This window comes from Bacillus hominis (assembly GCF_030348325.1).
Taxonomy (GTDB): Bacteria; Bacillota; Bacilli; order Bacillales; family Bacillaceae_G; genus Bacillus_A; species Bacillus_A hominis.
On sequence record NZ_JAUCFS010000005.1, the window covers coordinates 32,501 to 82,500 of the forward strand.

The following is a 50,000-nucleotide window of genomic DNA, read 5'->3' on the forward strand; positions in this document are numbered from 1 at the left end:
GAAGCCGTAAGGCGAAGTATAGGGGCTGACACCTGCCCGGTGCTGGAAGGTTAAGGAGAGGGGTTAGCGTAAGCGAAGCTCTGAACTGAAGCCCCAGTAAACGGCGGCCGTAACTATAACGGTCCTAAGGTAGCGAAATTCCTTGTCGGGTAAGTTCCGACCCGCACGAAAGGTGTAACGATTTGGGCACTGTCTCAACCAGAGACTCGGTGAAATTATAGTACCTGTGAAGATGCAGGTTACCCGCGACAGGACGGAAAGACCCCGTGGAGCTTTACTGTAGCCTGATATTGAATTTTGGTACAGTTTGTACAGGATAGGCGGGAGCCATTGAAACCGGAGCGCTAGCTTCGGTGGAGGCGCTGGTGGGATACCGCCCTGACTGTATTGAAATTCTAACCTACGGGTCTTATCGACCCGGGAGACAGTGTCAGGTGGGCAGTTTGACTGGGGCGGTCGCCTCCTAAAGTGTAACGGAGGCGCCCAAAGGTTCCCTCAGAATGGTTGGAAATCATTCGTAGAGTGCAAAGGCATAAGGGAGCTTGACTGCGAGACCTACAAGTCGAGCAGGGACGAAAGTCGGGCTTAGTGATCCGGTGGTTCCGCATGGAAGGGCCATCGCTCAACGGATAAAAGCTACCCCGGGGATAACAGGCTTATCTCCCCCAAGAGTCCACATCGACGGGGAGGTTTGGCACCTCGATGTCGGCTCATCGCATCCTGGGGCTGTAGTCGGTCCCAAGGGTTGGGCTGTTCGCCCATTAAAGCGGTACGCGAGCTGGGTTCAGAACGTCGTGAGACAGTTCGGTCCCTATCCGTCGTGGGCGTAGGAAATTTGAGAGGAGCTGTCCTTAGTACGAGAGGACCGGGATGGACGCACCGCTGGTGTACCAGTTGTTCTGCCAAGGGCATAGCTGGGTAGCTATGTGCGGAAGGGATAAGTGCTGAAAGCATCTAAGCATGAAGCCCCCCTCAAGATGAGATTTCCCATAGCGTAAGCTAGTAAGATCCCTGAAAGATGATCAGGTTGATAGGTTCGAGGTGGAAGCATGGTGACATGTGGAGCTGACGAATACTAATAGATCGAGGACTTAACCATATAATATGAAGCAAATGTTATCTAGTTTTGAAGGAATATGCCTTCAATAGTTTGGTGATGATGGCAGAGAGGTCACACCCGTTCCCATACCGAACACGGAAGTTAAGCTCTCTAGCGCCGATGGTAGTTGGGACCTTGTCCCTGTGAGAGTAGGACGTCGCCAAGCAAGCTAAAACACGAGTCATTCGACTCGTGTTTTTTTGTTTTTTAAACAGTACACGAAAGAAGTAAAGGGAATACATAAGTAATACAAACACGTTGCCCAAGATTAAATCATATTATATAAGAAATTGATGTATATTTTCCGGAAAATTGTTAAGGAATAGAGGTATATAATATGTTTATTTAAGAAGGGGAGGAAAGATTATGAAATTACCAAGTGAAATTTGCATCGTTTGTGAAACAAAAAGAAGAGAAGGAATATATGTATATAATAATTTAATATGTTACGAGTGCGAAAGAAATCTGGTGAATACTGAGACAAATGATCCGAAGTATATACATTATTTAAAACAACTGCGAAAATTAGAAGTATCATATTTTTAAATAGGCATTATGCCTATTATTTTTTTTGCCCTAATATCTGTATAATAGATACAGAATAAATAATAAGGAAGATATATATATGAATCAAAATCGTATACCTTTATATGAGGCGTTAATGGAATTTAAAGAAAGGCGACTACTATCTTTTCATGTTCCAGGTCATAAGAATGGTTTAAACTTCCCTCAGAAAGCTACAGGGGGGTTTAAGGACATATTATCGATTGATGTAACAGAGTTAACAGGATTGGATGATTTACATAGTCCGTTTGAATGTATAGATGAAGCACAGCACTTATTAGCTGAAGTATATGGCGTGCACAAAAGTTATTTTTTAATTAATGGTTCAACAGTTGGAAATTTAGCAATGATTTTGTCTTGCTGCGGCGAACATGATATTGTCCTCGTACAAAGAAATTGTCATAAATCAATCATTAATGGTTTGAAATTAGCAGGGGCTAATCCTGTCTTTTTAAATCCATGGATTGATGAAGTACATAACGTACCAGTAGGTGTTCATGATGAAGTTATTAAGGAGGCAATTACAAAGTATCCAAATGCAAAAGCACTTATTTTAACACATCCTAATTACTATGGTATGGGAATTGATTTAGAAGCAAGTATCGCTTACGCACATGCACATGAAATTCCTGTTCTAGTAGATGAAGCACATGGGGCACATTTTTGTATAGGGGATCCCTTCCCGAAGTCAGCATTAGTTTATGGTGCGGATATTGTGGTTCATTCCGCACATAAAACATTACCTGCGATGACAATGGGATCCTATTTACATATAAATAGCCGCTTGGTGAACGAAGAAAAAGTTTCCTCCTATTTAAGTATGCTACAATCTAGTAGCCCATCGTATCCAATTATGGCTTCTCTTGATATAGCACGCTTTGCAATAGCGGTTATAAAGGAAGAGGGTCATGATGAAATCGTTGAGTTTTTGCGCCGATTTAAAGAAGGATTGCGATCTATCCCACAAATAGCCATTTTGCAATATCCATCGCAAGATGAATTAAAGGTTACGGTGCAAACTCGCTGTCAGTTGTCAGGGTATGAATTACAGTCTGTATTTGAAAAGGTCGGTATATATACGGAAATGGCAGATCCATATAACGTCCTATTTATATTACCGTTACAAGTAAATGAGGAGTATATGAAAGCTATAGAGATAATTCGAGTAGCTTTGCAGCAATATAAGGTAAAAGACAAGACAGCATCAATTCGTTATACTTATAAAGGGGAAATTTCCCCTTTACCGTATACGTATAAACAATTAGAGAGATACGAAACGAAGTTAGTATCTATAGAAGAAGCAGTTGGTATGATAGCTGCAGAAATGGTGATTCCGTATCCACCTGGAATTCCATTGATCATGTATGGAGAGAGAATTACTCAGGAACATACAAAGCAAATTGCTCATTTAGAGAAAACGGGGGCTCGTTTTCAAGGTAGTACGAAATATATGAACGTGTATGATATAGAAAGTAGGTTTTAGAATGAAGGGATTATTTGTAACAATTGAAGGACCAGAAGGTTCAGGTAAAACAACATTAATTAAAAGTTTATTACCATATTTTGAGAAAAAGGAACAAAAGGTAATGGCGACCAGGGAACCGGGTGGTATTGCAATTTCTGAGGATATTAGAACAATTTTACATAAACAAGAATATACGATGATGGAAGCACGTACAGAGGCGCTTCTTTATGCTGCTGCACGTAGACAACATTTGGTGGAAAAAGTTATGCCGGCACTTGAGGAAAACTATCTTGTACTATGTGATCGTTTTATAGATAGCTCTTTAGCGTATCAAGGATATGCAAGAGGCTTAGGTATGGATAAAGTATTTGAAATTAATCGTTTCGCAACAGAAGATTGTATGCCTAGTTTAACAATCTATTTAGATATTGAGCCAGAGGTAGGTTTAGCACGAATTGAAAAAGATGCAGGACGTGAAGTAAATCGACTAGATATGGAAGATATCTCTTTCCATAAACGTGTGCGTGAAGGGTATTTACAAGTTGTAGAGCGCTTCTCTAATCGCATTGTATTAGTAAATGCTGATCAACCAATGAAAAAACTTATAGAAGAAGTTGTTCAGATTATAGAAGATAAATTGTTATAATAGAAGGAAAGAATGAAATAAGTGAGGTATGCAGTATGATAAATACGTGGGAGCAGCTTTCTGCTATACAGCCCATCGGTGTCAAAATGTTGATGAATAGCATTGCAAAAGAGCGTATATCCCACGCTTACTTGTTAGAGGGGGGGAAGGGGACCGGGAAGTTCGCCACAGCAATTCAAATGGCAAAAAGTTTTCTCTGTTCAGGGAGAAATGGTGTAGAGCCTTGTCATGTATGTACGAATTGTCGCCGAATTGATTCAGGTAACTACCCAAACTTACATATTGTAAAACCAGATGGATTATCTATTAAAAAACAGCAAATTCATGATTTACAAGAAGAGTTTTCAAAAACAGGATTAGAGGCAAATAAAAAAGTATATATTATTGAGCATGCAGATCGTATGACAGCAAATGCAGCGAATACGCTCTTAAAGTTTTTAGAAGAACCAAGTAGTGATACAACAGCTATTTTACTTACTGAACAAAGTCATCAGATTTTAAATACAATCTTATCTCGTTGTCAAGTTGTTACGTTTAGGCCGTTACCGACAGAATCTTTAATTAAGAGATTAGAGGAAGAAGGTATTACAGTTGCTTTATCTACACTTGCTGCGCAGCTTACAAATAGTTTTGAAGAAGCTTTATTAATGTGTAATGATGAATGGTTTGCACAAGCGAGAGCTTTAGTGATAAAATTATGTGAAGCGCTCGAAAAAGATAAAGCCTCTATTTTTTTTGTACAAGAAAAATGGGGGAAACACTTTAGAGAGAAAGAACAATTACAGCAAGGTTTAGATATGTTACTCCTTATTTATAAGGATTTATTATATGTTCAACTTGGAGAAGAAGATCGTCTTGTTTTTCATGAGCATAAAGAGATGTTTGAATCCTTCTCCTATGCTCAGAAGCGCATTGTATCAGCTCTCTTTAATATATTAGAGGCAAAAAATAGAATCAACGCTAATGTAAATGCGCAGCTTGTGTTCGAACAGTTAGTGTTGCGGTTGCAGGAGGGATGACCGTTTTGTATGATGTAGTAGGTGTTCGCTTTAAGAAGGCCGGAAAGGTATATTACTTTGATCCAAATCAGTTCGATATCTCAGAAAATGAGTTTGTAATTGTAGAAACTGTAAGAGGTATTGAATACGGAAAAGTAGTTATTACCAAAAAGCAAGTTGATGAAAACGACGTTGTATTACCGCTTAAAAAGGTTATTCGTATTGCAAATGAAAATGATCGTACCATTGTTGAAGAGAACAAGCATGCTGCGAAAGAAGCATATCAAGTTTGTCAACAAAAGGTAGGAGAACATAACCTTGATATGAAGCTTGTAGATGTAGAGTATACGTTCGATCGCAATAAGATTATTTTTTACTTTACAGCGGATGGTCGGATTGATTTCCGAGAACTAGTGAAAGACTTAGCGGCAATTTTTAGGACAAGAATTGAGCTGAGACAGATCGGCGTTCGTGACGAAGCAAAAATGCTTGGTGGTATTGGTCCATGTGGTCGTATGCTTTGTTGTTCTACTTTTTTAGGAGATTTTGAACCTGTATCCATTAAAATGGCAAAGGATCAAAATTTATCATTAAATCCTGCAAAAATCTCTGGTTTATGTGGTCGCTTAATGTGTTGCTTAAAATATGAGAATGATGAATATGAGGCAGCAAAGGAACAACTTCCTGATTTAGATCAACGTATACAAACACCGCACGGTACTGGCCGTGTTATCGGATTAAATATTTTAGAAAGATTAATTCAAGTGGAACTAGTAGACAAGGAACGGATAGTAGAATATACGTTAGATGAATTAATTAATAAAGGGGTCGTTTCGAGTCAAACCACAGATTAATGAGGTGGGTGCTTGTGGAGAAAAAGGATATTTTTGCATCGGTTTCTAGTATGGAAGAGCAAATTGGGCATTTATACAAACAGTTGGGAGAATTAAAACAACATCTTGCAGAATTATTGGAAGAAAACCAACATATAAAAATGGAAAATGAAAATTTGCGACATCGTTTTGAAGAAGTGCAGAACAAGGAAAAACAAAAAACTCAAAAACGCAAAGAAATGAAGGCGAAGACAGATATTGGTGAAGGCTACGATAACCTAGCGAGACTATATCAAGAAGGTTTTCATATTTGCAATCTACATTATGGAAGTGTACGTAAAGAGGGAGATTGTTTATTCTGTCTGTCATTTTTAAATAAAAAGTGAGATTACCTTTCCAATATAATTGGAAAGGTAATTTTTTATACATGAGAGTAGAATGAAATTTATTTTTACATTAATAGAGGATGAGATAGGGTAGGTTAAGTGTAAGAAAGGGAGCAATATATGAATTTATATGAAGATGAGCGTTTAGATTACTTATTAGCACAAGATATGAAGATTGTACAAAGTCCATCAGTATTTAATTTTTCTTTGGATGCTGTTTTACTTGCAGACTTTGCTTGGGTGCCAATTCAAAAAGGGAATTTACTTGATTTGTGTACAGGTAACGCAGTTATCCCTCTTTTATTAAGTACAAGGACAAAAGGGAAAATTACAGGTGTAGAAATTCAAGAGCGCTTATATGATATGGGAATAAGAAGCGTTCAATACAATAATTTAGAAGAAAGAATTCATTTAATCCATGGAGATTTGAAAGATATGCCGGAGAAACTTGGACGTCATCAATATGATGTTGTAACATGTAATCCTCCTTATTTTCAAACACCAAAAACTTCTGAGAAGAATATCAATGAACATTTAGCGATAGCTCGTCATGAAATTATGTGCACATTAGAGGATGTTGTATATGCAAGTAGCCAGTTAGTGAAACAGGGCGGGAAAGTAGCATTTGTACATCGTCCAGGTCGTTTGCTCGACATCGTCACATTAATGCGTAAATACAAAATCGAACCGAAACGTGTGCGATTCGTTTACCCTAAGGCTGGTAAAGAGGCGAATACATTGTTAATTGAAGGAATTAAGGATGGGAATGCAGATTTAAAAATCTTACCACCCCTTTTTGTATATGAAGAAAACAACGAATATACAAAGGAGCTTCGTTCAATTTTATATGGAGAAGAATAAGCATTGTTTTTATGTGGTGGAGTGTTCTGATGGAAGTTATTATGCTGGATATACAAATCATATAGAAAAACGGATTCAGACCCATAATAGTGGAAAAGGTGCTAGATATACACGTGCTAGGCTTCCAGTTGTTTTAAAATATGTAGAGGATCACGAGGATAAGCGAACCGCTATGCAAGCTGAATATCACTTTAAACAGTTAACAAGGAAACAAAAAGAAGAATATATGCAAAAAGGAGAACGCTATGTGGCAGCAAAAAAGCTTTCAGCAAAATGAAAAAGGTTTTTTATATTTAGTACCGACTCCAATTGGAAATTTAGAGGATATGACATTTCGTGCAATCCGAATTTTAAAAGAGGCAGATGTTATTGCTGCGGAAGATACAAGGCAAACGAAGAAGCTTTGTAATTATTTTGAAATTGAAACACCAGTTATGAGTTATCACGAGCATAATAAAGAAGTAAGTGGACGAAAAATTTTAGATAAGTTAGAAGATGGTAAGACTGTAGCCATTGTGAGTGATGCTGGTATGCCATGTATTTCAGATCCTGGTTACGATATTGTTGTAGAGGCTGTAGCAGAACAATATCATGTTATTCCGCTCCCTGGGGCAAATGCGGCTCTTACAGCATTAATTGCATCAGGACTTGAGACAAAACACTTTTATTTCTATGGTTTCCTGCAAAGAAATAAAAAGGAACGTAAGATTGAGTTAGAAAAGCTGCGCTATATTCCAACTACAATGATGTTTTATGAGGCACCACATCGCTTAGATGATACTTTAATCTCTATGCAAGATGTATTAGGAAATAGAGAAATTGTATTATGTCGCGAGCTAACGAAAAAATTTGAAGAATTTATTCGTGGAACAATTGAGGAAGCAATTGAGTGGACGAAGCAAAATGAAGTCCGTGGTGAGTTTTGTATTTTAGTAGCAGGTTCAACAGAAGAAGCTGCTCCAGAAGAACAATGGTGGGAAGCTATTTCAGTATATAATCATATTGAACATTATATAAATGAAAAAGGTATGAATTCAAAAGAAGCGATTAAAACAGTCGCTAAAGATCGAGAATTGTCGAAACGTGATGTATATCAAATCTATCATGTAGATAAAAAATAAGCTTCTCATAATTGAGAAGCTTATTTTGCTGTTTCGATATAATCTTGAAGTTCGTTTAAGACCTGTTCAGCGCCTTCTTTACTTAAGATAATTTTACCTTCAGCTAAAGATAGGTTACCATCAGATACTTCACCAGTTACTTGGCAAGTCATGTTTGGTTTATATTTTTTTAAGATGATTTTTTCGTCATCAACGTAGATTTCAAGAGCGTCCTTTTCTGCAATACCTAAAGTACGGCGTAATTCGATTGGAATTACCACACGACCTAATTCATCAACTTTACGAACGATACCAGTAGATTTCATAATTCTTTTCCTCCTAAATAAATAGTTTATAAGTTTCGAGTCTATTTTTTGATTCGTCATTTTTCGACAAAATACCCTATGGACATATGATACCAATCATTTACATTTCCGTCAATTCTTAAATTCTATATTTTAAAAAAAGATTTATAGATTTTTATACTTCTTATATATAATAGAGTGTGAGTCATTTCTATAATTGTTTCGTATTATTTTTATAATATTTATACTTTTCGGGAAATAAATTGTATATTTTTTTTGAATATGAGTAATAGATGATAAAGATATCGAGCATTAACTCGTTTTTATCCCGCTATTTGCGAGCAGTAAGACTCCCACTTCAAAATTTAGCCGGAGCAAAGAAGTTAAGTGGGAGTCGGGCTGCTCGTAAAAGCCCGATTGGTGTGGGCTGATAATCCATGGGGGATGAACCCTCCCCACGGATTAAAGTTTCACTTTATATATGAGTTTTTGATATACTGTTTATAAATACATATGAGGTTATTCGGGAGGTCCAAAACGATGAAAGAGGAAAATAAGTCCTTTTATATTACTACCCCAATTTATTATCCAAGTGGAAAGTTACACATTGGACATGCTTATACGACAGTAGCAGGAGATGCGATGGCACGATATAAGCGTATGCAAGGATACAATGTTCATTATTTAACAGGAACTGATGAGCATGGACAGAAGATTCAAAAGAAGGCAGAAGAACTAAATGTTACACCACAAGCATATGTGGATAACATTGTATCAGGGATTAAAGAACTTTGGGAGAAGATGGATATCTCCTATGATGATTTTATTCGTACAACGGAAGATCGTCATAAAGATGTTGTTGAGAAAATCTTCAAGCAGCTAGTAGATCAAGGCGATATTTATCTTGATGAATATGAAGGTTGGTATTCTGTACAAGATGAAACATTCTATACAGCGCATCAATTAGTAGATCCAATTATGGAAGGTGACAAAGTAGTCGGTGGAAAAAGCCCAGATAGTGGTCACGCTGTAGAACTTGTTCGCGAAGAATCTTATTTCTTTAGAATGGGTAAATATGTAGACCGACTATTAAAGTTCTATGAAGATAACCCTCATTTCATTCAGCCGGAGTCCCGTAAAAATGAAATGATTAATAACTTCATTAAACCAGGGTTAGAAGATTTAGCTGTTTCTCGTACTTCATTTGACTGGGGAGTTCGTGTTCCAGGTAACCCAAAACACGTTATTTACGTATGGGTAGATGCGTTGTCTAATTACATTACTGCATTAGGATATGGAACAGAAAATGACGAGAAGTATAAAAAATTCTGGCCAGCAGATGTCCATTTAGTTGGGAAAGAAATCGTTCGTTTCCATACAATTTATTGGCCAATTATTTTAATGGCTTTAGATTTACCACTTCCGAAGAAAGTCTTTGCTCATGGCTGGATTTTAATGAAGGATGGAAAAATGAGTAAGTCAAAAGGAAACGTAGTAGATCCAGTTACACTAATTGATCGTTACGGATTAGATGCATTACGTTACTACTTACTTCGCGAAGTTCCATTTGGATCTGATGGAGTATTCACACCAGAAGGATTTGTTGAACGAATCAACTTTGATTTAGCGAATGATTTAGGGAACTTATTAAATCGTACAGTAGCTATGATTGATAAATACTTTAACGGGGAAATCCCTGAATTTAAAGCAAATGTAACTGAGTTCGATGAAACGCTAGTGACATTTGCCCAAGATACATTGAAAAAAGTAGAAGAGGCAATGGAGAATATGGAATTCTCTGTAGCGTTAAGTTCCATTTGGCAATTAGTTAGCCGTACGAACAAATATATTGATGAAACGCAGCCATGGGTATTAGCTAAGGATGAGAATGATCGTGAAAAACTTGCGTCTGTAATGGCCCACTTAGCTGAGGTACTTCGTCAAACAGGTATTATGCTTATGCCATTCCTAACGGTAGCACCAAGTAAGATGTTTGCTCAACTTGGACTTACTGAAGAGGCGCATAAATCTTGGGAAAGCCTATCTACAATTGGATGTATTCCAGCTGGAACAAAAGTAGAAAAAGGAAACCCAATTTTCCCTCGTTTGGAAATGGAAGTAGAAGTGGAGTATATTAAAGAACAAATGCAAGGTTCTGCTCCTAAAGTAGAAGAGAAAAAAGCAGAAGAACCAAAGGCAGAAGAAATTACAATTGATGATTTCTTTAAAGTAGAATTACGAGTAGCTGAAGTAATATCCGCTGAACCTGTGAAAAAAGCAGATAAGTTGTTAAAAATTCAGCTTGATTTAGGTACAGAGAAGCGTCAAGTGGTTTCTGGGATTGCTAAATTCTATTCCCCAGAAGAATTAAAAGGTAAAAAGGTTATTTGTGTAACGAATTTAAAACCTGTAAAATTACGTGGTGAATTATCACAAGGTATGATTTTAGCAGGTGAAGAAAATGGCGTATTGTCATTAGCATCGATTGACCAAAATTTACCAAATGGTACAAAAATCAAGTAATTGAGACAAGAAAAGAGATGTTTCACGTGTAACATTGGTGAAGCGTCTTTTTTCTTTTTAAATTCCCTTTTTTTGCATTAAAATTGTAGTATTGTTATCGTTAAGTTAGAAAGAGAGTAGTTTTTCTATGAGAGCATTGATTTCAATATAAAAGGAGTTATTTATTATGTTGTTTGATACACATTCACATTTAAATGCAGAGCAATTTGAAGAAGATTTACAAGAAGTTATCGCAAGAATGAAAGAAGTGGGAGTTACATATACAGTTGTTGTTGGATTTGATGAAGTAACGATAAAGAAAGCAATTGAATTAGCAGAGGCTTATGATTTTATTTACGCTGCAGTTGGATGGCATCCCGTTGATGCAATCGACATGAAAGAAGAACATTTAGCTTGGTTAGAGGAATTAGCTGCTCATCCTAAAGTAGTTGCAATTGGAGAAATGGGATTAGATTATCACTGGGATAAGTCTCCAAAAGAAATACAGAAGGAAGTATTCCGTAAACAAATTGCATTAGCGAAAAAGGTGAAATTACCGATTATTATACATAACCGCGATGCAACTCAAGATATTGTTGATATCCTAGAGGAAGAGAATGCAGCTGAAGTAGGAGGCATTATGCATTGCTTTAGCGGTAGTGTAGAAGTAGCGCAGCGATGTGTCGATATGAACTTTTTAATTTCATTAGGCGGGCCAGTAACATTTAAAAATGCCAAGAAACCGAAAGAAGTTGCTATGGAGATTCCGTTAGAAAAATTATTAATAGAGACAGATTGTCCATATTTAACACCACATCCATTTCGAGGGAAACGAAATGAACCTAGTTATGTAAAACTGGTAGCAGAAGAAATTGCGAATTTAAAAGGAATTTCTTATGACGAAGTAGCACAAATAACAACAAAGAATGCAAAAGCCTTATTTGGTGTTGAATAAAAAAGAATGGGAAGTCCCATTCTTTTTTTGTTTTTTGAGAAGAGAGATAGTAGAAATGATAAGAACCCACTATTTACTCATAACATAAGTGTAGAAATATTGCGGATAAATTAAGATGGAGATAGAAGTGTTACAATAAGGATAGTGAACAAAGATTTTTCTCTTCTACTTTTTAAAATGTAAGATTGGGAAAATAATAATGGAAAAGTCGTCATTTTTTTGTTTTACTAAGTAGAGATGAAACGAGTGTGGAGGCAAGCATGAAAATTAAAGAGATTATCGTTGTAGAAGGTAAAGATGATACAGTTGCGATTAAACGTGCTGTTGATGCGGATACAATCGAAACGAACGGTTCAGCAATCGGTGATCATGTTATTGAGCAAGTTAAATTAGCGCAGCAAAAACGAGGCGTTATTATTTTCACAGATCCGGATTATCCTGGAGAGCGTATTCGAAAAATTATTTCTGACAAAGTTCCTGGATGTAAGCATGCTTTTTTACCGAAGGAAGAAGCACTTGCTAAAAGGAAAAAAGGTGTTGGAATCGAACATGCTTCTAATGAGTCGATTCGCCGTGCTTTAGAGAGTATACATGAAGAAATGGAAGCTTACACAAGTGAAATTAGTTGGAGTGATCTAGTCGATGCGGGCTTAGTGGGCGGAGAAATGGCAAAGAGTCGCAGAGAAAGAGTGGGTAAGCTATTAAAGATTGGTTATACAAACGCAAAACAGTTACATAAACGTTTACAAATGTTTCAAGTCTCAAAGGAATCATTTGCAGAAGCTTATAAACAAGTAATACAGGAGGAAAAAAAATGAAGGATATCGCAACACCAAATCGTACAAAAGACATTGTTGAAAAGTATGGATTTTCATTCAAAAAAAGTTTAGGACAAAATTTTTTAATTGATACAAATGTATTAAATCGTATCGTTGATTACGCAGAAATCGGTTCAGAAAGTGGCGCAATTGAAATTGGACCAGGTATCGGTGCGTTAACAGAGCAATTGGCGAAGCGTGCGAAAAAAGTAGTGGCTTTTGAAATTGATCAGAGATTATTACCGATTTTAGACGAGACGTTAGCTCCATATAGCAACGTTACAGTTATAAATAAAGATGTACTAAAAGCAGATGTACATGAAGTGTTTAGTGAGCAATTCGAAGAAGGGCAAGATGTAATGGTAGTAGCTAACTTACCATACTATATTACAACGCCAATTTTATTTAAATTGCTTGAAGAAAAATTACCGGTTCGTGGATTTGTTGTTATGATGCAAAAAGAAGTTGGGGATCGTTTAGCTGCTAAACCTGGAACAAAAGAGTATGGTTCTTTATCAATTGCCATTCAGTATTATACAGAGGTAGAAACAGTTATGACTGTACCGCGTACAGTGTTTGTGCCACAACCAAATGTTGATTCTGCGATTATCCGTCTTCTAAAGCGTCCTAAACCAGTTGTAGAAGTGACAGATGAAACTTTCTTCTTTGAAGTAGTACGAGCAAGTTTCGCACAGCGTCGTAAAACTTTAATGAATAATTTATCAAATAATTTAAATGGTTTCCCGAAAGATAAAGAGTTGTTGGATCGAATTTTAACAGAAGTAGGAATTGATCCGAAGCGAAGAGGCGAAACGCTATCTATCGAAGAGTTTGCAACATTAAGTAATGCATTAATTCTTCATAAATTGTCATAAGAATATGAAAGGGACAGTTCAACTTGAGCTGTCCCTTTTGTCACCTTTCCTTTCCTAAATTCATACTTTAAAAACAGGTAAGATGGCCTAACGAGTTTGGAGGTAGGAGAATGGCTTTACATGTTGGAGAGTTAGTGGAACGATATTCTCATAATAGGGATATTCTTTTTCGTATTATAGAAATAAAAGGCGAGATAGCAATATTATTTGGAGAGGAAATTAGACTTGTGGCAGATGCGCCACTTGCAGATTTAATTAGTATAGATCAACGAGAACATAAAAAAAGAGTGAAGCGTGAAAAAGAAACGATGGAGCGTACTTACCGGTTGTTTCAGCAAGATTACGTGTTGATGAAACAAAGACATGAACATACTTCAACTGGTGGATATACAAGTGAAGTGAATTATTTTCAAATGCCAGGGCGTGTATTGCATATAGATGGAGATCCTTTATATTTGCGCAAGTGCTTAGATTTATATAATAAAATAGGCGTTCCTGTTCAAGGTGTTCATTGTAAGGAAACAGAGATGCATGAAAAGGTAGTAGACTTAATAGATCATTTTCGCCCAGACATTTTAGTTATTACAGGACATGATGCATATACAAAGTCAAAAGGAGTTATGGGAGATTTAGCAGCATATAGACATTCTAGACATTTTGTACAGGCTGTTCGAGAAGTGCGAAAAAAGTATCCATCATTAGATCAACTCGTTATTTTTGCTGGAGCCTGTCAATCACACTTTGAGGCATTGATTCGCGCAGGTGCTAATTTCGCTAGTTCACCGTCTAGAATTAATATTCATGCTCTAGATCCGGTATATGTAGTTGGTAAAGTTAGTTTCACTTCATTTATGGAAAGAGTCAACGTATGGGACGTTGTGCGTAATACAATTACTGGTGAAAAGGGACTAGGCGGAATTGAAACAAGAGGGATTTTACGAACAGGATTACCCTTTCAACATTACGATGAATGAGCAAGGTACATACGTATCTTGCTTTTTATGTGGAAATGATTTAAATGAATCTGGATAAAAAGCGACAAGAACGTGCAGACTATACAATGATACTTGTACAATATAGTATTTTTTCTATCTATTCGAACGCATGATGCTTTTATAATGATATTGTCTGTAAATTGCGGTTAATAATTGGGATAGATGTATCGTGTTTTAAGTGTTCAATCTAAATTACAGCGAGGTGTAGCAAGGTATATGTCAAAACGTTTAGATGAAATTAAAAGCGAATTAGATCACCATCTTGGACAGCGACTTGTGTTAAAGGCGAATAGTGGAAGAAGAAAAACTGTGGAGCAATCGGGTGTACTTGCAGAAACGTATCGTTCGGTGTTTGTTGTACAGTTAGACCAGCAAGAAGATGCATTGCAACGTGTATCTTATAGTTATGCAGATGTTTTAACAGAGACAGTAGAGTTAACATTTTACGATGAACCTCATAATGAAGCATTTTATAATTAATGTGTTATTTGTTACATATATTTCCATAAATGAAAAACCATATTATTTTGCATACTAATTATACCGTAGCAAAATAAGGAGGGACTCTGCATTGAGTAGACGAAGAGGAGTCATGTCAAATCAATTTAAAGAAGAGCTTGCAAAAGAGCTTGGCTTTTATGATGTTGTTCAGAAAGAAGGATGGGGCGGAATTCGTGCGAAAGATGCTGGTAATATGGTGAAACGTGCTATAGAAATTGCAGAACAGCAATTAATGAAACGAAACCAGTAGTTGTAAGATACTTTCTATGCTACGGTAGCCGAGGAGAGATTCCTCGGCTTTTTGCACGCTAAAAGGTGCCATCATTTGACATAAGTAGTTTCATTCTGAATGCTTTTCGTTATAATTAGGGAAGTTTCATCGTCTTACTATAAATTTATGGTAAAATAAACGATAAAAGATTGAGTACATAGAGTGGGTGAATAGATTGAAGCTACTAGTGAAAGCACCAGCAAAGATTAATCTGTCGTTAGATGTACTGGGAAAAAGACAAGACGGATTTCATGAAGTGAAAATGATTATGACAACAATTGACTTAGCGGATCGTTTAGAGTTAATGGAATTAGCAGAAGACCGTATTGAAATTTTGTCCCATAATCGGTATGTCCCAGACGACCAACGTAATTTAGCTTATCAAGCGGCGAAATTATTAAAAGAGAAGTTTAATGTGAAAAAAGGTGTATCTATTACGATTGAAAAAACGATTCCAGTAGCAGCTGGATTAGCAGGTGGAAGTAGTGATGCAGCAGCGACATTACGTGGCCTTAATAAACTATGGAATTTAGGGCTGACAATTGACGAGTTAGCAGAGCTCGGCGCAGAAATTGGGTCAGATGTATCGTTCTGTGTATATGGCGGAACTGCAATTGCCACTGGAAGAGGAGAAAAAATTGAACATATAAAGACTCCACCTTCTTGTTGGGTTATTTTAGCAAAGCCTCACATCGGTGTATCTACTGCTGATGTGTACGGGAATTTAAAATTAAATCGTGTTACACATCCAAATGTAGATAAAATGGTTGAAGTCATTAATAACGGGGATTATGAAGGAATTTGTAATACTGTTGGTAACGTTTTAGAAGATGTAACATTTGGAATGCATCCTGAAGTTGCCCGTATTAAATCACAGATGAAGCGATTCGGAGCGGATGCTGTATTGATGAGTGGAAGTGGTCCAACTGTATTTGGACTTGTACACCATGATTCACGAATGCATCGCATTTATAACGGATTAAAAGGATTTTGTGAACAAGTCTATGCGGTACGTTTATTAGGAGAGCGAGAAACGCTTGAATAAAGACGTATAATACGTTATGATTTGTTTAGAATATTCGTGATTTGAGGTGAGAGTATGAAAATTAGAAGAAGTACAAGATTGGTCGATATGACTTATTACTTGCTACAAAACCCTCGTCAGCTAGTATCTCTCACTTTTTTTGCTGAAAGGTATCAATCGGCTAAGTCTTCCATTAGTGAAGATTTAGTTATTATTAAGCAAACGTTTGAACAACAAGGGGTCGGCACATTGCAAACGATACCAGGAGCAGCAGGAGGAGTGAAATATATACCGTATATAAGTGAAGAAGAGGCAGATCTAATTATTGATGAGCTTTGTGGCTTATTTGAAAACCCAGATCGTATTTTGCCTGGGGGTTACTTATATATGACGGATCTTTTAAGTAATCCTCGCCAGATTAATGGCGCAGGTCGTTTATTTGCTTCTGTTTTTGCTAGGCAACCAATTGATGCGGTTATGACGGTAGCGACAAAAGGAATTCCGCTTGCTTATGCAGTAGCGAACTACTTAGATGTACCGGTAGTAATTGCGAGAAAAGATAATAAGGTAACAGAAGGACCCACTGTTAGTATTAACTATGTATCGGGTTCCTCTAAGCGAATCCAAACGATGACTTTAGCAAAGCGTAGCCTTCCAGAAGGGTCCAATGTTTTAATTATTGATGACTTTATGAAAGCTGGCGGAACCATTCAAGGTATGATGAGCATGCTAGAAGAATTTAAAGCTAATGTTGTCGGAATTGGCGTATTAGTAGAGTCTACGGATATTGAAGAAAGACTTATTAATAACTTTGTATCATTAATTCGTCTGTCAGAGGTTGATGTGAAAGAAAAAGCGATTCAAGTGGAAAAGGGTAATTATTCACTTGCACCATTTGATAAAGGGCTTGTAGAGGCTGAGTAAAAAGGTAAAGCAGATAGCTTTACCTTTTTTTATCCCTATTTATAAATTACAAAATAGATGGACAAACTGCCTTTCGTACACTATTTTAAAAGAGTAAAAATAAATAATAAAAGGGTGAAAAGTATGAAAGTTGTTCAAACAAGTAAAGCACCACAGGCAATCGGACCATATTCACAAGGGATTATTGTAAATAATATGTTCTATAGTTCAGGACAAATTCCGTTAACGGCAAGTGGGGAACTTGTAACGGGAGATGTAACAGTACAAACAGAGCAAGTATTTGAAAATTTACAAGCGGTATTAACAGAAGCTGGCGCTTCATTTGATACAGTGATAAAAACAACAGTATTTTTAAAGGATATGGATGATTTTAATGCTGTTAATGAAGTATATGGCTCTTATTTCTCTACTCATAAACCAGCACGTTCTTGTGTACAAGTAGCAAAATTACCGAAAGATGTTTCCGTTGAAATCGAAGTAATTGCCCTAGTTAAGTAAGTCTTTGTAAGCGATATCCTCTACTAATCTTTATATTCAATTACAATAAAAATTTTTATCTTAAAAATTTTTAAAAAATTAAAGGAAAAATAGAAATTTTGTGGAATTTATACAAATATATCGCTTATTTAGAAAAGGGTGGTGAACACAAGATGGAAGTGACTGACGTAAGATTACGCCGCGTAAACACAGAAGGCCGCATGAGAGCAATTGCCTCTATTACTCTAGACCATGAATTTGTTGTTCATGATATTCGTGTAATTGATGGCAATAATGGATTATTTGTAGCAATGCCAAGTAAACGTACTCCAGATGGAGAATTCCGTGACATTGCACATCCGATTAATTCTGGTACACGCTCTAAAATTCAAGATGCGGTTTTAACAGAGTATCACCGTTTAGGCGAGTTGGAAGAAGTTGAGTTTGAAGAAGCAGGTGCTTCGTAAAATTCGAATGAAAAGGGCTTTTAAAGAAATCCCTATAATTTTGTAGCAAACTCCTGTAAGCATTTACAGGAGTTTGTTTTTTTTGAATTTTACACGTTCCTTATTTAAAAAATCATATCTCGTAAAAATAAAGATGAAAAACTTCTAATTTTTTCAAAATCATTTAAAATAGTATAGCTTATTTATTAAAAAAGATACTAAAGAGTAAAACATCTTATAAGAATTATGGTAAAATTTAATAGTTATAATGTGTTTCTTGAAATATATGATGATTTAGGATAATATCATTAATGGATAAATAGGTTGCGATGGAGGGTCTATATGTCAAACAGATTTGCAGTGATTCTGGCTGCAGGTAAAGGCACACGTATGAAGTCCAAGCTATACAAAGTGCTTCATCCTGTATGCGGAAAACCGATGGTACAACATGTAGTTGATCAAGTATCTCAATTAGGATTGCAGAAACTTGTAACAGTTGTTGGACATGGTGCTGAAAAGGTACAAGAACAGCTAGGAAACGTAAGTGAGTTTGCATTACAAGCAGAACAACTTGGTACAGCCCATGCTGTAGATCAAGCTGCAAGTGTACTTGCAAATGAAGAAGGAACAACTTTAGTTATTTGTGGTGATACACCTCTAATAACTGCTGAAACGATGGAAGCATTGCTTCAGCAACACGAAGAAGCGGGAGCAATGGCAACGGTGCTAACAGCTTACATAGAAGAGCCTGCTGGATATGGCCGTATTGTTCGTAATGAGAATGGTCATGTCGAAAAGATTGTTGAGCATAAAGATGCAAATGAGGAAGAATTAGCTATTAAAGAAATCAATACGGGTACGTATTGTTTTGATAATAAAGCTTTATTTGCTTCACTTTCTAAAGTTTCAAATGATAATGTACAAGGTGAATATTACCTTCCGGATGTTATTGAGATTTTAAAAAATGAAGGTCATATCGTATCAGCTTATCAAACAGAGCACTTTGCAGAAACATTAGGTGTTAACGACAGGGTCGCTCTATCGCAAGCGGAAATTATTATGAAAAATCGTATCAACCGAAAGAACATGGTAAATGGTGTTACAATCATTGATCCAAGTAACACATACATTTCTGCTGATGCAATTATTGGTAGTGATACAGTTCTTCACCCAGGAACGGTTATTGAGGGTAACACTGTAATTGGTTCTGATTGTGAAATTGGACCGCATACAGTAATTCGCGATAGTGAAATTGGAGATCGTACGGTAATTCGTCAATCTACTGTACATGACAGCAAACTTGGTACAGAAGTATCGGTTGGTCCATTTGCACATATTCGCCCAGATTCAGTTATTGGAGATGAAGTGCGCGTTGGAAACTTCGTAGAAATCAAAAAAACTGTTTTTGGTAATAGAAGTAAAGCTTCACACTTAAGTTATATCGGGGATGCACAAGTTGGAGAAGACGTGAATCTTGGTTGTGGTTCAATTACGGTGAACTACGACGGCAAGAATAAATTTAAAACTGTAATTGGTAACGGGGTATTTATTGGATGTAATTCAAACCTTGTTGCTCCTGTAACAGTTGAAGATGGTGCTTATGTGGCAGCAGGCTCTACAATAACAGAGAATGTTCCATCAAAAGCATTATCAGTAGCACGTGCACGTCAGGTTAATAAAGAAGACTATGTTGATCAATTGCTGAATAAGAAAAAATCATAATGTGGAGGGTTAATCTAGATGTCGACTCAATATCTAAATTCTAATTTGAAAGTATTCTCTTTAAACTCTAATAAGGAACTTGCTGAGCAAATCGCAAAGCATATTGGAGTAGGACTAGGAAAATGTTCTGTTGATCGTTTTAGTGATGGAGAAGTTCAAATTAACATTGAAGAAAGTATCCGTGGTTGCGATGTATTCATTATTCAATCTACAAGCTTCCCAGTAAACGAACATATCATGGAATTACTTATTATGATTGATGCATTAAAACGTGCATCTGCGAAAACAATTAATATTGTTATTCCTTACTATGGTTATGCGCGTCAAGACCGTAAAGCGCGTTCTCGTGAACCAATTACATCGAAACTTGTAGCAAACTTGCTTGAAACAGCAGGTGCAACTCGTGTAATCACTCTAGATTTACATGCTCCACAAATTCAAGGATTCTTTGATATCCCGATTGACCACTTAATGGGTGTACCGATTCTTTCAGATTACTTTGAAGCAAAAGGCCTTAAAGATATCGTAATCGTATCTCCTGATCACGGTGGTGTAACTCGTGCTAGAAAAATGGCGGATCGCCTAAAAGCGCCAATCGCTATTATTGATAAGCGTCGTCCTCGTCCGAATGTATCGGAGGTAATGAACATTATCGGTAACATCGAAGGCAAAACAGCAATTTTAATTGATGACATCATTGATACAGCTGGTACAATTACATTAGCGGCAAACGCTCTTGTTGAGAACGGTGCTTCTGAAGTATATGCTTGCTGTACACACCCAGTATTATCTGGTCCAGCAATTGAGCGTATTCAAAATTCGAATATTAAAGAGTTAGTTGTAACAAACTCTATCGTATTACCAGAAGAGAAGAAAATTGATAAAGTGCATGAACTTTCAGTTGCTCCATTAATCGGAGAAGCAATCATTCGTGTATACGAAGAAGAATCTGTAAGTGTATTATTCAATTAATTGGATAGAATGAGACGTAACCAAGCTTGGTTACGTCTTTTCGTATCGAAAAAAGAAAGTAGTGGTACAAGAATGAAATTAATAGTAGGACTTGGGAACCCAGGTAGAGAATATGAATTAACAAGGCATAATATTGGGTTTATGGCGATCGATGAACTTGCAAAGCGTTGGAGTATTTCTTTGAATGAACAAAAATTTAAAGGAGTATTTGGTGCAGGCTTTGTTAATGGGGAAAAAGTAATCTTACTAAAGCCACTTACATATATGAATTTATCTGGGGAAAGTATCCGTCCGCTCATGGATTATTATAAAATTGATGTTGAGGACTTCATTGTTATGTACGATGATTTAGATATTCCTGTAGGTAAATTACGCCTTCGCATGAAAGGTAGTGCGGGTGGACATAATGGTGTAAAATCAACAATTTCACATTTAGGAACGCAAGAATTTCAACGTATCCGCATGGGAATCGATCGTCCGAAAAATGGGATGAAAGTAGTGGATTACGTATTAGGACGTTTTACATCTGAAGAAATATCTGGCGTTAATCAATCCATTGAAAATGCAGCAGATGCATGTGAGGAATGGTTAAGTAAACCTTTTCTCCAAATCATGAATACTTTTAATAGTTAAGCGCACAATCTGGAATATTTTATTTTGTTTTATCCCATACTAGTAGCAATTGGATATTTAGGAGGCTAGTATGGAAGGTTATTATTACTGTAGACATTGCGGAAGTAATGTGGGCTCCATTATCGCAGAAAAAGTATATAGCGACGTTTTGTTTCAACTAACAGAGCAAGAAGTAGTGGATATGATTCATTTTCACGAGAATGGAAATATATATATAAAAACGATTTGTGAATCGTGTCAAGGAACGCTCGCATCTTATCCTGAGTATTACGAATATGAAAAATTTCTGCAATAAAATGTTGTCGCTTTGGCATGTCCAAAGCATTTTTCTGTTTTCTTTTTCCAAAATATTTGCATAAAATATAGTAACTTGCTCTTTATGTTGAGAGGAGTTTTGAAAATGATAGGTTTATTAGAGCAATTTTATAAAAATGAAGAAATACAATCGGTTATTAATGGGCTAGAAGATGGGTTGAAAGAACAACTTGTATCGGGTATGGCAACATCCTCTCGTTCATTATTAATGGCAGCTTTATATAAAAAAACAAAGCAATCACAACTTATTGTGACGCACAATTTATACCAAGCACAAAAAGTACATGAAGATTTAGTGGCGTTACTTGGTGAAAAAGATGTTTGGCTATATCCGGTAAATGAATTGATAGCATCGGAAGTTGGTGTTGCAAGTCCAGAATTGAAGGCGCAGCGTATTGAAGTTTTAAATCGCTTAGCTGTGGGAGAGAATGGGATTATTGTAGCGCCAGTTGCAGGATTGCGTAGGTTTTTACCAATAAAAGAATTATGGAAGCAAAGGCAAATTGAAATCAATCTAGGGCAAGAGATTGATTTAGATGCACTCTTGCATACTTTACATCATATTGGCTATGAGCGTAAGTCAATGGTAGAAGCTCCAGGGGAGTTTAGTTTGCGTGGGGGAATATTAGATATTTACCCATTAACTGAAGAATTACCATTTCGTATTGAATTCTTTGATACGCAGGTTGATTCTATTCGATTATTTGATGTGGAAGAACAGCGCTCTCAAGATAAAAGGGAAAGTGTTCGGTTTGGTCCGGCAACAGAGTTTTTATTTTCACAGGAAGAATTGAAATCGGGAATTAAGCATCTTGAAGAAGGTTTGACTAAGACGATGCAAAAGCTTTCCGATGATAAATTAAAGACTACCGTGCTTGAGACGGTTAGTCATGAAATTGAAATGTTGAAAAACGGGCAAAGTATAGAACAAATGTTTAAATATTTATCTATTTTCTATAAAGAACCTGCTAGTCTGATAGATTATTTACCAGAAAACGGTGTTGTAATTTTAGATGAGATTTCCCGTATTCAAGAAACAGCATCACATCTTGAAACAGAAGAAGCGGAATGGTATATCTCACTTCTTGGCGAAGGAACAATCATTCAAGATTTATCTTTCTCCCACTCGTTTGAGGGGTTTCTTCATAATAAAAAAAGAAGTTTTGTATATTTAACGTTATTTTTACGCCATATAGCACATACACATCCGCAAAACATTGTGAATGTGACATGTAAAACGATGCAAGATTTCCATGGACAAATGCAGTTGTTAAAAACTGAAATTGATAGATGGAATGAAGGGCATTTTACGACCGTTGTGCTCGGAACAGATGATGAACGTGTAAAAAAACTACAACATATTTTAAGTGATTATGATATTGATGCAGACATTGTAGAGTCCACAGATATCTTATTGCCTGGAAGGTTACAAATTGCTGTAGGTGATTTACATGCAGGTTTTGAAATGCCGATGCAAAAGTTTGTTGTCATTACTGAAAAGGAGCTTTTTCATAAGAAAGTTAAAAAATCACAACGTAAGCAAAAGTTATCTAACGCTGAACGTATTAAAAGTTATTCGGAATTAAAAGTTGGAGACCATGTAGTTCATGTAAATCATGGTATAGGTAAATTTTTAGGTATTGAGACATTAGAGATTAATGGTGTTCATAAAGATTATTTAAATATTAAATATCAAGGTAATGATAAGTTATACGTTCCAATTGAACAAATTGATCAAGTGCAAAAATACGTAGGGTCTGAAGGCAAGGATCCGAAAGTCTATAAATTAGGCGGTAATGATTGGAAGAAGGTCAAAACGAAAGTTGAAAAATCTGTACAAGACATTGCAGATGACCTAATTAAATTATATGCTGAGCGCGAAGCCTCAAAAGGTTATGCATATACACCAGATACGGCAGAGCAACAAGAGTTTGAATCTTTATTCCCATATCAAGAGACAGAGGATCAATTACGTTCTATCGAAGAGATTAAGAAAGATATGGAACGCGGACGTCCTATGGATAGGCTTCTTTGTGGTGACGTAGGGTATGGAAAGACCGAAGTAGCTATTCGTGCGGCATTTAAAGCAATTATGGATGAAAAACAAGTTGCGATTTTAGTACCGACAACAATCCTTGCACAACAACACTATGAAACAATTCGAGAGCGTTTTCAAGATTATCCAATTAATATAGGATTACTAAGTAGATTCCGCACGCGAAAACAACAAAATGAAACGATTAAAGGTTTAAAAGATGGAACGGTGGATATTGTAATCGGAACGCATCGTATTTTATCTAAAGATGTTACTTATAAAGATTTAGGACTTCTTATTATTGATGAGGAACAAAGATTCGGCGTTACGCATAAAGAAAAAATTAAACAATTGAAAGCAAATGTTGACGTGTTAACATTAACGGCAACTCCGATTCCACGTACACTTCATATGTCTATGCTTGGTGTGCGCGATTTATCTGTTATTGAGACACCACCAGAGAATCGTTTCCCAGTACAAACATATGTAGTAGAGTATAATCCAGCATTAATGCGAGAAGCGATAGAGCGAGAACTTGCAAGAGGTGGTCAAATTTACTTCCTATATAACCGTGTGGAGGATATTGAAAGAAAAGCAGATGAAATTTCAATGTTAGTTCCAGATGCTCGTGTAACATACGCACATGGGAAAATGAATGAAGGTGAATTAGAGTCTGTTATGCTATCGTTTTTAGAAGGGCAGCATGATGTTCTTGTAAGTACAACAATTATTGAGACGGGTGTAGATATTCCGAATGTAAATACATTAATTGTATTTGATGCAGATCGTATGGGATTATCGCAGTTGTATCAGCTTCGTGGGCGCGTTGGACGTTCTAATCGCGTCGCGTATGCATACTTTGCATACAAACGTGATAAAGTGTTATCGGAAGTCGCAGAGAAGCGTCTGCAAGCAATTAAAGAGTTTACAGAGCTTGGATCTGGTTTCAAAATTGCGATGAGAGACTTATCAATTCGTGGTGCGGGTAATTTGTTAGGGGCAGAACAACATGGATTTATTGATTCTGTCGGATTTGATCTATATTCTCAAATGTTAAAAGATGCAATTGAGCAACGTAGAGGGACAGATGGAGTTGAAAATACCGTTAATGTTGAAATTGATTTAGAAGTAGATGCATATTTACCGGATGCGTATATTTCAGATAGTAAACAAAAAATTATGATGTATAAACAATTTAGAGGTATTTCTGCAATTGAAGATATTGAAGAGTTGCAGGAAGAGATGATCGACAGATTTGGTGATTACCCACAAGAAGTTGGTTATTTATTACAAATTGCAAACATTAAAGTGTTGGCGATGAAAGAACAAATTGAGTTAATTAAGCAAAATAAATTTGAAGTAACATTCCTGTTTTCTGAACAAGCGAGCCAAAATATAGATGGTGGAAAATTATTCATGCTAGGGAATAGTTTTGGGCGTATGATCGGTCTTGGTATGGAGGGGTCACAATTGAAAATTGTGATGAAAACGAATGGATTAGAGACATCGAAATGGTTAACAATTGCTGAAAATTTATTAAAAGGCTTACCAGATGTAAAAAAAGAAGTAATAAATGCCTAATATAAGATAAAAAATACAATTCGACGTGCATAGAAGAACTAATGTGTAAAATACTATGTTTAACAGTTGGTGATTTTTACATGAACAGGTAAATTCACCACTTTGATCATCAGTAGAAAGTGAGGCAGCATTAGAATGAAAGCAACTGGAATCGTACGTCGAATTGATGATTTAGGCAGGGTAGTAATCCCGAAGGAAATTCGTAGAACTTTACGTATTCGAGAAGGGGACCCACTAGAAATATTTGTTGATCGCGATGGAGAAGTGATTTTGAAAAAATATTCTCCAATTAGTGAACTAGGTAATTTTGCAAAGGAATATACAGAAGCTTTATACGATAGCTTAGGACATAATGTGCTTGTATGCGATCGTGATTCAATTATCGCAGTAGCAGGCGTATCTAAAAAAGAATACTTAAATAAAAGTGTTGGCGATTTAATTGAGAAGACAATGGAAGAGCGTAAGTCTGTAATTATGACAGACGAAAGCGAAATTTCAATTATTGATGGAGTAACAGAAAAAGTGAGCTCCTATACAATTGGCCCGATTGTTGCGAATGGGGATCCAATTGGAGCTGTTGTCATCTTCTCTAAAGAGGCTATTATAAGTGAAGTAGAGCATAAGTCAGTAAATACAGCTGCAAGCTTTTTAGCGAAACAAATGGAGCAGTAGTGAAGTGTAATTTCTATAAGTAGCAATCTTTCCTAATTATGATATTTCTATTTGAGAAATTAACTATTTGGAGATATAAGTATATTGAACGAAGGTAGCGCTTTGCTACCTTTTTTCATTGAATATTTTTGCTGTTGAAAGAAGTCAGTGAATGTAAGGAATATGAAGGAGAGCCAGTTTTTCTTTGTGATATAATACGAGGGGTGAGAATAGAAAAAGGAGTTTTCTTGTATGGAAGCGAAGAAGTACCAAGCCTTTTGGCGTGGGGCTATTATATTAACAATCGCAAGTTTTGTTACGAAAGTATTAAGCGCCTTTTACCGTATTCCATATCAAAATATAGCGGGTGATGTTGGTTTTTATATTTACCAACAAATTTATCCGTTTTATGGATTTTGTTTAATTCTAGCCAATTATGGGTTTCCCATCATTATTTCAAAAATGGTCGCAGAAAGATTAGAACGAGGAAAACAAAAAGAAGCAGAAGAAATTATTTGTGTATCTTTTTGGTTTTTATTAGGAATTGGCTTTATAGGATTTTTCACATTATTTTTTGGGGCCGAAACAATTGCAACGGCTATGGGCGATATACATTTAGATAAATTATTACGTGTTATTTCGTTTTCGTTCCTATTAATTCCATTTTTATCTGTAGCGAGAGGATATTTTCAAGGATTCAATAATATGATGCCGACGGCTGTTTCGCAAGTAATTGAACAAACGATTCGTGTTTCTATTATTGTATTTTTATCACTATTCCTTATTGCTCATGGGTTTGATTTATATACAGTTGGTGCGGGTGCTATGCTAGGTTCAATTGCAGGTGGGCTTATTGGGGTTATCGTACTTTTACTTTATATGCGTCATGATTTCCATGCTATTTTCTTTAAAAGTTGGAAGAGAATTGAAGATAAAAAAAGGATTATTCGAATCCTTTTTTGGCAGGGATTAGCGATTTGTGTTAGTAATTTAGTCCTTATTTTTATACAAATGGCGGATTCTGTTTCCTTTTATACCTTGCTTATTCGCGCGGGAGAGCAAGCTGAAAATGCAAAGGTACTAAAAGGTGTTTATGATAGAAGTATCCCGCTTATGCAATTAGGTACTGTTGTGACAACTTCTTTCTCATTGTCACTTATTCCTATTATTACAGCGGCGAAAGAAAGAGGAGATCTTTCATTTATTCAAGAAAAGGTAAAGTTAGCAATGAAAATAACATTTGTTATTGGATTTGCAGCTGCTATTGGATTAACTTGTATTATTCAACCTACAAATATTATGTTGTTTGAAAATAGTGATGGATCAGATGTGTTATCGATTTTATCTTTATCTATTTTATTTAGTTCATTGTCAATTACAACTGCTTCTATTTTGCAAGGGGTGGGACAAACATTAAAACCAGCAATATTCGTTTTATTTGGAGGGTGTTTGAAGCTAGCTTTAAATTATATATTAATGCCATATTTTGGTGTAAAGGGAGCTGCAATTGCAACTTTAGTTGCGCTTATTGTAATTGCCTTGCTAAATAGTGTGTTACTTATGCGAACTGTATCGGAGCCGCTTATTGATAGGCGGAATATGTTAGGTGTAGCTATTAGTGGTATCGGTATGGGGTTTGTATTAATAATCTTCATGCGTATGTTGCGAATGTCTGGATTAGTAATTGATACAGGACATAGAGGGACTGCGACGCTTGAAGCGCTGTTAGGTGTAGCTATCGGCGGATTAGCATATATGTTTTTAATTTTAAAATTACGTGTATTTACAAAAGAAGAATTAGGAAACGTTATGAAGCAAGAGAAAAAAGAAGGTTCATTGAAGAAGAGTGGATAGAGGTGACTGGTTGTGAGTGGAATCATTACTATTTTAGGATTAGGTGTTGGTGAGTTAGATCAGTTAACGATGGGTGTATATCGAAAGATAAAAGAAGCGGACCATATGTTTGTTAGAACGAAGGAACACCCAGTTATAGAAGAATTGGAGCAAGAAGGTATAAAATATACAGCTTTTGACGATGTATACGAAGCGCATGATACATTTGAAATCGTATATGAAACAATCGCGAATAGGTTGTTAGAACAAGCAAAAGGTACAGAAATCATTTATGCAGTTCCTGGTCATCCGCTTGTAGCAGAGAGAACAGTTCAGCTACTTTTGGAAAAAGGAGAAGTAGAAAATATTGAAGTGCGACTTGAAGGTGGACAAAGTTTCCTTGATCCGATGTTTGCGAGTCTAAAGATTGATCCGATTGAAGGATTCCAATTAATTGATGCTACATCATTTGAAAGAGGACAATTAGAATTACGTCAACATTTAATCTTTTGCCAAGTGTATGATGCGTTCGTTGCTTCAGATGTGAAACTGATGTTAATGGAGATGTTGCCAGATGATTATGAAGTGTATATCGTAACAGCTGCAGGAACTTCATTTGAGCAAGTAAAAAAGGTACCGTTATACATGTTAGATCATGAAACGGAGTTAAATAATTTAACGAGTGTATATGTACCTCCAGTTAAGGAACGTGCGTCTTTGTATCAGCAGTTTGATGTGCTTAGAGCAATTATTGCGGATCTTCGTGGACCGAATGGTTGCCCATGGGATAAAAAGCAAACTCATCAATCTTTAAAGAAATACTTAATTGAAGAAGCGTATGAAGTGCTAGAAGCAATTGATGAAGAGGATGATGATCATTTAGTAGAAGAACTGGGTGATATATTATTACAAGTTATGCTTCATGCTCAAATTGGGGAGGATGAAGGTTGGTTCTCTATAGATGATATTATTCGGACTTTATCTGAGAAAATGGTTCGTCGTCATCCGCATGTGTTTGGGAATACGGATGTAAATAATGCTGATGAAGTGATTGCGAATTGGGAAGAAATTAAAAAACAAGAAAAGGGATTTGTTAAAGAATCTGTTTTAACGGGTATTCCAAAAAGCTTGCCACAGCTAATGCGTGCTTATGAAATTCAGAAGAAAGCCGGAAAGGTTGGATTCGATTGGGTTGATGTGCAGCCGATGATAGAGAAGGCCTTAGAAGAATGGCAAGAATTCCAACAAGAAGTTGTAAACATGGATGAGGAAAAGATGCTAGGTGAATTTGGTGATTTACTATTTGCATTTGTTAATATAGCTCGTCATTACAAATTAGATCCAGAAGAAGCGTTGCGTTCAACTAATGAGAAATTTATGAGGCGTTTTTTATACATGGAAGCAAAAGTAGCTGAAATGAATAAGGAAATGCAAGATTTATCATTAGAACAGTTAGATGCTTTATGGGAAGAGGCAAAACAAACAGAGCGTTAATAGGGGGATTTGATATGCGTCTAGATAAATTTTTGAAAGTATCACGCTTAATTAAAAGAAGAACATTAGCAAAAGAAGTATCTGACCAAGGAAGAATTTCGATTAATGGTCAAGTGGCAAAAGCGAGTTCAGATGTGAAGGTAGAGGATGAATTAACAATTCGTTTCGGTCAAAAAATAGTAACTGTGAAAGTAAATGAATTGAAAGAAACAACTAAAAAAGAAGATGCAGCAAACATGTATAGCTTAGTTCGCGAGGAAAAAGTAAAAGCGGAAGAAGGCTTGTTCTAAAATAGGTTATCCCTTCATACATTACTATTAGCTAGTATAAAGCTATGGGGGGATTTTCGTGAATAATGGTTACTCACCTATGTCTTCTAATCAACAAAATGTTTCTGTAGAGCATGATATTATCATGCGTGGCAGGCGTGTAATCGATATTACTGGTGTAAAGCAAGTAGAGAGTTTTGATAGCGAAGAGTTTTTACTTGAGACTGTAATGGGTTTTTTAACAATTCGTGGTCAAAATTTGCAAATGAAGAATTTAGATGTAGAAAAGGGTGTTGTATCAATTAAAGGGAAAGTTCATGAGATGCTGTATATTGATGAGAACCAAGGGGAGAAAACTAAAGGCTTCTTTAGTAAGTTGTTTAAATGAGCCTAACAATTCAGTTGTATACAATGCTTTCAATGATTGGAATGGGTGCTTGGATTGGTGCCTCTTTAGATACATATCAACGGTTTTTAAAGCGCCAAGAGCGTAAACGTTGGCTTGTATTTATACATGATATACTATTTTGGATTGTCCAAGCATTATTCGTTTTTTATGTATTACTGCGTGTGAATGAAGCCGAACTACGTATATATGTATTTTTGGCGTTACTATGTGGTTTTGCGGCATATCAAAGCTTATTGAAAGCACTATACATGAAGATGTTAAATTTTCTCATCTATATTTTTGTACAAACAACACAATTTTTTGTTCGAATTATACAGCTACTCATGATAAAACCTGTTATTATTATAGCGCAGCTATTTATTGCATTTATATTATTCTTATTTCGTATACTGCTTTCAATTGGACATGTGTTATGGAAAATGGTGATTTGGATATTACTTTTCATATGGAAAGTTTTTTTCTCGCCTGTTCGATTTATTGCTTCGCTCATATGGAAACTTCTCCCTAATCGTGTTAAACTTTTTATAATGAAGCATGTAGGGTTCCTGCAATATGTAGCAAAATTGAAGGGACATATCTTCCAATTATGGGAGCGTATAAAAAAGAAGTTAGGGGGACCTCGGAAATGAGGGAACTGAGACAAAGAACAATCGAAAAACAGAGTCCAAATCCTGTTAAAGAACATATAATACAAACGGATGAGAACAGGAAGCGACTTTATCGCCGTTTAGCGGTTTTTCTTGTCTTTGCTTTTACAATTATTGCTAGTATTAGTGTGACGTTTTATCAACAAAACAGTTCCATTAAAGCAAAAGAAGCAAAAGTTAAGGACATGAAAAAAGAACTGGATTCATTAACGAAAAAAGAAAAGAATCTAAAAGATGAAGTTCAAAAGTTGAATGATGAAGAGTACGTTTTAAAGATTGCTAGAAGGGATTATTTCTTCTCCGGAAAAGGGGAGATAATTTTTCCTGTTTCTAAGTAGAGTATGTCTTATTGACACTGTATTTTAGGATTATATATAATAAAGTAAAATTTGACTTTTTAACCACTAAGGAGGAGCATTTTTTTTATGTCAATCGAGGTAGGCAGCAAGTTACAGGGTAAAGTAACAGGTATTACAAATTTTGGCGCTTTTGTGGAGCTGCCAGAAGGCTTAACAGGTCTTGTTCATATTAGTGAAGTTGCTGATAATTATGTGAAAGATATTAACGATCACTTAAAAGTAGGCGACCAAGTAGAAGTAAAAGTTATCAATGTTGAAAAAGATGGCAAAATTGGCCTATCTATTAAAAAAGCGAAAGAACGTGAAAAAACAGAAGGAGATCGTCCGCGTGGTGAATACCAACGTGGTGGTGATCAACAACGTTCTGGACGTCCACAACGTAATAATCGTTCTTCCAACAGAGATAACCGCGGTGGCGGTAACGAAAGAGCTCCAAAAGAAACATTTGAGCAAAAGATGGCACGCTTTTTAAAAGATAGTGAAGATCGTTTAACTTCTTTAAAGCGTAACACAGAGTCTAAACGTGGTGGCCGTGGCGCACGTCGCGGATAATAAGTCCGTTTAATTCTTAACATATAGAGAGGTACCCAGAGTAATTACTCGGGTACTTTTTTATGTGAGAGAATATATTTTTAAAAAAGTTTTTGAGATGTGTTGACTTTAAAACGTATCTGATGTAAGATACTAATTGTCCGTTAAATACGACGACATGGCGGTGTAGCTCAGCTGGCTAGAGCGTACGGTTCATACCCGTGAGGTCGGGGGTTCGATCCCCTCCGCCGCTATATTTAATTTAACGGCCCGTTGGTCAAGTGGTTAAGACACCGCCCTTTCACGGCGGTAACACGGGTTCGAATCCCGTACGGGTCATCTGAAAAGATCATGCAAATTTGCATGGTCTTTTTTTGTTAAATATAAATTAAGACGTACAATACTTCTACAAAATCATCCTATATTTTCTGAACATTCACTTAATTTATTTTAAATAAATTAAATACTATGTATATATGTAGATTTATTTCGAATAAAAAGTCGAACGATTATAAAAGTCAAAACTGTTGTTTTGACAAAAATCCCAATGAACGTCTTTTATAATAACAGTAATTAAACTATGCAGGTGGTGTTAAAAATATGCCTAAAGCAGGAAGGAATACTATGAATACAAGTGCATTGGCGATGAATGAAAGTCAGCTTGGAACAATAAAGTGGACGAGTAAGTTACGAATGAAGTTTGAACAAGTTTTCTTTAGATGGGGATTCATTATTGCTGTTATTGGTTTTCTTTTGGGACGAGCATATATATTAACAAACATTTTACCGTTTGCATTGCCGTTTTTTGCTGCTGTTTATGTTATGAAGCGAGATAAAATGCCGCTCGCGTTCTTAGCCTTAATGGGGGGAGCACTTTCAGTTTCAATAGATAATTTATTTTTTACTTTTGCATCTATCTTTACCTTCTTCATTTATAATATCTTCTTTAGTCGGTTTACACGTAAAACTGTTGGACTTGTACCATTCCAAGTATTTATCTCCGCATTAACCGCACATTTAGTTGTTGTATATTTTGCACAGCAAACCGTCACCATGTATGATTTGCTCGTTAGTACGATCGAAGCGGGGCTTAGCTTCGTATTAACGATGATATTTTTACAAAGTGTTCCGCTTTTAGTGGAAAGGAAAGGGAAGCAACAAGCGTTAGAAACAGAAGAAATTGTTTGTTTAATTATATTACTAGCATCTGTTTTAACGGGCACAACGGATTGGTTTGTTTATGATGCTTCTATTCAACATATTTTCACTAGATATTTAGTATTAGTATTTGCCTTTATTGCAGGGGCAGCTACAGGGTCCACAGTAGGAGTTGTCACTGGGTTAATATTAAGTTTAGCGAATGTGGCTAGCTTGTCTCAACTTAGTCTCCTTGCCTTTTCAGGATTGCTTGGGGGATTGTTAAAAGAAGGGAAGCGTATAGGAGTTAGTTTAGGTTTATTAATTGGTACAAGCTTAATTACATTATATGTAGACAAGCAAACAAGTATTGTAACAACTTTAATTGAATCTGGTGTAGCGATTGTTTTCTTCTTATTAACACCGAAGCTTGTTATGGATCGTATTGCTAAATTTATGCCGGGTACACAGGAACATTCACAAGATCAACAACAATATTTAAGAAGAGTGCGTGATGTTACAGCGAATAAAATCAATCAATTTGCTAATGTATTTGCTGCTTTGTCTAATAGCTTTTCTGTATATGGGTATGTGGAGGAGGAAGATAAAGAAACAGAAGCTGATTTATTTTTAAGTACAATTACTGCAAAAACATGTCAAACATGCTTTAAGAAGGATCAATGTTGGGTAGTTAATTTTGATAAAACATACGATTATATGAAACAAATAATGAGTGAAACAGAAGAAGGAACGCTGCAGCATAATCGGAAGTTAGTTCGTGAATGGGACAAGTATTGTGTGAGAGGGAAGAAAGTAACGGATTTAGTAGCGGGTGAATTAGATCATTTCTATGAGGGGCAGAAATTAAGAAAACAAATGAAGGAAAATCGTAGAATTGTAGCGGAGCAATTACTAGGCGTATCAAAAGTGATGGAAGATTTCGCTAAGGAGATCCAACGAGAAAGAGAGAATCATCAAGCGCAGGAGGAGCAAATTTTACAAGCGTTTCGTGATTTCGGTGTCGAAGTGGAACATGTTGATATTTATTGTTTAGATAGAGGAAGTATTGATATTGAAATGTTGATTCCAGCTGCATCTAATGAACATGGGGAATGTGAGAAGTTGGTTGCTCCAATGCTTTCAGATATTTTAAAAGAGAATGTCGTCGTTAAGCATGAAGAGAAATCCTCATATCCAAATGGACACAGTTTAATATCATTTGGTTCAGCGAAGACGTATTCTCTTGATACAGGATTGGCCACAGCTGCAAAAGGTGGTGGGTTTGTTTCAGGTGATTCCTACGCGATGATGGATTTAAGCGTTGGTAAATATGCACTTGCGATTAGTGATGGTATGGGAAATGGACAAAGGGCTCATATGGAGAGTAGGGAAACGGTAAAATTATTACAAAAGATACTTCAATCAGGTATTGATGAAGAAATAGCGATTAAGTCCATCAATTCAATTCTTTCTTTAAGAACGACAGAGGAGATGTATACAACGCTTGACTTGGCTATGGTAGATTTACGGGATGCGAGTGCGAAGTTTTTAAAGATTGGATCGACGCCGAGTTTTGTTAAACGCGGAAATAATATTTTGAAAATTGAGGCAAGTAATTTACCGATGGGAATCATTGAAGATGTTGAAGTTGATGTGGTTGGTGAGCAATTAAAAACGGGTGATCTTCTTATCATGATGAGTGACGGCATTTTTGAGGGAGCGCAACATGTGGAGAATCACGAATTATGGATAAAACGTAAAATTAAAGAACTACAAACAGAGGACCCACAGGAAATTGCTGATATTATTATGGAAGAAGTAATTCGCTCTAGTGATGGTTATATAAATGATGATATGACCATTGTGGTGGCGAAAGTAAAGAAAAATATGCCGAAGTGGGCTACGATTCCAATAGTAGGAATGCAGGCGCAATAAAATAATCAAAAAAACCTAGGTATCTACCTAGGTTTTTTTGATTAAAAAGGTAATGTGATTACTTTGTTAAATATACAGGAAGGATGTAAGATAAAAATGTGGATTTTGTACATCTTTTTTTTGCACAATGTTTGTAAAAGTTGTACCATTATATACAAGGTAACTAATGTTGTTGTTCTTGTTTAATGAAAGGTGATTGCGAAGTTGAAAGATGCATTTGTTGAAAAAGTAGATGACTTTGTAAAGCAGCATGATGTATTAAAGAAACATTCAACAATTGTTGTAGGGGTTTCTGGTGGTCCTGACTCTTTGGCTCTTTTATATTATTTGTTAGAAAAAAGGGCAGAAAAACAGCTCGAAATTGTAGTAGCACATGTGGATCATATGTTTAGAGGTAATGAATCTCATGAGGATCTACAGTTTGTGGAGGGTCTTTGCAAAGAGCTAGGAGTTATTTGTGAAACGCTAAGGATTAATGTGTCGCAATATCAACAGCAATATGGAATGAATACACAAGTTGCTGCTAGAGAATGCAGATATGCATTTTTGGAAAGAATAATGAAGAAATATGATGCGAGATATGTAGCTCTTGGTCACCATGGAGATGATCAAGTAGAAACTATTTTAATGCGCCTTGTACGAGGGAGTACTCCGAAAGGATACGCAGGAATTGCAGTGAAGCGTTCTTTTCATAATGGATATTTAATTAGGCCGTTACTTGGAGTAACTAAGGAAGAAATTGTTGATTACTGTAATAAATTAAAAGTTGTTCCGCGTATAGATCCGAGTAATAAAAAGGAAGTATATACAAGGAATCGATTACGTAAATATGTCCTTCCTTATTTGAAAGAAGAAAATCCACAAATGCATGAGAAATTTCAAAAATTTAGCGTGCAGATGCAAGAGGATGAGGCTTATTTGCAGGAATTAGCTTTTGAGAAAATGAATAAAGTAATTACAAAAAAAAGCGATAAACAAATTAGCTTATCAATTCCTGCCTTTGAATCCATGTCTATGTCTTTACAAAGAAGAGGGATTCAACTAATATTAAACTATCTTTATGAATATAAGATTCCATCTTCGCTTTCTTCTATACATATTGACAAGGTGATTGAATTTTTTAAGCGGGCACAACCTTCGGGTTCACTAGATTTCCCAGGTGGTTTGAAAATTGTTCGCACATACGAAGAATGTAGTTTTGGATTTAAACAAGCAATTGTTTCTCCTTTTTCGCAAGATTTATCAGTACCTGGGACAATTATATTGCCGAATGGGGATAAACTTGTAACAGAGGTGAGCGAAGATATACCGAGTAACATGAATGAAACAGTATTTGTTGCTAAGTATAATGATATATCGTATCCACTTCGTATTCGGTCTAGGGAAAATGGAGATCGCATGTCAATGCAAGGTATGGATGGTACAAAAAAGATAAAGGCTATTTTTATCGAAGCAAAAGTACCGAAAGAAAAAAGAGAAGAATGGCCGATCGTTTGTGACGCAAGTGGGAATATTATTTGGGTGCCCTTGTTGAAACGATCTGCATTTGCTACTTCGAAAGAGATAGCAAAGAAGGGTAAATACATGATTATTCACTACAAAAGCAAGGAGTCTTCCGGGAGGATAATGAAATGATGAATCAAGATATCGAAAAAGTATTAATTTCTGAAGAACAAATACAGGAAAAGGTGCACGAACTAGGTGCAGTTATTGCAGAGGATTACAAAAATACAGTACCTCTTGCGATTGGTGTACTAAAGGGCGCAATGCCATTTATGGCAGATTTATTAAAGAGAACAGATACATATCTTGAAATGGATTTTATGGCTGTATCTAGCTACGGTCACTCTACAGTTTCGACAGGCGAAGTAAAAATCTTAAAAGATCTTGATACTTCTGTAGAAGGTCGCGATATTTTAATCGTTGAAGATATTATTGATAGCGGTCTTACACTAAGCTATTTAGTAGACCTGTTTAAATATCGTAAAGCGAAATCTGTAAAAATTGTTACGTTATTAGATAAGCCAACAGGCCGTAAGGTTGATCTGAAAGCAGATTATGTTGGATTTACTGTTCCTCATGAATTTGTTGTAGGATATGGATTAGATTATAAAGAGCAGTACCGTAATCTTCCTTATGTAGGAGTATTAAAACCAAGTGTTTACTCAAATTAATTAAATACAGGCGTTACAATTGTATAGGAAAGTTTTTCTATGTTACGATTTACTATAGTGTTTATGCCGTGAGAGGAGGTTAGGAATGAATCGTATCTTCCGTAATACCATCTTTTATTTACTGATATTCTTAGTAGTAATTGGAATCGTAAGCTATTTTAATGGTTCGACGCAAAAAACGACATCAGTTAGCTACGATAAATTCATTACTCAACTTGAAAAAGGTGAAGTGCGTAATGTGCAGCTTCAACCGAAAAATGGTGTGTTTGAGGTAAAGGGACAATTCAAGACTTCTAGCCAAGGAGAACAATTTGTTACTTATGCACCAAATACTGAGGAATTACAAAAGAAAATTAATGATAAAGCGCAAGGGGCTGAAGTTAAGTATCAACCAGCAGAAGAAACAAGTGCTTGGGTAACGTTCTTCACTTCTATCATTCCGTTTGTCATTATCTTCATTTTATTCTTCTTCTTATTAAATCAAGCTCAGGGCGGCGGTAGCCGTGTTATGAACTTCGGGAAAAGTAAGGCGAAGCTATACAATGATGAAAAGAAAAAAATTCGTTTCAGAGATGTTGCTGGAGCGGATGAAGAGAAACAAGAACTTGTTGAGGTAGTTGAATTCTTGAAAGACCCTCGTAAGTTCGCTGAAGTTGGTGCCCGTATTCCGAAGGGTGTTCTATTAGTGGGACCTCCAGGTACAGGTAAAACTTTACTAGCACGTGCTGTTGCAGGTGAAGCAGGCGTTCCGTTCTTCTCTATTAGTGGTTCTGACTTCGTAGAGATGTTCGTCGGTGTCGGTGCATCCCGTGTACGTGATTTATTTGAAAATGCAAAGAAAAATGCTCCTTGTATCATTTTCATTGATGAAATTGATGCAGTAGGACGTCAACGTGGCGCGGGTCTTGGCGGTGGTCATGATGAGCGTGAACAAACGTTGAACCAATTGCTTGTTGAAATGGATGGATTCGGTGCAAACGAAGGTATTATTATCATTGCTGCGACAAACCGTCCTGATATTCTTGATCCGGCGTTATTACGTCCAGGTCGTTTTGACCGTCAAATTACAGTAGATCGTCCAGATGTAAATGGTCGTGAAGCTGTACTTAAAGTACATGCTCGTAATAAACCGCTTGATGAGAATGTCAACTTAAGAGCAATTGCAACTCGTACACCAGGATTCTCTGGTGCCGATCTTGAAAACTTATTAAACGAAGCTGCTTTAGTAGCTGCGCGTCAAGATAAGAAGAAAATTGATATGAGTGACATCGATGAAGCGACGGATCGTGTTATTGCAGGTCCAGCTAAGAAAAGTCGTGTTATCTCTGAAAAAGAACGTAATATCGTTGCATTCCATGAGGCTGGCCATACTGTAATTGGTGTTGTCCTTGATGAAGCAGATATCGTTCATAAAGTAACAATTGTCCCTCGTGGTCAAGCTGGTGGATATGCGGTAATGCTTCCGAAGGAAGATCGTTACTTCATGACAAAACCAGAGTTACTTGATAAAATCACTGGTTTACTTGGTGGTCGAGTAGCTGAGGAGATTGTATTTGGTGAAGTAAGTACAGGTGCTCACAACGACTTCCAACGTGCGACTGGTATTGCAAGACGTATGGTTACAGAATTCGGGATGAGTGATAAGCTTGGACCGATGCAATTTGGTAGCTCACAAGGTGGTCAGGTATTCTTAGGAAGAGACTTCCATTCAGAACAAAACTACAGTGATGCAATCGCGCATGAAATTGATGTGGAAATGCAAACAATTATTAAAGATTGTTATGCTCGTGCGAAACAAATTCTTACTGAAAAACGAGATAAGCTTGATATTATCGCGAAAACGTTACTTGAAGTAGAAACATTAGATGCAGAGCAAATTAATCATTTATATGATTATGGCAGATTACCTGAGCGTCCAACATCTTCAGATGATGTGAAAGTAAACATCAATATGAAGAAAGACGATGAAGATACAGAAGATAAGTAAGAGATGAAGGAGTGACAATAGTCACTCCTTTTTTTGTGGAATGAATTTAAGTGGCAAAAGAATTTAAATAAAACTAGCATTAAAAATTGAAATAGAGAGTAATCTTTTTGTACAATGATGAGGATAGAAAAGCTGGTTATATAAGTATGTGTGATATGATGTTTTTATAAGTTTTATACATACTGCACAAATATAGATTAAATAAGATAAGTGGTGAGAATATGATTTTTGTATTGGATGTAGGGAACACAAATGCGGTACTAGGTGTGTTTGAAGAGGGGAAACTTCGTCAGCATTGGCGCATGGAAACAGATCGTCATAAAACAGAAGATGAGTATGGGATGCTTGTAAAGCAGTTACTTGAGCATGAAGGTCTTTCTTTTGAAGATGTGAAAGGTATTATTGTGTCTTCAGTCGTACCGCCAATTATGTTTGCTTTAGAGCGTATGTGTGAAAAGTATTTTAAAATTAAACCTCTTGTAGTGGGGCCTGGGATAAAAACTGGCTTGAATATTAAATATGAAAATCCACGTGAAGTAGGCGCGGACCGAATTGTAAATGCAGTAGCAGGAATCCACTTATATGGAAGTCCGCTTATTATTGTTGATTTTGGTACGGCTACTACATATTGTTATATTAACGAAGAGAAGCATTATATGGGTGGCGTTATTACGCCGGGAATTATGATTTCGGCAGAGGCGTTATATAGTAGAGCAGCAAAGCTTCCTCGTATTGAAATTACAAAACCAAGTAGTGTTATTGGGAAGAATACAGTAAGTGCGATGCAATCAGGTATTCTTTATGGATACGTTGGACAAGTGGAAGGTATTGTTAAGCGTATGAAAGAAGAAGCTAAACAAGAACCGAAAGTTATTGCAACAGGTGGATTAGCGAAATTAATTTCAGAAGAATCAAATGTAATTGATATTGTAGATCCGTTTTTAACGTTAAAAGGTTTGTATATGTTATATGAACGTAATGCAAATTTACAGTATGAGAAAGGTGAATAAATAAGTATGAAAGATTATTTAGTAAAAGCGTTAGCATTTGATGGAGAAGTGCGTGCGTATAGTGTGCGTACAACAAACACAGTAAGTGAGGCGCAAAGACGTCATGATACATGGAGAACAGCTTCGGCAGCACTTGGTCGTTCTTTAACTGCGGGTACAATGATGGGCGCGATGTTAAAAGGCGAGCAGAAGCTAACGATTAAAGTAGAGGGTAACGGTCCGATTGGTCCTATCTTAGTAGATGCTCATGCAAATGGAGATGTACGTGGTTATGTAACGAATCCGCATGTTGATTTTGAAGGGACAGAACAAGGGAAATTACGTGTATATCAAGCGGTAGGTACAGAAGGATTTGTAACAGTGATTAAAGATATTGGTATGCGTGAACCATTTATCGGTCAATCTCCAATTGTTTCAGGAGAATTAGGAGAAGACTTCACTTATTATTTCGCAGTTTCTGAGCAGACGCCTTCTTCTGTTGGTGTCGGTGTTCTCGTAAATGGAGATGATAGCATATTAGCAGCGGGTGGATTCATTCTTCAAATTATGCCAGGTGCACAGGAAGAAACAATTTCATTTATTGAAGAGCGTCTACAAAAAATCCCTCCTGTTTCAACGTTGATCGAACAAGGGCTTTCTCCAGAGGAGTTACTATATGAAGTGCTAGGAGAAGATAAAGTAAAAGTGCTAGAAACGATGGATGTACAATTTAATTGTACGTGTTCACGCGAGCGTATCGAAAATGTATTAATTAGCTTAGGTAAAACAGAGTTAGAGCAAATTCGTGAAGAAGAAGAAGAGACGGAAGTGCACTGTCATTTCTGTAATGAACGATATAAATTCTCTAAAGAAGATATTACAAGCATAATTGAGAGCCTGTAATAAGGAAGTTTAAGTGGAGAATTGTTCGCTCGGATAGATTGACAAACAGGGAATTTTCTGACAAAATCTAAATATAGATAAAACCAATAAAAATACTCGGTGTTAGGAGTGACAGGAATGCGAGTGGCACAATCAGTTTCAGAATTAATCGGGAAAACGCCGATCGTTAAGTTGAACCGCATCGTAGAATCAGACAGCGCAGATGTATACTTAAAATTAGAATTTATGAATCCGGGGAGCAGCGTTAAAGATCGTATCGCGTTAGCTATGATCGAAGATGCTGAAAATAAAGGATTATTAAAAGAGGGCGATACAATCATTGAGCCAACAAGCGGTAACACAGGTATTGGCTTAGCGATGGTAGCAGCCGCTAAAGGATATAAGGCAATTTTAGTAATGCCAGAAACAATGAGTATTGAGCGTCGTAATTTATTACGCGCTTATGGTGCTGAATTAGTATTGACTCCAGGACCTGAAGGAATGGGTGGGGCAATTCGTAAGGCAACTGAATTAGCAAAAGAACATGGCTACTTTATACCGCAACAGTTCCAAAATCAATCGAATCCAGAAATTCATCGTTTAACAACAGGTCCAGAAATTGTTGAACAAATGGGTGATCAATTAGATGCGTTTATCGCAGGTATTGGTACAGGTGGAACAATTACCGGTGCTGGTGAAGTGCTGAAGGAAGCGTATAAAGACATTAAAATTTATGCAGTAGAACCTGCGGATTCACCAGTATTATCTGGTGGGAAGCCGGGTCCACATAAAATCCAAGGAATTGGGGCGGGATTTATCCCAGAGACGTTGGATGTAAAGGTATATGATGAAATTATTCAAGTGAAAACAGAGCAAGCGTTTGAATATGCAAGAAGAGTTGCTCGAGAAGAAGGTATTTTAGTAGGTATTTCTTCAGGAGCAGTCATCTATGCAGCAAAAGAAGTTGCGAAGAAATTAGGTAAAGGGAAAAAGGTACTTGTTATTATTCCGAGTAACGGTGAACGTTATTTAAGTACACCACTTTATCAATTTGAATCATAATTGAATGCGATTTGAAAAGCATCCTTAAAAAAGGATGCTTTTTCTTTTTTGATTGGAAAAAGGAAAAGAGTGAATGACTAGAAAACTTCATGTAAAATAAGAAGTAGTATAATAAATTTTTTTTACTAGCCCTCAAGTATAATCATTCTCTGTATAAATAACCTTATGTAGTTTGAGTTGATTACCTTAAGAGGGTGGGATAACAGAAGACGGGGTGTTGATATGCAACGAAGAAAATCTTTAGCGCTTTCTATTCCATATCAGTTAGATTTCTTTAAGCAATATAAATTTCTTTCTCAGGATAAGCCGCAACATATTTTGTTAGAAAGTGGACGTGGTGGTCGTTATAACATTGTTGGGCTGGATCCAGTAGCGGTAATTCAGGGTAAGAATGAGACGTTACATATAAGTGAAAGTGGTAAGGAAACAATAAAGCGAGGGAATCCATTAGATTTAATGCAAACGTATATGGAGAAATGGAAAACGGATTATAATCCGGAGTACCCGCCTTTTCAAGGTGGGGCAATTGGATACTTTAGTTATGATTGTATCCGTTATATTGAAAAACTTTCTTCTCTTGCGGAGGATGATATTAATATACCTGACATATTCTTTTTGTTATTTGATGACGTGTTTGTGTATGATCAACAGGAGAGAGTATTATGGATTATTACGCATTATGTAGATGAGTGTGAAGAGGCAGAAGAACGATTAAATGAATGGAAGGGTCTTTGGATGAAAGAAGCACCCGAAGTGACTATACCGTTTGAATGTCCTGCAAAGAAAAATGAAGCAGTCGCTTTTACGGAAGAGGGCTTTATGAAGGCTGTTGAACGTATTCAAGAATATATTGGAGCGGGTGATGTGTTTCAAGTAAACTTGTCGACAAGACAAGAAAGAACATTACAAACACATCCACTAGAAATATATACAAGTCTTCGTGAAATTAATCCATCTCCATATATGGGTTACTTGGAGTTTGGAGATTTTCAAATTGTTAGTGCTTCGCCTGAATTGCTAATTAAAAAGCAAGGAAAAGAAGTGAGTACAAGACCAATTGCTGGTACGCGCTCTCGAGGAGCAAGTGAGCAAGAGGATGAGGAATTAGCGAAAGAATTAATTGAAAACGAAAAGGAAAGAGCAGAGCATGTAATGCTTGTGGATTTAGAACGAAATGACTTGGGCCGGGTTTGTAAATATGGCACTGTTGAAGTAGATGAATTTATGGTAATTGAAAAATACTCACACGTTATGCATATTGTTTCTAATGTGCGTGGTGAGGTGGAAGCAGATAAAGATGCTTTCGATTTGGTGAAGGCTGTATTTCCTGGTGGGACAATTACCGGTGCCCCGAAAATACGTACGATGGAAATTATTGAAGAATTAGAACCTGTTCGCCGAGGGATTTATACGGGTTCAATTGGTTGGATTGGCTATTCTGGAGATACGGAATTGAATATTGTAATCCGAACACTACTTGCTAAAGATGGACAAGCGCATGTGCAAGCTGGAGCGGGTATTGTAATTGATTCAAATCCAAAAAATGAATATAAAGAGTCGTTAAAAAAAGCAATCGCTTTATGGCGTGCAAAAGAAAGTAGCGAAGAAACGGTTAGGTGAGAGAAATGATATTAATGATTGATAATTATGATTCTTTTACATTTAATTTAGTGCAGTTTCTTGGAGAACTTGGACAAGAGCTTGTTGTTAGGCGTAATGATGAAGTGACTATTTCAGATATTGAGAATATGAAACCAGATTTTTTAATGATTTCGCCAGGTCCATGTAGTCCTAATGAGGCAGGGATCAGTATGGATGTTATTAAATATTTTGCAGGTAAGCTTCCGATTTTTGGGGTTTGTCTTGGACATCAATCAATTGCGCAAGTATTTGGTGGGGATGTTGTCAGGGCAGAGCGTTTGATGCATGGAAAAACATCTTTAATGCATCATGATGGACAGACGATTTTTTCTGACATTCCAAATCCATTTACTGCGACACGTTATCACTCTCTTATCGTTAAAAAAGAGACGTTACCGAATTGTTTAGAGATAACATCTTGGACTGAAGAAGGTGAAATTATGGCGCTTCGTCATAAAACGTTGCCGATTGAAGGGGTACAATTTCATCCAGAATCTATTATGACTTCTCACGGGAAAGAGTTGCTACAGAATTTCATTCGCAAATATAGCCCAAGTGTGACATCGTGTTAATTTACGTAAATGGCGCGTATGTAGAAGCGAGTGAAGCGAAAATTTCTCCGTATGACCACGGTTACCTGTATGGGCTTGGGGTTTTTGAGACGTTTCGTATTTATAATGGCCATCCCTTTTTATTGGATGATCATTATGAACGCTTAATGGATGCGCTCGATATATTGCAAATCAAATGGACAATAACAAAAGATGAAGTGATACTTATTTTAAAGAATCTACTCGTTAAGAATGGGTTAAAGCATGCATATGTGCGCTTAAATGTATCGGCGGGTATAGATGAAATAGGATTACAAACGGAAGTATATGAAGAACCGTCTGTTATTGTTTTTATAAAACCTTTAGTAGCTCCAGGGAATGTAGTGGAAAAAGAAGGAGTTATTTTAAAACAAGTGAGAAATACACCAGAGGGTGCATTTCGCTTGAAGTCCCATCATTATTTAAATAATATTTTAGGGAAACGCGAAATTGGAAATGGTGTGAATAAGGAAGGTATTTTTCTTACTGAAACAGGTTATGTTGCAGAGGGGATTGTTTCGAATCTCTTTTTTGTTAAAGGAGATATTTTATATACTCCTTCATTAGAAACAGGGATTTTAAACGGAATCACTCGTGCGTTTATTATAAAGGCTGCTGAAGAGCTGGGTATAGAAGTAAAGGAAGGTTTCTTTACAAAAGATGAATTGCTTTCAGCGGATGAAGTGTTCGTAACGAACTCTATTCAAGAGATTGTCCCCCTTTATCGTATAGAGGAGAAAGATTTCCCGGGTAAAGTGGGAGTGGTTACAAAAAGACTTATGGATCTTTATGGAGTGCAGAGAGAGAAATTGTGGAGCAGAAATGAATTGCGAAGAGGAGATGTGTAGTTTGAAGTGGGATTATGATTTGCGCTGCGGCGAATATACATTGAACTTAAATGAAAAGACATTAATTATGGGGATTTTAAATGTAACACCAGATTCATTTTCTGATGGTGGGAGTTACAGCGAAGTAGATGCCGCATTGCGCCATGCGAAAGAAATGAAAAATGAAGGCGCTCATATTATTGATATTGGCGGCGAATCTACCCGCCCGGGTTTCGCTAAAGTTTCAGTAGAAGAGGAAATAAAGCGAGTTGTTCCGATGATTCAGGCAGTTTCAAAAGAAGTGAAATTACCTATTTCTATTGATACGTATAAAGCTGAAGTTGCAAAACAAGCGATTGAGGCTGGTGCTCATATTATTAATGATATTTGGGGAGCGAAGGCGGAACCGAAGATTGCTGAAGTTGCAGCCTATTATGATGTGCCCATTATCTTAATGCATAATCGAGATAATATGAACTACCGCAACTTAATGGCTGACATGATTGCTGATTTGTATGAAAGTATTAAGATTGCTAAAGATGCTGGTGTGCGAGATGAGAATATTATTTTAGACCCAGGTATCGGTTTTGCGAAAACGCCTGAACAAAATTTAGAAGCGATGCGTAATTTAGAACAGTTAAATGTACTGGGTTACCCGGTTCTATTAGGTACTTCAAGAAAGTCCTTTATTGGCCATGTATTAGATTTACCAGTGGAGGAACGTCTTGAAGGAACGGGTGCTACCGTTTGTCTTGGTATTGAAAAGGGCTGTGAGTTTATCCGCGTACATGATGTGAAAGAAATGGCGCGTATGGCTAAGATGATGGACGCGATGATTGGTAAGGGGGCAAAGTAATTGGATAAAATTTATATCCATGATATGGAGTTTTACGGTTATCATGGTGTATTCCCAGAAGAAAATAAATTGGGTCAGAGATTTAAAGTGGATTTAACGGTGGAGTTGGATTTAAAACGTGCAGGAGAAAGTGACGACTTAGAGCATTCTGTCAATTACGGGGAACTTTTCGAACTATGTAGAAAAGTTGTTGAAGATAGAACGTATAAGCTTGTAGAGAGTATCGCTGAAAATATCGCTACAGATATATTGAAACAATATGAGAGTATTTCACAGTGTACAATTAAGGTAATTAAACCAGATCCACCGATACCGGGGCATTATCGTGCTGTAGCGGTAGAAATTACGAGAGAACGTCCATGAATAATATAGCGTACATTGCATTAGGTTCGAATATTGGGGAGCGTTATACTTATTTAACTGAAGCAATTCAGTTTTTAAATAAAAACCAGCATATCCAAGTTGATGATGTTTCGTCTGTATATGAAACGGATCCGGTTGGCTATACTGACCAAAATTGCTTTTTAAATTTAGTTATAAAAATTTCTACCAATTTATCACCGCAAGAATTATTGAAAGTGACACAAAAGGTAGAGAATGACCTAGGAAGAAAAAGGGAAATTAGATGGGGCCCGAGAACCATCGACCTTGACATTTTACTATATAATCAAGAAAATATTGAAGCAGAGAATCTTATTGTTCCGCATCCGCGGATGTTCGAAAGAGCTTTTGTTATCGTTCCGTTGTTAGAAATTAATCAAGATATAAAACAAGACATTTCACGTTCACAAGTAGAAGAAATGAAAAGGCGAGAGGGAGTAACGGTATGGAAGCAGAAAAATGGGGAAGACGCATTCGTGCTTTTCGAAAGCTAAAAGGCTATACACAAGAAGGTTTTGCGAAAGAATTAGGGGTATCTGTATCGGTTTTAGGTGAAGTTGAGAGGGGCAATAGATCACCTTCCCAAGATTTTGTAGTAGAAGTCGCTAAAACATTAAACGTTTCAATAGACGAATTGATGCCGAAGTGACCGTAAAGGAAGGAGTAAGTCGGGTGTTAAAGATTGCAAATATTGAGATGAAAAATCCAGTTGTACTAGCACCGATGGCGGGTGTGTGTAACTCTGCATTCCGTTTGACAGTAAAAGAATTTGGTGCAGGTTTAGTTTGTGCTGAAATGGTAAGTGATAAGGCGATATTACTTAATAACAAAAGAACATTAGATATGTTATATATCGATGAGAGAGAAAAGCCATTAAGTTTACAAATTTTTGGTGGAGAGAAAGAAACTCTTGTAGATGCTGCGAAATACGTAGATAAATATACGACAGCAGACATTATTGATATTAATATGGGTTGCCCAGTACCGAAAATCATTAAGTGTGATGCGGGAGCAAAGTGGCTTTTAGATCCAAATAAAATATATGAAATGGTGGCGGCAGTTGTAGACGCTGTTGAAAAGCCAGTTACAGTTAAAATGCGTATTGGTTGGGATGAAGATCATATTTTCGCAATTGAGAATGCAAAGGCTGTTGAGCGTGCTGGTGGACAAGCGGTAGCAGTTCATGGGCGTACACGAGTGCAAATGTATGAAGGAAAAGCGGATTGGGATATTATTAAACAAGTAAAGCAAGCTGTAAATATTCCAGTTATCGGAAATGGTGATGTCGAAACACCGCAAGATGCAAAGCGTATGCTTGATGAAATTGGTGTAGATGGTGTTATGATTGGCCGCGCTGCTCTTGGAGATCCGTGGATGATTTATCGTACGGTAAAGTATTTAGAGACAGGTGAATTAATGCCGGAACCAACAGTCCGTGAGAAAATTGATGTATGTATGTTGCATCTAGATCGTCTTATTGATTTAAAGAACGAAAATGTTGCTGTAAGAGAGATGAGAAAGCATGCAGCTTGGTATTTAAAAGGTGTTCGTGGTAATGCGAGTGTGCGTAATGGTATCAATGCTTGTAACACGCGTGAAGACCTTGCGAATGTATTAGGTGCATTTGTAGAAGAAGTAGAAGCGAAACAACAAACAATTTACGTTGGTTAATAAGGGAATATAGGAGATTGACATTCTTCTATACACTTCCTATAATTACGTGAAAGAAAGAAGAGCTGCCAGTTAGTTGCTGGCAGTTTTTCTAGTTGAGTAGAAAATGCTATACTGTATATATTATAAAATTTAATAGAGCTGGAGTGATATCAATATCATGGATAACATGAACCACGAAGAATTAAACGACCAATTGCTTGTTCGTCGTGAAAAGTTACATAACTTACGTGAGCAAGGAATCGATCCGTTCGGTAAACGATTTGAACGCACAAATTCAACAACTGACTTAGTAAGTCTATATGGAGAATTCTCTAAAGAAGAATTAGAAGAGAAAGAAATCACTGTTTCTATCGCTGGTCGTATTATGACAAAACGCGGTAAAGGAAAAGCGGGATTTGCGCATATTCAAGATTTACAGGGGCAAGTTCAAATTTATGTTCGTAAAGATACTGTTGGAGATGAAGAGTACGAGTTATTTACGACAGCAGATTTAGGTGACTTAGTAGGTATTGAAGGTAAAGTGTTCAAAACGAACGTTGGAGAACTTTCAGTAAAAGCAACAGGATTTACACTTTTAACGAAATCTCTTCGTCCATTACCGGATAAATACCATGGATTAAAAGATGTTGAACAACGCTATCGTCAACGTTACTTGGACTTAATTACAAGTATGGAAAGCCGTGAAACGTTCGTTACCCGTAGTAAAATCATTCGTGAAATGAGAAGATATTTAGATGACAACGGTTATCTTGAAGTAGAAACGCCTATGATGCACGCAATTGCAGGTGGAGCGTCTGCTCGTCCTTTCACTACACACCATAATGCTTTAGATATGGAATTATATATGCGTATCGCAATTGAACTTCATTTAAAACGTCTTATTGTGGGCGGATTAGAAAAAGTTTATGAGATTGGCCGTGTATTCCGTAATGAGGGTGTATCAACTCGTCATAACCCTGAGTTTACGATGATTGAATTATATGAAGCGTACGCTGATTATAATGATATTATGAAACTAACAGAAAATATGGTTGCTCATATCGCGAAAAAAGTATTGGGTACAACAACAATCCAATATGGTGATTATGAAATTAATCTAGAACCAGAATGGACACGTCTTCATATGGTAGATGCAATTAAGCAACACTCTGGAGCAGATTTCTGGAATCCAATGAGCGTAGAAGAAGCGCGCGAACTTGCAAAAGAACATAATGTAGAAATTAAGAATACAATGGAAGTTGGTCATATTATTAATGAGTTCTTCGAGCAAAAAGTAGAAGATAAATTAATCCAACCAACATTTATTTATGGTCATCCGGTAGAGATTTCGCCACTTGCGAAAAAGAATGATGAAGATCCACGATTCACAGATCGTTTCGAATTATTCATTGTTGCTCGTGAACATGCGAATGCATTCACTGAGTTAAATGATCCAATCGATCAAAAAGAACGTTTTGAAGCTCAATTAAAAGAGCGCGAGCAAGGTAATGACGAAGCTCATATGATGGATGATGATTATATCGAAGCTCTTGAGTACGGTATGCCTCCTACGGGCGGATTAGGAATTGGTATTGATCGCCTTGTTATGTTATTAACGAATGCACCATCTATTCGTGACGTACTATTATTCCCAGCTATGCGTCATAAACAAGACTAAGCTTTGGAGATTTCTCCAAAGCTTTTTTTATTTCTTTATTTGAGGGGGAGAAACCTTCTATTAAAAGGAAAGTGAGATTATTGCTCATTAAATGGATGTCAGATTAAAAACCTATACTTATATAGAAGAAATGTGCTGTTTTTATACTTTTTCACTAAGTTAAAAGTTTTATTAGAAAAACTATTGCATTTTAATAATCAAACTGGTATATTTATATTCGTTGCCACGAGAGGTAACAAAAGAAACAAACGAAAAACAACTTATTGAAAAAAGTTGTTGACGAAAATATAACGAAATGTTATATTAATAAAGTCGCTCCTGAGCGATGAAGAAGTTCTTTGAAAACTGAACGAAACAAACAACGTGAACGTCAATTTTTATTTTTAGATGCTAGACAAACTAACTTTATTGGAGAGTTTGATCCTGGCTCAGGATGAACGCTGGCGGCGTGCCTAATACATGCAAGTCGAGCGAATGGATTGAGAGCTTGCTCTCAAGAAGTTAGCGGCGGACGGGTGAGTAACACGTGGGTAACCTGCCCATAAGACTGGGATAACTCCGGGAAACCGGGGCTAATACCGGATAATATTTTGAACTGCATGGTTCGAAATTGAAAGGCGGCTTCGGCTGTCACTTATGGATGGACCCGCGTCGCATTAGCTAGTTGGTGAGGTAACGGCTCACCAAGGCAACGATGCGTAGCCGACCTGAG

Annotated in this window: 50 protein-coding genes, 2 tRNA genes and 3 rRNA genes (2 of these 55 running past the window's edge); 54 read left to right on the forward strand and 1 reads right to left on the reverse strand. The window is 36.7% G+C overall.

What is annotated here, in order from left to right; translation table 11 throughout:
• From QUF93_RS02560 to rsmI, 11 genes are all read left to right on the forward strand, one after another.
• A 23S ribosomal RNA gene (locus tag QUF93_RS02560) occupies window positions 1-1,099 on the forward strand (it extends 1,823 nt beyond the left edge of the window).
• Window positions 1,100-1,149: 50 nt separating this feature from the next.
• A 5S ribosomal RNA gene (gene rrf, locus QUF93_RS02565) occupies window positions 1,150-1,265 on the forward strand.
• A 200-nt stretch (window positions 1,266-1,465) separates the two neighbouring features.
• Window positions 1,466-1,645, forward strand: a complete 180-nt coding sequence (locus QUF93_RS02570; protein WP_088057259.1) for a sigma factor G inhibitor Gin — start codon at window positions 1,466-1,468, stop codon at window positions 1,643-1,645.
• 79 nt (window positions 1,646-1,724) lie between these two features.
• Window positions 1,725-3,146, forward strand: a complete 1,422-nt coding sequence (locus tag QUF93_RS02575; protein ID WP_289375195.1) for an aminotransferase class I/II-fold pyridoxal phosphate-dependent enzyme — start codon at window positions 1,725-1,727, stop codon at window positions 3,144-3,146.
• Between the two features lies 1 nt (window position 3,147).
• Complete coding sequence (gene tmk / locus QUF93_RS02580; protein WP_289357787.1) at window positions 3,148-3,774, forward strand: dTMP kinase; 627 nt, start codon at window positions 3,148-3,150, stop codon at window positions 3,772-3,774.
• Between the two features lie 35 nt (window positions 3,775-3,809).
• A complete protein-coding gene (gene holB / locus QUF93_RS02585) occupies window positions 3,810-4,793 on the forward strand; it encodes a DNA polymerase III subunit delta' (protein WP_289375197.1) in 984 nt (327 codons plus the stop codon).
• 5 nt (window positions 4,794-4,798) lie between these two features.
• Window positions 4,799-5,626 (forward strand): PSP1 domain-containing protein, encoded by an 828-nt coding sequence (locus tag QUF93_RS02590; RefSeq protein ID WP_002124509.1) that lies wholly within the window; start codon window positions 4,799-4,801, stop codon window positions 5,624-5,626.
• A gap of 14 nt (window positions 5,627-5,640) precedes the next feature.
• Complete coding sequence (gene yabA, locus QUF93_RS02595) at window positions 5,641-5,991, forward strand: DNA replication initiation control protein YabA (RefSeq protein WP_002009639.1); 351 nt, start codon at window positions 5,641-5,643, stop codon at window positions 5,989-5,991.
• A 120-nt stretch (window positions 5,992-6,111) separates the two neighbouring features.
• Window positions 6,112-6,852, forward strand: coding sequence for a tRNA1(Val) (adenine(37)-N6)-methyltransferase (locus QUF93_RS02600; protein ID WP_002124511.1), 741 nt, complete (start codon window positions 6,112-6,114; stop codon window positions 6,850-6,852).
• A complete protein-coding gene (locus QUF93_RS02605; protein ID WP_002124512.1) occupies window positions 6,839-7,129 on the forward strand; it encodes a GIY-YIG nuclease family protein in 291 nt (96 codons plus the stop codon). Before QUF93_RS02600 ends, QUF93_RS02605 begins: the two co-directional genes overlap by 14 nt.
• Entirely contained in the window at window positions 7,098-7,973 is an 876-nt protein-coding gene (gene rsmI, locus QUF93_RS02610; RefSeq protein WP_002124515.1) for a 16S rRNA (cytidine(1402)-2'-O)-methyltransferase, read from the forward strand. The genes QUF93_RS02605 and rsmI overlap by 32 nt, the downstream gene beginning before the upstream one ends.
• 20 nt (window positions 7,974-7,993) lie before the next feature.
• On the opposite strand, the gene abrB is transcribed toward rsmI, so the two are convergent.
• Window positions 7,994-8,278 (reverse strand): transition state genes transcriptional regulator AbrB, encoded by a 285-nt coding sequence (gene abrB, locus QUF93_RS02615; protein WP_000843037.1) that lies wholly within the window; start codon window positions 8,276-8,278, stop codon window positions 7,994-7,996.
• A gap of 492 nt (window positions 8,279-8,770) precedes the next feature.
• Here abrB and metG point away from each other — a divergent pair, with 492 nt between their 5' ends.
• From metG to QUF93_RS02830, 43 genes are all read left to right on the forward strand, one after another.
• Window positions 8,771-10,780: a methionine--tRNA ligase gene (gene metG, locus QUF93_RS02620; RefSeq protein ID WP_289357791.1), complete on the forward strand. Its 2,010-nt coding sequence runs from the start codon at window positions 8,771-8,773 to the stop codon at window positions 10,778-10,780.
• A gap of 166 nt (window positions 10,781-10,946) precedes the next feature.
• Window positions 10,947-11,714, forward strand: coding sequence for a TatD family hydrolase (locus tag QUF93_RS02625; RefSeq protein ID WP_002124521.1), 768 nt, complete (start codon window positions 10,947-10,949; stop codon window positions 11,712-11,714).
• Window positions 11,715-11,974: 260 nt separating this feature from the next.
• On the forward strand, window positions 11,975-12,532 hold the full coding sequence (gene rnmV, locus QUF93_RS02630) for a ribonuclease M5 (protein WP_289357793.1): 558 nt from the start codon (window positions 11,975-11,977) through the stop codon (window positions 12,530-12,532).
• Window positions 12,529-13,407, forward strand: a complete 879-nt coding sequence (rsmA, locus tag QUF93_RS02635; protein ID WP_002124525.1) for a 16S rRNA (adenine(1518)-N(6)/adenine(1519)-N(6))-dimethyltransferase RsmA — start codon at window positions 12,529-12,531, stop codon at window positions 13,405-13,407. Before rnmV ends, rsmA begins: the two co-directional genes overlap by 4 nt.
• A gap of 110 nt (window positions 13,408-13,517) precedes the next feature.
• Window positions 13,518-14,381: a sporulation peptidase YabG gene (gene yabG / locus QUF93_RS02640; RefSeq protein ID WP_289357794.1), complete on the forward strand. Its 864-nt coding sequence runs from the start codon at window positions 13,518-13,520 to the stop codon at window positions 14,379-14,381.
• Between the two features lie 237 nt (window positions 14,382-14,618).
• Window positions 14,619-14,882 (forward strand): biofilm formation stimulator Veg, encoded by a 264-nt coding sequence (gene veg / locus QUF93_RS02645; protein ID WP_002107294.1) that lies wholly within the window; start codon window positions 14,619-14,621, stop codon window positions 14,880-14,882.
• Window positions 14,883-14,973: 91 nt separating this feature from the next.
• A complete protein-coding gene (sspF, locus tag QUF93_RS02650) occupies window positions 14,974-15,153 on the forward strand; it encodes an acid-soluble spore protein SspF (protein ID WP_002094215.1) in 180 nt (59 codons plus the stop codon).
• Between the two features lie 196 nt (window positions 15,154-15,349).
• A complete protein-coding gene (ispE, locus tag QUF93_RS02655) occupies window positions 15,350-16,219 on the forward strand; it encodes a 4-(cytidine 5'-diphospho)-2-C-methyl-D-erythritol kinase (RefSeq protein ID WP_133059284.1) in 870 nt (289 codons plus the stop codon).
• Between the two features lie 54 nt (window positions 16,220-16,273).
• Window positions 16,274-17,122 (forward strand): pur operon repressor, encoded by an 849-nt coding sequence (gene purR, locus QUF93_RS02660; RefSeq protein WP_002124531.1) that lies wholly within the window; start codon window positions 16,274-16,276, stop codon window positions 17,120-17,122.
• 123 nt (window positions 17,123-17,245) lie between these two features.
• Entirely contained in the window at window positions 17,246-17,620 is a 375-nt protein-coding gene (locus tag QUF93_RS02665) for a RidA family protein (RefSeq protein ID WP_002124533.1), read from the forward strand.
• Between the two features lie 152 nt (window positions 17,621-17,772).
• Window positions 17,773-18,066 carry a septation regulator SpoVG gene (gene spoVG, locus QUF93_RS02670; RefSeq protein ID WP_000454041.1) on the forward strand — a complete coding sequence of 98 codons (294 nt, stop codon included), beginning with the start codon at window positions 17,773-17,775 and terminating at the stop codon, window positions 18,064-18,066.
• Window positions 18,067-18,387: 321 nt separating this feature from the next.
• Window positions 18,388-19,767, forward strand: coding sequence for a bifunctional UDP-N-acetylglucosamine diphosphorylase/glucosamine-1-phosphate N-acetyltransferase GlmU (gene glmU, locus QUF93_RS02675; protein WP_002124534.1), 1,380 nt, complete (start codon window positions 18,388-18,390; stop codon window positions 19,765-19,767).
• A gap of 18 nt (window positions 19,768-19,785) precedes the next feature.
• Window positions 19,786-20,739 carry a ribose-phosphate diphosphokinase gene (locus QUF93_RS02680; protein ID WP_002091580.1) on the forward strand — a complete coding sequence of 318 codons (954 nt, stop codon included), beginning with the start codon at window positions 19,786-19,788 and terminating at the stop codon, window positions 20,737-20,739.
• 72 nt (window positions 20,740-20,811) lie between these two features.
• A complete protein-coding gene (pth, locus tag QUF93_RS02685) occupies window positions 20,812-21,372 on the forward strand; it encodes an aminoacyl-tRNA hydrolase (protein WP_289360952.1) in 561 nt (186 codons plus the stop codon).
• A gap of 70 nt (window positions 21,373-21,442) precedes the next feature.
• A complete protein-coding gene (locus QUF93_RS02690) occupies window positions 21,443-21,667 on the forward strand; it encodes an anti-sigma-F factor Fin (protein ID WP_002124536.1) in 225 nt (74 codons plus the stop codon).
• A gap of 105 nt (window positions 21,668-21,772) precedes the next feature.
• Window positions 21,773-25,303, forward strand: a complete 3,531-nt coding sequence (gene mfd / locus QUF93_RS02695; protein WP_289357796.1) for a transcription-repair coupling factor — start codon at window positions 21,773-21,775, stop codon at window positions 25,301-25,303.
• 135 nt (window positions 25,304-25,438) lie between these two features.
• The gene (gene spoVT / locus QUF93_RS02700; RefSeq protein ID WP_000648312.1) at window positions 25,439-25,975 is read left to right on the forward strand and encodes a stage V sporulation protein T; all 537 of its coding nucleotides are present in this window, start codon (window positions 25,439-25,441) and stop codon (window positions 25,973-25,975) included.
• Window positions 25,976-26,206: 231 nt separating this feature from the next.
• Window positions 26,207-27,808 (forward strand): putative polysaccharide biosynthesis protein, encoded by a 1,602-nt coding sequence (locus QUF93_RS02705; RefSeq protein WP_289357797.1) that lies wholly within the window; start codon window positions 26,207-26,209, stop codon window positions 27,806-27,808.
• Between the two features lie 12 nt (window positions 27,809-27,820).
• Window positions 27,821-29,281, forward strand: a complete 1,461-nt coding sequence (yabN, locus tag QUF93_RS02710; RefSeq protein WP_289357798.1) for a bifunctional methyltransferase/pyrophosphohydrolase YabN — start codon at window positions 27,821-27,823, stop codon at window positions 29,279-29,281.
• Between the two features lie 14 nt (window positions 29,282-29,295).
• Complete coding sequence (locus QUF93_RS02715) at window positions 29,296-29,571, forward strand: RNA-binding S4 domain-containing protein (RefSeq protein WP_002009677.1); 276 nt, start codon at window positions 29,296-29,298, stop codon at window positions 29,569-29,571.
• A 58-nt stretch (window positions 29,572-29,629) separates the two neighbouring features.
• Window positions 29,630-29,938, forward strand: coding sequence for a sporulation protein YabP (gene yabP / locus QUF93_RS02720; RefSeq protein WP_001059101.1), 309 nt, complete (start codon window positions 29,630-29,632; stop codon window positions 29,936-29,938).
• On the forward strand, window positions 29,935-30,588 hold the full coding sequence (gene yabQ, locus QUF93_RS02725; RefSeq protein WP_128283425.1) for a spore cortex biosynthesis protein YabQ: 654 nt from the start codon (window positions 29,935-29,937) through the stop codon (window positions 30,586-30,588). Before yabP ends, yabQ begins: the two co-directional genes overlap by 4 nt.
• Window positions 30,585-30,944, forward strand: coding sequence for a cell division protein DivIC (gene divIC / locus QUF93_RS02730; RefSeq protein WP_002124547.1), 360 nt, complete (start codon window positions 30,585-30,587; stop codon window positions 30,942-30,944). The genes yabQ and divIC overlap by 4 nt, the downstream gene beginning before the upstream one ends.
• An 87-nt stretch (window positions 30,945-31,031) precedes the next feature.
• Window positions 31,032-31,517, forward strand: coding sequence for a S1 domain-containing RNA-binding protein (locus QUF93_RS02735; RefSeq protein WP_002009683.1), 486 nt, complete (start codon window positions 31,032-31,034; stop codon window positions 31,515-31,517).
• A gap of 159 nt (window positions 31,518-31,676) precedes the next feature.
• Window positions 31,677-31,750, forward strand: a tRNA-Met gene (locus tag QUF93_RS02740).
• Between the two features lie 13 nt (window positions 31,751-31,763).
• Window positions 31,764-31,835, forward strand: a tRNA-Glu gene (locus tag QUF93_RS02745).
• A gap of 261 nt (window positions 31,836-32,096) precedes the next feature.
• Entirely contained in the window at window positions 32,097-34,568 is a 2,472-nt protein-coding gene (spoIIE, locus tag QUF93_RS02750; RefSeq protein ID WP_212935205.1) for a stage II sporulation protein E, read from the forward strand.
• A gap of 204 nt (window positions 34,569-34,772) precedes the next feature.
• Window positions 34,773-36,203 (forward strand): tRNA lysidine(34) synthetase TilS, encoded by a 1,431-nt coding sequence (gene tilS, locus QUF93_RS02755; RefSeq protein ID WP_289357803.1) that lies wholly within the window; start codon window positions 34,773-34,775, stop codon window positions 36,201-36,203.
• On the forward strand, window positions 36,200-36,742 hold the full coding sequence (hpt, locus tag QUF93_RS02760) for a hypoxanthine phosphoribosyltransferase (protein ID WP_002124550.1): 543 nt from the start codon (window positions 36,200-36,202) through the stop codon (window positions 36,740-36,742). Before tilS ends, hpt begins: the two co-directional genes overlap by 4 nt.
• Window positions 36,743-36,827: 85 nt before the next feature.
• Complete coding sequence (ftsH, locus tag QUF93_RS02765) at window positions 36,828-38,729, forward strand: ATP-dependent zinc metalloprotease FtsH (protein ID WP_289357804.1); 1,902 nt, start codon at window positions 36,828-36,830, stop codon at window positions 38,727-38,729.
• Between the two features lie 221 nt (window positions 38,730-38,950).
• On the forward strand, window positions 38,951-39,739 hold the full coding sequence (locus tag QUF93_RS02770) for a type III pantothenate kinase (RefSeq protein ID WP_000578370.1): 789 nt from the start codon (window positions 38,951-38,953) through the stop codon (window positions 39,737-39,739).
• Window positions 39,740-39,745: 6 nt separating this feature from the next.
• Complete coding sequence (hslO, locus tag QUF93_RS02775) at window positions 39,746-40,621, forward strand: redox-regulated molecular chaperone HslO (protein ID WP_128283420.1); 876 nt, start codon at window positions 39,746-39,748, stop codon at window positions 40,619-40,621.
• A 117-nt stretch (window positions 40,622-40,738) separates the two neighbouring features.
• Window positions 40,739-41,662: a cysteine synthase A gene (gene cysK, locus QUF93_RS02780; protein WP_002124554.1), complete on the forward strand. Its 924-nt coding sequence runs from the start codon at window positions 40,739-40,741 to the stop codon at window positions 41,660-41,662.
• 222 nt (window positions 41,663-41,884) lie between these two features.
• Window positions 41,885-43,282 (forward strand): anthranilate synthase component I, encoded by a 1,398-nt coding sequence (gene trpE / locus QUF93_RS02785; protein WP_289357805.1) that lies wholly within the window; start codon window positions 41,885-41,887, stop codon window positions 43,280-43,282.
• 5 nt (window positions 43,283-43,287) lie between these two features.
• A complete protein-coding gene (gene pabA, locus QUF93_RS02790; RefSeq protein WP_002029312.1) occupies window positions 43,288-43,875 on the forward strand; it encodes an aminodeoxychorismate/anthranilate synthase component II in 588 nt (195 codons plus the stop codon).
• On the forward strand, window positions 43,869-44,741 hold the full coding sequence (gene pabC / locus QUF93_RS02795; RefSeq protein WP_289357807.1) for an aminodeoxychorismate lyase: 873 nt from the start codon (window positions 43,869-43,871) through the stop codon (window positions 44,739-44,741). The genes pabA and pabC overlap by 7 nt, the downstream gene beginning before the upstream one ends.
• Window positions 44,716-45,576: a dihydropteroate synthase gene (gene folP / locus QUF93_RS02800; protein ID WP_289357808.1), complete on the forward strand. Its 861-nt coding sequence runs from the start codon at window positions 44,716-44,718 to the stop codon at window positions 45,574-45,576. The genes pabC and folP overlap by 26 nt, the downstream gene beginning before the upstream one ends.
• The gene (gene folB, locus QUF93_RS02805) at window positions 45,577-45,939 is read left to right on the forward strand and encodes a dihydroneopterin aldolase (RefSeq protein WP_002113276.1); all 363 of its coding nucleotides are present in this window, start codon (window positions 45,577-45,579) and stop codon (window positions 45,937-45,939) included.
• Window positions 45,936-46,451 carry a 2-amino-4-hydroxy-6-hydroxymethyldihydropteridine diphosphokinase gene (gene folK / locus QUF93_RS02810; RefSeq protein WP_002124564.1) on the forward strand — a complete coding sequence of 172 codons (516 nt, stop codon included), beginning with the start codon at window positions 45,936-45,938 and terminating at the stop codon, window positions 46,449-46,451. The genes folB and folK overlap by 4 nt, the downstream gene beginning before the upstream one ends.
• The gene (locus QUF93_RS02815) at window positions 46,403-46,606 is read left to right on the forward strand and encodes a helix-turn-helix domain-containing protein (RefSeq protein ID WP_002009706.1); all 204 of its coding nucleotides are present in this window, start codon (window positions 46,403-46,405) and stop codon (window positions 46,604-46,606) included. The genes folK and QUF93_RS02815 overlap by 49 nt, the downstream gene beginning before the upstream one ends.
• A gap of 23 nt (window positions 46,607-46,629) precedes the next feature.
• On the forward strand, window positions 46,630-47,628 hold the full coding sequence (gene dusB, locus QUF93_RS02820; protein WP_002124565.1) for a tRNA dihydrouridine synthase DusB: 999 nt from the start codon (window positions 46,630-46,632) through the stop codon (window positions 47,626-47,628).
• Window positions 47,629-47,788: 160 nt separating this feature from the next.
• Complete coding sequence (lysS, locus tag QUF93_RS02825) at window positions 47,789-49,288, forward strand: lysine--tRNA ligase (protein ID WP_070140520.1); 1,500 nt, start codon at window positions 47,789-47,791, stop codon at window positions 49,286-49,288.
• 405 nt (window positions 49,289-49,693) lie between these two features.
• A 16S ribosomal RNA gene (locus tag QUF93_RS02830) occupies window positions 49,694-50,000 on the forward strand; it runs 1,245 nt beyond the window's last position.

What these genes read in the sequence shown, in the direction of transcription:
- QUF93_RS02570 (WP_088057259.1), top strand. Translation starts at nt 1,466, where the DNA reads ATGAAATTACCAAGTGAAATTTGCATCGTTTGTGAAACAAAAAGAAGA.
- QUF93_RS02575 (WP_289375195.1), top strand. Translation starts at nt 1,725, where the DNA reads ATGAATCAAAATCGTATACCTTTATATGAGGCGTTAATGGAATTTAAA.
- tmk (WP_289357787.1), top strand. Translation starts at nt 3,148, where the DNA reads ATGAAGGGATTATTTGTAACAATTGAAGGACCAGAAGGTTCAGGTAAA.
- holB (WP_289375197.1), top strand. Translation starts at nt 3,810, where the DNA reads ATGATAAATACGTGGGAGCAGCTTTCTGCTATACAGCCCATCGGTGTC.
- QUF93_RS02600 (WP_002124511.1), top strand. Translation starts at nt 6,112, where the DNA reads ATGAATTTATATGAAGATGAGCGTTTAGATTACTTATTAGCACAAGAT.
- QUF93_RS02605 (WP_002124512.1), top strand. Translation starts at nt 6,839, where the DNA reads ATGGAGAAGAATAAGCATTGTTTTTATGTGGTGGAGTGTTCTGATGGA.
- rsmI (WP_002124515.1), top strand. Translation starts at nt 7,098, where the DNA reads ATGTGGCAGCAAAAAAGCTTTCAGCAAAATGAAAAAGGTTTTTTATAT.
- abrB (WP_000843037.1), bottom strand. Translation starts at nt 8,278, where the DNA reads ATGAAATCTACTGGTATCGTTCGTAAAGTTGATGAATTAGGTCGTGTG.
- metG (WP_289357791.1), top strand. Translation starts at nt 8,771, where the DNA reads ATGAGGTTATTCGGGAGGTCCAAAACGATGAAAGAGGAAAATAAGTCC.
- QUF93_RS02625 (WP_002124521.1), top strand. Translation starts at nt 10,947, where the DNA reads ATGTTGTTTGATACACATTCACATTTAAATGCAGAGCAATTTGAAGAA.
- rnmV (WP_289357793.1), top strand. Translation starts at nt 11,975, where the DNA reads ATGAAAATTAAAGAGATTATCGTTGTAGAAGGTAAAGATGATACAGTT.
- rsmA (WP_002124525.1), top strand. Translation starts at nt 12,529, where the DNA reads ATGAAGGATATCGCAACACCAAATCGTACAAAAGACATTGTTGAAAAG.
- yabG (WP_289357794.1), top strand. Translation starts at nt 13,518, where the DNA reads ATGGCTTTACATGTTGGAGAGTTAGTGGAACGATATTCTCATAATAGG.
- veg (WP_002107294.1), top strand. Translation starts at nt 14,619, where the DNA reads ATGTCAAAACGTTTAGATGAAATTAAAAGCGAATTAGATCACCATCTT.
- purR (WP_002124531.1), top strand. Translation starts at nt 16,274, where the DNA reads ATGAAAATTAGAAGAAGTACAAGATTGGTCGATATGACTTATTACTTG.
- QUF93_RS02665 (WP_002124533.1), top strand. Translation starts at nt 17,246, where the DNA reads ATGAAAGTTGTTCAAACAAGTAAAGCACCACAGGCAATCGGACCATAT.
- spoVG (WP_000454041.1), top strand. Translation starts at nt 17,773, where the DNA reads ATGGAAGTGACTGACGTAAGATTACGCCGCGTAAACACAGAAGGCCGC.
- glmU (WP_002124534.1), top strand. Translation starts at nt 18,388, where the DNA reads ATGTCAAACAGATTTGCAGTGATTCTGGCTGCAGGTAAAGGCACACGT.
- QUF93_RS02680 (WP_002091580.1), top strand. Translation starts at nt 19,786, where the DNA reads ATGTCGACTCAATATCTAAATTCTAATTTGAAAGTATTCTCTTTAAAC.
- pth (WP_289360952.1), top strand. Translation starts at nt 20,812, where the DNA reads ATGAAATTAATAGTAGGACTTGGGAACCCAGGTAGAGAATATGAATTA.
- QUF93_RS02690 (WP_002124536.1), top strand. Translation starts at nt 21,443, where the DNA reads ATGGAAGGTTATTATTACTGTAGACATTGCGGAAGTAATGTGGGCTCC.
- mfd (WP_289357796.1), top strand. Translation starts at nt 21,773, where the DNA reads ATGATAGGTTTATTAGAGCAATTTTATAAAAATGAAGAAATACAATCG.
- spoVT (WP_000648312.1), top strand. Translation starts at nt 25,439, where the DNA reads ATGAAAGCAACTGGAATCGTACGTCGAATTGATGATTTAGGCAGGGTA.
- QUF93_RS02705 (WP_289357797.1), top strand. Translation starts at nt 26,207, where the DNA reads ATGGAAGCGAAGAAGTACCAAGCCTTTTGGCGTGGGGCTATTATATTA.
- QUF93_RS02715 (WP_002009677.1), top strand. Translation starts at nt 29,296, where the DNA reads ATGCGTCTAGATAAATTTTTGAAAGTATCACGCTTAATTAAAAGAAGA.
- yabQ (WP_128283425.1), top strand. Translation starts at nt 29,935, where the DNA reads ATGAGCCTAACAATTCAGTTGTATACAATGCTTTCAATGATTGGAATG.
- divIC (WP_002124547.1), top strand. Translation starts at nt 30,585, where the DNA reads ATGAGGGAACTGAGACAAAGAACAATCGAAAAACAGAGTCCAAATCCT.
- QUF93_RS02735 (WP_002009683.1), top strand. Translation starts at nt 31,032, where the DNA reads ATGTCAATCGAGGTAGGCAGCAAGTTACAGGGTAAAGTAACAGGTATT.
- spoIIE (WP_212935205.1), top strand. Translation starts at nt 32,097, where the DNA reads ATGCCTAAAGCAGGAAGGAATACTATGAATACAAGTGCATTGGCGATG.
- hpt (WP_002124550.1), top strand. Translation starts at nt 36,200, where the DNA reads ATGATGAATCAAGATATCGAAAAAGTATTAATTTCTGAAGAACAAATA.
- ftsH (WP_289357804.1), top strand. Translation starts at nt 36,828, where the DNA reads ATGAATCGTATCTTCCGTAATACCATCTTTTATTTACTGATATTCTTA.
- QUF93_RS02770 (WP_000578370.1), top strand. Translation starts at nt 38,951, where the DNA reads ATGATTTTTGTATTGGATGTAGGGAACACAAATGCGGTACTAGGTGTG.
- hslO (WP_128283420.1), top strand. Translation starts at nt 39,746, where the DNA reads ATGAAAGATTATTTAGTAAAAGCGTTAGCATTTGATGGAGAAGTGCGT.
- cysK (WP_002124554.1), top strand. Translation starts at nt 40,739, where the DNA reads ATGCGAGTGGCACAATCAGTTTCAGAATTAATCGGGAAAACGCCGATC.
- trpE (WP_289357805.1), top strand. Translation starts at nt 41,885, where the DNA reads ATGCAACGAAGAAAATCTTTAGCGCTTTCTATTCCATATCAGTTAGAT.
- pabA (WP_002029312.1), top strand. Translation starts at nt 43,288, where the DNA reads ATGATATTAATGATTGATAATTATGATTCTTTTACATTTAATTTAGTG.
- folP (WP_289357808.1), top strand. Translation starts at nt 44,716, where the DNA reads ATGAATTGCGAAGAGGAGATGTGTAGTTTGAAGTGGGATTATGATTTG.
- folK (WP_002124564.1), top strand. Translation starts at nt 45,936, where the DNA reads ATGAATAATATAGCGTACATTGCATTAGGTTCGAATATTGGGGAGCGT.
- QUF93_RS02815 (WP_002009706.1), top strand. Translation starts at nt 46,403, where the DNA reads ATGGAAGCAGAAAAATGGGGAAGACGCATTCGTGCTTTTCGAAAGCTA.
- lysS (WP_070140520.1), top strand. Translation starts at nt 47,789, where the DNA reads ATGGATAACATGAACCACGAAGAATTAAACGACCAATTGCTTGTTCGT.